The following is a 57671-nucleotide window of genomic DNA, read 5'->3' on the forward strand; positions in this document are numbered from 1 at the left end:
TTAGCGCCTTTAAAATGACTACCCGTTGCTGTGTCGCCAGATTTATGCGTACACTCTCGACTGTCATTTCAACCATGTGTCTCTGACTCCCTCTTTCATGGCCGGTTCCGCGAGTGTTCGACGCCTTTATTGTACATCTATCTACGGGTCTGGCGCAAATCGCTTGCCCTTCTCTCGCTGGCTACGGTCAGGACAGGAAAGGAGCAGGCGCTACCTGGCTACGACCCGCCATCACCTCCCCTCGTCCGATAGTATAGCAAAGACTGGCGGCTATTCCAAGGGGCTTCCTCTCCCTGGATGCGGCTCCGCTCCCTTGTGATCGGCTCTGAAAAACTGTTCCGAAAATACGTTCGAGAAAAAGCTTGACTTGTCTTGCCCTGTCTGATATCATTGACTCGAATAGCCGTTCTACTCTTGATAGCGACGGAGTTCGCTGAACGGGTTTTTGAAGAAAGGCAGGAACCTCGATTATGCCTGAGCCACTGGGCGAGTTCCAGCGGCGCATGCTGGAATTCATCGTCAATTACATTCGCCGGGAGGGGATGCCTCCGACGAATCGTGAGATCGGCAAGGCCATGAAGATCGCCAGCACTGGCCACGTCGACTATCATCTGAGCATGTTGGAGAAGCGCGGCTACATCGTCCGTGAGGCCAAGAAGAGCCGTGGTATTAAGCTGACCAGGCATCCCTGGGGCATTCCTGTCGAGGGGACAATCGCCGCTGGTGAGCCGATCGAGATTTTCTCGGAGCCGGACCAGACCATCGAAGTGGGGCACGGCGTCGATCCCGAAAGCAGCTTTGCTCTGGTTGTTCGCGGCCAATCAATGATTGAGGACCATATTTGCGACGGCGACTATGTGGTGATTAAGCGCCAGCGCACCTGTGAGAACGGCGATATCGTGGTGGCTGTCCACCTGGTGGAGGGCATACCCGGTAAGGCAACGCTCAAGCGCTTCTTCTTGGAGAAGGAGCAGGTCCGTCTGCAGCCAGCCAATGCTGAACTGGAGCCGATCTATATCCCGCGCGATGAGTGGGATCGTGAGTGGGAGATTCAGGGCAAGGTGATTGCGATCGTTCGCCACTACGGCGGCCCCGGACGTGCCGCCTGAGCTACTCTTGCTCTCGACCACCTTGGGCTTGTTCTTGTGAGCGTAGACTGCGCTCCGCCTCCCGGCTCTCCTCTCTCTTCTCTGCTAAGCCTGAAAAGGCTTCAAAGGTTTGCTCCTCCGCAGAGTAGGTGGGGCCTCCTCCAGAGTTGAGTAGCGTATGACTTGAGGACGCACATATCCTGCCGTGCGGCGTCCTCCTTCTCTGTCTCTCCTGGCGCGATGTCGCTTTGGCGTGCTCTGACTGACTCGTTGGCCTCCGTTGCCTCCTCTGGCTGGGCAGACAGCCATCTGTGCCTGCTGAGCCAGTGTGGCCTGGCGCTCCCCTCTCCCTCTCCACTGCGCGGCTGCTAGGGCGCTTCTTGCCAAGAAATCGCGTCGCTGTTATACTGTCACTAAAGATGATAAGCTCATACCCAGGTCGGGTTTTTGAGAAGGGAGGCATGGCTCTTCCTGGGCAGGCCGTGCTCTTTTTTCATTATGCTCTTGCTCGTACTGAGGAGAACTTCTGTTTGAAAGGATATACTTCCTATGAGAGCCGCCGCCGTGGCTTTCGTGCTGGTTGCTGCAGCTGCCGTGGTCCTGTGGTTCGGGAATACGCTGAATTCCTGGGTGCTTGGTGGCCTGATAGGCGGATTGGCAGCCTTGCTGCTTAGTATCCCCATCTCCCTCTCTCTCTTCTCTTTTCTCTCTCGTCGTCATGATGAATATCTTCGGGCGGAGTTACAGACGCGCATGGCCCTTGAAACAACACGTCAGTCGCCTCCTCCTGCCTCCCCGCGTGCTGCTCAGGCAGCTCTGTTTGCTGGGGAAAGCTGGCGAGGTCAGACGCGCCATACACGGGTTGCTGCCGACGAAGAGGCGCTGGACGAGGGAGAAGAGTGGGTTTTTGCTGAGGGGGAGGAGGAGAGTGATTCCAACGGTGGATATGTGACCTTTGATGACGAGGAACCAGAAGAGGAGATGGTGCGTGGTCGGGGGCCTGCTTCCGTTCCGCTCTCATCACGTCTATCTCGTTCATTATCACGAGAGCTTCCGGCTCGTTCCCCCTCTTCTGTTCCTTTACAGATGCGCTCAACTGGACGCAACTCCTCTGCGCTTCATCCACAGACGCGCATCGAAGGTCTCCGCGCGCAGCCTCCGCTAGGGCAGGGGGGGTATCGCCTTCCCCCTGTAGCTGCGGGGCCTGCCTATCCTGGTATGGCCCGCCCTCAAGCCGGTAGCCAGCGCCGTCAGAGCCAATATTTTGCAGAGGCACTGCGCACGGCCCGTCTAGAGGCATTGCGCCAACAAGAGGAGTCTCTCAACGAGGAGAACGTTGAGGTCTCACCAATGCTTCCGCCGCCGCCGCCAAGGCTGGCGGCGCGCCGTTCTTCTAGCCTGGCTGGCCAGAGACCTGCTTCCGCGCAGCAGCGTCAGCTTCAGCGTTCGCAGCCGCTGGCTCAGTCGTCGGAGCGCTCCGCGACCTCTGCCTCTGCCTCTACTGCTCCATCCCAAAGGGCTGGGCGCCGTTTACCGTTGGCCGCTCAGGCTGACGACGAGGTCTATGATGATTCTCTTGCTCCTTTGAGGGACACAGGAAAGGACCCTGTTGCTCGCTCATCTGCTATGGCGATCGACAGCAGTCCGGGGCGGGCGCGCCCTGCGGGCGAGCAGCGTCTCTTGCGTAGCTCCCCTTCGGGAAGCTTGAGAAATCCTCTGGTGCGTCGCCCTCCGTATCTCTATGAAGATGACCCTCTGCGTGCCGAGTTGAGTCAATTCGCCGAGGAGCCAATCACTCGCCGTTCTTCACGCCTTCGACGCTTTCCTGCTCCTGATGAGGACTAAGTAGCCTAAGCTGGGCTTGAAAAAAAGTCTGGGAAGGGGAGGGAGCGGCCTCTCTCGGCTGGCTCTGGCTGGTTAACTGCTTTGCCAGCCAGGGACCTGTCCCCAAAGAGGCGTTGGTACCCCCTCCCTGGCGTCCGTCGGCAGCGTGTGCTAGGATTGGGCAAAAGTGCAGGAGCTTGCCTTACAAAGGAGGCCGTGTTTTGCTGAATCAGTTGATCGAGACTTTGACCAGCTTGATCACCAATCTCTATGTCTCGACGGGTCTGTTAGGGATCATCGTGGCGATGGCGATCGAGAGCTGCTGCATTCCGTTACCCAGCGAGATTGTTATGCCTCTGGCCGGAGTGATGCTCGCTCAGGGTCGCTTGCTTCCTGGCCTGAACTCCTGGTTGGCTCTGCTGCTGGTGGCCCTCTCCGGCTCCCTTGGTTGCTTACTTGGCTCGATGCTGGCCTATGCGATTGGAGCCTCTGGCGGGCGTCCGCTGATGCTCAAGTATGGCCGCTATGTCCTGATCTCGCAGCATGATGCCGATAAGGCAGATGAATTCTTCAGGCGGTGGGGGAGCGCGACGGCGTTCTTTTCCCGCCTGTTGCCCGTTGTGCGCACCTACATTTCGCTGCCTGCTGGCATTACAAAGATGCCGTTTGGGCGCTTTTGCCTTTATACTTTCCTGGGTTCGTTGCCCTGGTGCCTGCTCTTGGCTTACGCTGGCACGGTCCTGGGTAACCATCTGGAGACGCTGGCCCCTCTCTTTCACAGCCTCGATGGCGTGATCGTGCTGGCTCTGCTGGTGCTGGTCGTGCTCTATGTCTGGCGGCATATTCGCAACGATAGGCGGGCTCGCGCCGCCCATGCTGCTGCGGCTGCCCAGCAGCAGGAGGCTGGTCGGGGACCATTGACTGCTGGCCCTGGTGAGCAGCGGCTGCCCACTGCAGCTTCCCAGGCTACCCCCCAGGGGGCTTCGTGGGGACAGCCGATGACGCAGCCGCCATTTGGGCCACCCTGGTCGAATGCTCCGGCTCCGCCGCCAGCGCCATCTCCCCAGTCTCCTCCTTTCTCTCAACCCTGGCAGGGGTCGCCTGTGCAGGGACAGGATTATCGTCCACACTGGCCGGTAGAGGGGCAGAGAGGGCCAGCGGGTCCTTACCCTCGCCAGTAAGAGGGCAGCAGAGCAGTGTAGCCGGCAGGGCTTTGGCCCTGGCCGGCCTTCTTTGTCTATAGGCTGGTATTGATAAGGCTGAAGCGGCTGACAGATGGTCCTGTAACGTAACGGGGTGAAGGCTGCTCTCTGCCGTGGGCAGAGGGGCTAGAAGCGATGGGAGGGTGATAGCGAGAGAGTGCAGGGTGGGTAGACCGCATCACTTGGGAACTGGGGGGAGATCAACGCCTGGGAGTGCTGGTCGGAGGAACGGGGGTGGGGGAAATCCTCCCAGGCGTTGATCTTGACAGCAGGAACCATAGGGGTCTGTCTGCTCCCTATAATAGGGGGAAGAAATCAAAAAATCCTAAGCCAATTACAAAGATTCTGTAAAGAATTTCTGTTGTGACCCGAGGTTCCCTCTTCCCCTGACCGGCTCGTGCCCTGGGGATAGTGCTTGCTGGCCAATATGTCCTTGTGAGGCGGGAGCTTTTAGGGAAGAAGAAGAGGCTTGTGAGTGGGGAGATCAGGCTCTGCCAGGAGAGCGACGGAGTGCGCCGCGCTCACTGACTGTGAGTGGGGGCACTCCGTCCAAGCGGAGAGGGAAAGAGCCAGTCTGCGTGCTCTGCTCAGGCTGACCTAGGGCAGGCTACTGAGGTGGGGTCCTACGGTATTGGCGAAGGCGTAGCCGTTCGAGGCATCCCAGTTAATCGACCAGGTCATGGCTCCGCGCAAACCAGGGTAGGTCGTCGAGGGTTTGAAGCTGGCGCAGTTGGTGCCGCGGCTCAGACAGTCAAGGGCCGCGTTGACCACGGAGGGAGCCACGTAACCACCACCTGCCGCTGAGGGCGAGGCGGGGAGTCCAAGGCCGACCTGGTCGGGGCGCAGTCCGCCTTGCAACTGGATACAGGCCAGCGCGGTCATGAAGTCCTCGCTGCCCTGAGCATAGACCTTGCCATCGCAGCCGTTCATCGTCCCCGAGTTGTAATACTGGGTATTGACGAGGGTCAAAATGTCTTTGATGTTCAGGGCAAGCTGGAAGTAGGCGCCCGCCGTCGACTGCATATCGATGGTCTGAGGAGCCAGCGTGATGATGAGGTTAGACCCGGCGAGCGCCGAGAGCTGACGGAGCGCGCTGGCCAGATAGGTCGGATTGATCCCGTTTTCAAGATCAATGTCGACGCCGTCGAAGCCATAGGTGGTCATAAGCTGGTAGACGCTGTTGGCGAAGTTGGTAGCGCTGGTGGCGTCGTTTACGGTGATGGTGCCATTCTGGCCACCAACGGAGATAATGACCTTTTTCCCCTGAGAGTGCAAGGTGGCGATGTCGCTGATAAACTGGCCGGTAGTGTAGCCCCCTAGCGCCGAGGAAAGTCCGGAGTCGAGACTAAAGGTGACAGCGCCTGGACGAGAGGGGTCGGCGTTGGCAAAGGCAACGGCGATCAGGTTGTAGTAGGAGTTAATAGCGCTCAGTCTGAGCGGAGTGGCTCCGTTGGTGAAGTCTTGCCAGTAGCCGGTTAAAACATGGCGCGGCAGGCTGCCGCCGCAGCTGGTGCAGGGCGTGGGGGTCGGGGTCGGCGCGACTGTACTGGTAGGTTTGGGCGTAGCTGTGCTGGTCGGAGCTGGCGTCGGGCTGGGGGTTGGAGTTGGACTACTGGTCGCTGTGGGGGATGGCGTTGCGGTTGCGCTGCCCGCAGGCCCGCTCAGGCTGACGTCGTCGACGTAGACGCTTCCCTGTAAGTACCAGCCATGTACATAGATGGTGACACTGGTGGTCGAGGCTCCGGTGGTAAAGGAAACGCTTAACAGGGTGTAGCTGCTGCTACTAGTCCAGTTGCTGGCCCCGCCGTTAATGCCGAGATAGGCGTAAGGCCCATCAACATAGGCACTGAGGGTATAGCTGCTGTTGGGTTGCACACTGATGGTCTGGGTACATTGTCCAGTTGTGGAGGCGGTAGGATTCATTTGTAAGGCATAGCTGCCACTGTGTACTGGTGCCTTCACTACGCTATCACCGGGGTCGCAGCTCCAACCGCTCAGATTGCCACTCTCGAAACCCGGGTTGGCCACAAGATTGCTGCCTGCTGCAAAGGCTCCGCTTGTCCAGCGCAGAAAAAGAGCCGCTGCAAGACCGCTGACAATGAGGAGGGCTGAGAGCAGGATGAGCAGGAGGCGAGGCTGCAGAGGAGGTCGTGACCTCACCTTGGGCAGACTGCTGGACATAGTAATGGCTTTCCTCCTTGCCGTGGAATGCTCAAAGAGCCGCAGCAGGGCATGCTGGCTTCGTGCCCGCGACCTGCCTCTGTTGTGCGGCAAGCCGTGCCCTGCCGGCAGATCCTTCATTACCAATGATAGTCAGGCGTAATCATATCGTCAAGATGTCTAGACCACTCTGGCTAGCCTTAGGAGAACGATCTGTCCCGCTGACTGCTTGTCAGCTCAGTTCCTGCCAGGTCAGAGGAAGGGGGGGGGAATGTGCTGGAGCGATGTGCAAATCAGACTCACTGGCGTTTGCAAAAATTGAGGCTGCCAGACCTCGACCGGGCTTATATGAGTGGGTGCGTAGCTGGCCTGGGGAGCTGTCGTGAATCAGGTGAAACGGTAGCGCAGGAAGAGATAGCTACCAGCCCGCTTCAGACTGAGCAATTCGCCCCAGCGGGGAGCGGCTGGCAGGAAGAGCTGCTGAGAGACGAAGCCGGGACGTAGCTCATTGGCGTCGCGACCGGCGAGCTGCGGGGCCAGTGTCAGGAACAGCTCGTCGATCAGTCGCTCGGCCATGAAGCGACCCATCAGCTGGGGGCCGCCCTCGATGAGGATACGCTGGCACGGCTGCCAGCGGCTCAACGTCTCCACGATAGCCCGAGCCTGGAGAGGTCCCTGCTCGCCGGCCACAAGCAGATGCAAGGTAGGAGGCAGGGTTTGCTCTTGGAGGCGAGCCTGTCCTTGCACTGTGGTAATCAGCACGGAACGAATGGCGAGTTCGTGGAAGAGTGGCAGGCTGAGATCGACATGGCCGCTGCTACTGACGATCACATTCAATGGCTGGGGGGCCTGGTCCAGCTGCTGGCGTAGTTGACGATATGCGGCGGCTAGCGGGGGATAGATGTAGTCTGGTGTCCAGCGATGCTCGGACGCATCGCGCAGAGTGCCCGCTCCTACGATTACCGCATCGACGCAGGCCCGCAGCAGCCCCATGACCATATGATCATGCTCATTGCCGCCACTGATATCCAGGCTTTTTCCGTCGGCGTGGGCAACGGCTACGCCGTCGAGCGTCTCGACGAAGTTGCTGATGATGTAAGGGCGCTCCACTGGTGCAGGTGGAAAGGCCAGCCTTCCATAGAGGTGGGCTAAGTCTGAGGGAAGAGGCAGCGCCTGGCCTGTAGCTTCTCTCTGCTCAAAAGCGGTCTCCAACGGAGATAACGTCTGCATGGTATGTCAATCGTCCTCTTTCTGCTTCTCAGATCTATCCTGACTTTCTTATTTATATCATCTCTGGTCGCGCCTGCTCCTCATAAGAGCTGGCCTCTCAAGCCAGGAAGCTGGCAGGAGAGGCCACATGGACGTTTTGGCTCCCTTTTTCTATCACGCTACTCGAGCAAGCAGGGGAACTCTGCTGGATCTCACTCTGTTGTCGTTAAGTCTTGCCAGCGGGCACCACTGTTGGCAATCATACCGCCGATCGCGGCTGCTCCCAGACAGGTCAGCGCCAGGCCTCCAACGATATAACACCAGGAGCTGGCGCTGATCTGGGGAATCCAGGGATAGATCACCGTGGTAATCATGGCCGTCAGGCAAGAGAGGAGTCCTGGCAGGCAGCATAGCCAGAGCACGGGTTTCATCAAGGGTTTGGGGAATAACAGACGGCTGTCGAGCAGGTGCGGATAACGGAAGATACAGATCAAGGCGTCGATAAACAGGAACATGACGGAGAGGGCCCAGACAAGGGTGGCTGCAGCGATCAGCACGTTATAGGCTTCGGTTGCAAACTCACTCGCGGCTGTTGGAGCGAAAAGATAGGGGATGACCAGGAAAACAACGGCGGCAAAGGTCAGGCTGATGCAGGTTTGAAAGATGATGGCGTTGCCCGGTACGCGATTCCGATTGAGCAGGCCGATCTGGCGAGGCAAGTGTTTGTCGACCGCTCCCACCATGAGCAGGCGGGCGAAGGTAGAGTTGAAGAAGACAGGAACGATGAAAAAGTAGCTCAGGATGCAGACGAGGATCAGGTTCCCCATCCACTTGCCAAAGACGATGTCCAGGAGGAGGACCGGAGCGAAGCCATTGTAGGCCGCTTGTTGGCCCTGAACGATAAGCATCGCCAGGGTGGTGATCAGGTAGCTGGCGAAGACGATAATGGTGCCCCAGAGGAGATGCCGCGTGATGACCTTGCGCTTGGGGTACATCTCCCCGGCCAGAATCAAGGGGACCTCGGTGCTCAGGTAGGCAAAGGTGGCGTAACCAAAGGTAATAAAGTTCCCCGGGCCGATGGCCCAGTCGGAAGCATGGGCAATGCTCGTGGCCAGAGGGTGCCCTTCCAGCAGCCAGATCAGAGAGGCGCATCCCATCAGAGGAACTGCCAGAAAGTAAAGTACTGTTAATATATTAATGATGTTCTGAACGAAGCGAGCACGCTGTTGAGCGATCACACAGGATAAAATGAGCAAGGCGATGATCACGAGTCCCTGCTGCCAGGGTTCGCTCAGCCAGCCGCTATGCAAGTTTTGCAGATAGGTAACGAATAGCTCCGGTCCGCCGATGATGAGGAGGGCTCCGGAGAGCCAGGCGCAGAAGCCTGAGAAGAAGCTCCAGTATTGCCCGAGGGCTTTATAACTCCAGCTATAGAGAGCACCCTCATGAGGAAATAACAAAGCCAGCTGGGCGGTAACAATGGCGCATGGGAAGAAGAAAACCAGGGCACCTAGCAATAGATAGCTGATACCGGCAGCTCCACTGCCCACAAGTAGGGTTGAGATAGTGATATTGAAGAGCAAGAGCATATAGTTGGCTGTCATATCGAAGGTATTGAGCTGCACGGGCATGGTCTGGGGGACATACGACTCCGAGGTTAACTTGCCCTTTTCGAGAAGTTCCTTTGCCATATAATTTCCCTCCAATTTCACTAAAAAATATCTTTATCGCCAGAGAACAGCTGGTATGTTCCGGATTGAAAGCTCTTACTGTCCAGAATGGTCTTACCGAGAGCAGAGCGCCATTCCCCCGTGTGAGAGGAGGGCTGGAGGTGCTCTGCTCTCCTTCAGTCTGCGATCGTATCGATGAGCCGGGTGCTGCGGTCCGTTTGCCTGAGAAGTGGCCTATTGCTCTGCTTGCTATCCTGCTACGCTGCTGGCAGGCTGCCAGCAGCGGTCGCGTCAGAGGCTCTCTCTCGGCTGACGGGAGCTGCGTTCTTTGTTTATTGACCGTTCCTGCTGCAGCGATTGATCAGTTCGCAGATAGCCTGCCTGGTTTCCTCAGCCTTCTGTTCAACGTAGGGCATATGACCAACGCCCGGCTGATGGAGGTGCACCTTATGGGAGCTGGAGACGGAGGAGAGGAAGCGCTGGGTGTCTTCCAGAGAAGCAAAGGGATCCTGGTCGCCGGTCACCACGAGGATGGGGCTGCTAATGCGACTGAGATTTTGGGCATGGGGCAGCCGGCCTGCTTCAAGATAGGGGCCGACTGGGTAAGCGTAGGCTGTGCCAAAGTGGGCCTGGTGCCACTGCAGCACGGCGGGTGCTGCCGAGGGGGCAAACATCTCCCACTCTTCTTCTGTGGTGAAGGCGTAGCCGCAGGGGGCCTGGGCCAGCTCTGCCAGCATCTCGTCGATCGGCGTGGCCAATGCTGCGTAGATGAGTCCAAGCAAGACCAGGCCGGCGACACGCTCGGGATAGCGCTCTGCCACCACTGGTGCCACCATTGTTCCATAGCTTTCGCCGATCAGGATGGCTTGTTCCTGGCCGGTGATGTGACGCACAAAGTCGAGCACTGCCGCCGTATCGGCTACTGAACTCTCGACTGTGACGCTTTTACCATCGACGACGCGGCTGGAGCGGCCATGACCGCGAAAGTCGAAAGCGAAGGTGCGCGAGCCATGCTGCGCCAGCGCGTTGACCAGGGAGGCGTGAGCCACGGGAACATCGTAGCCACTACCGTCCATGCCGGCCCCATGTAGCAACACTACTGGCGGCTTCGTATCACGTCCCGCGATCCACTTTTCTCGAATGTACAGGTCAACGGTTGGCTCGATCCGCAGCAGCGTTTCGCGGACAGTATAGGTATTCTCCTCCCGGAGTTCTTTCCCAATGCGAGATTTCTCAAGCTGCATGACCTTATCTCCCTTGAGAGAGTATCATCGATAGAATAGATAGGTTGTTTTGGTCTATCCACGACAGGAACTGAGTGAGTTACCTTCTGCAGAATCCTGTCTATGGTGCCTGGCCTTAGACCTGAGACTCTGGGCTATCGATGGTAGCCGCATCAAGCCTGCCTTCCGGGGTGACGCTCTCTGCTGAGCGACTGGTCTGGGCGGCCTCTGCTGTCGTCAGGCGCTCCGGTCCGAAAGCCCCAATCCGCTCCGGCAAGGCAGGATCAGAGCGTACGCGCCACCACGAGTAGAGCAGAGCGACGATCAGCAGCGCCAGCGTGATCCAGGGGAAGAAGCTGTAGGGTGGCTGCTGGCCAGGTTGCAGCAAGGCCCAGAGAGGTACGATGATGCTCGCTATCCCAAGCAACGGCAGCAAATAGCGTCGTATGGGTGAGAGGGCCAGGCCAGGATTGAAAATCACAGCGACGTTGACAGCGCCGTAGATGAAGATCAGGGGGATGGTTCCCAGGGTTGAGAGGTAGCCGAAGGCTGTGAGCCAGTCGCTGCTGGCTAAGCCGACTACCAGGGCTAGCACCAGGGCCAGGGCGAAAGGAAGCGTCAGGGCCAGGGTGGGTGTGCCGAAGCGCTCAGAGACCTGGGCCAGCGCATAAGGGAAAAGTCGTTCGCGGGCCGAGTTGAAAATGACGCGCGATAGGTTGTTCGTGCCGGCGAGCATGGTTCCAGCAATGCTGGTAAAGCCAGCCAGCGCGGTGAGGATCGCCAGAGGGCCTAGATAGCGCTGGGCTAGATCGATGAAAGGAATGGTGCTCTGAGCCAGGCGGCTGGCGCTGTTGCCGAAACCGGTCACCGTTGCGTAGCTCACGAAGAGGTAGAGGACTGCCATGAGGGCCAGACTGAGCATGACAGCTCGCGGAATGTTCCTCTGGGGGTGCTCGCTCTCTTCGGCCAGGGCCACCGAATTTTCAAAGCCGATGAACAAGAAAATAGCTAGTGGAAAAGCCTGACCCAGACCGGTGAGGCCATTCTCTAAGGCCGAGGGAAGAAGAGGAGTCAGAGAAGGCGGCGCTGGTGGACGGAGCAAGGACAGGAGCGAGACCACCAGCAAGACGGCTACCTCGATCAACATCGAGGCCGTGGCCACTGCTGTCGAGCGGTTGATGCCGCTCAAGGTCAGAAGCCAGCATAAGAACGCCAGCACGATTGTCAGCGGCACCCAGGGGACGCTTAGGTTGTAGAAGGTTTGCAGCGAGAAGCTGACCCAGCCGCCGATGGCCAGCATGACTGAGGCCAGAAGCAGGATATAGGCAGCGCTGAAAAGGACCGCGGTGGCGGTGCCGAGAACACCACCGAAGGTTAGCCCAAGGAAGGTCACCAGAGAGCCGTTTGAGGGATGACGCTGGGCAAAGGCGGCTACACTCAGACCCACAATGAACATGGCGATCGCTGCGAGCAAGATAGTAAAAGGTGCCCCAAGCCCTACCCCCTGGGTAATGACCGCCATGCCTAAATAGAACGAGAAAGCTGGAGCAATCTGGGCTATGGTGGAACCAGCGATAGCAAATGCTGTCAGTGGTTTGCGAGGCCGTAGCTGCGGAACGGTTGTCACAGGGCGCTCCTCCTTTCATCTCTGCCTGTTGCAAGCTGTGGTGACCTGGGCTGGAGCAGCTGGCTACTCTAACTCCCATTGCTATGATGGGAGCCCTCTGTGGGCCAACTCTTGCCCTCACCCATTACAAGAGTGCTAGCGAGACTGGGGGCAGGACAGAAGACTCGCTCTGCCTGCTCCTTCACCTGGCTTACTCCTGCTCAAATATGGCAGGCTGCCTTCACAGCATTTGCTATTTATTCTCTTTAGTAATCCTTGCCCTTATAAACTCCTTTCATGATTCAGCAAGAGACCTGCAACTTGATCCCAGAGAGCGTCTTGTATAATACCTGACGCTCAAAGTCCGACGAAGCCTCAGCATTGTAACATAGCCATATCCAGATGATCAAGCATGTCTTGTAATACCTTGCCTGATTCTACCAGGATAATTCAGACCTCAAGTGTCTGAATGGGCTACAAGTGAACAGGGATGCGACTCAACGATGTTTACAGACGGGGCCGGGCGTGTTATGCTCTCTCTGGCTGGCCTCTCACGACTGCAGGGGGCGGCGGGCTATCTCTCCGCCTCTGGGGGAGCAAGGAGCAGCCGAAGTCGCTAGTCTGAGTTGAGAGAAGGAGAGATCAGCGAAAGCCTATGGCCTATTTTCTGGTAAAGACCGAGCCTGCGGACTATGGGCTGGACGATCTCGAAGGCGAGCGGCGCACTGTTTGGGACGGAGTGCGCAATCCCCAGGCAGTGCGCTTCATCGCGCAGATGCGTCCTGGGGATCGGCTGCTGCTCTATCATAGCGGGGCCCAGGCGGCGCTGGTGGGTCTGGCCCGCGTTGTTTCCTGGCCGCGTCCTGATCCTGCTGATCCCCGCAGTCAAGTGGTCGAGGTCGAGTTTGAGCGTCGGCTGGCGCGCCCGGTCACTCTGCGCGAAATCAAGGCGAGCAAGCTCTTTGCCGATTGGAGTCTGGTGCGGCAGCCGCGTCTCTCAGTCATGGCCGTGCCGGAGCGCTTTCTGCACTGGTTGCGCGGGCAAGGGCTGCTTGACCCAGAGGAAGAGGAACGAGGGTAGCGACTATGGAGCAGCAAGCTGTCTGGTACGTTGGTGGACGGTGGGTCCATCCGCACGAAGCCTGCATCCCTCTCACCGATGTGGCCGTGCTGCGAGGCTACAGCGTCTTCGAATCCCTGCGTACCTACGATCGTCGTCCGTTTCGTCTCGAAGATCATCTCGACCGTCTCTATCGCTCTGCGGAGCTTATTGATCTTGCTATTCCCTATACGCGCGCGGAGATTCAGGCGCTTCTGGAGGAGACGATTCGGCGCAATCCTTTTCGCCATGCCTCCCTGCGTATTCTGGTGACTGGAGGTGTGAGCGAGGATGGCATTCTTCCATCTGGGGAGCCGCTGCTGGCGGTCTTAATTACGCCCTTACCTGAGCGCGATCTGCAGGCGTTCAAGCGCGGGTTGCGTCTGATTACCTCTCGCTTGCAGCGAGAGGCCCCAGAGGCCAAAACGACCAGCTATATTGCTGCAGTGCGAGCTTTCAAAGAGGCGATGCGGCGTGGGGCAGCCGATGCGCTCTTTGTCAACGAGCGAGGGGAGGTCCTGGAGGGGACGCGCAGCAATTTCTTTGTCTTCCAAGGTGATACGCTGGTGACGCCGCGGGAGGGCATTCTGCCAGGAGTAACGCGCGCGGTCGTTCTGGAGCTGGCTCGAGGGCGCTTTCCCATAGAGGAGCGGCCTCTTGCTCTCTCCGAGCTGTCTACTGTTGACGAAGCGTTTCTGACTGCCTCGTCGAAGGAGATCATGCCAGTAGTACAGATCGACGACCTGGTGATTGGCTCAGGCCAGCCAGGACCGCGTACCTGGGAGCTGGAGCAGCGCTTTATTACCCTGGTGGAGCAAGGTCGCTTCTAGCACGACGGGCCGGATTTGGCGACGGGTTACGCGAGAGGTTGCTCAGGCTGCCCCTCCCAGACTGGCCGGCGGCTCTGGCTCCTGTCGCTGCAGGGCGCGCATAGCAGCTTGCTTCAGGCGCTCCTCGCTGCGAGGACCAAAGCCCGGCAGCCGACGCAGGCGTTGCTCGTTAGCGGCCTGCCACAGCCTCTCAGCGGAATCGATGCCCAATTCCTCGTAGAGCCGCAGGGCTGTACGCGGTCCGATATGCTCGATAGCCAGGAGGCGGCGCGCACCTGCTGGCAGGCCCTGGGGAAGGAGGTCGTGAGAGAAGGTCAGGGTCCCTCGCTGCAGCAACTCAGCGATATGAGCCCGCATGCGGCGACCCAGTCCCTCAATGGGCAGTGGCTCACCCCGCGCGATGATCTCTGTGATCGGCTCTTGGAGAGCGAGGATCGCCCGCGCCGCGTTACGGTAGGCCTGGATGCGGTAAGGATTGCCGTGCTGCAACTCAAGCAGCTCGGCCACGCTGGCCAGCACCTCGGCAAGCTGACGATTGCTGCGGACAGGCCGGCGCTCCTCTGGAGGCTCCGGCTCCAGCCCGGGAAGCATCGGCTGCTGCACCGCTTGCCGCTCGTAGCCAGTCCGGCTCGGCAGCACTTGAATGGTCTGGGTAAGTTTAAGAATATGATGCATAGTTATGCTCCCTGCTGTTCTGTTCTCCTCGACTGGTCTTCTCATCGTTAATGAAAGGGACTACGTTTCCTCTCTTTCTTTCTTTCTTTCTTTCTTTCTTTCTTTCTTTCTTTCTTTCTTTCTTTCTTTCTTTCTTTCTTTCTTTCTTTCTTTCTTTCTTTCTTTCTGGCTACCTTCCGATTGGCAATAGAGCAGAAAGCCAGGGCTGAAGGTACTGCTTCCCTCTCTGCTCGTGCTTGTCTTTGCTGCGCCAGGGGGTAGTAGAAAATTTGTTCAATATAGTATAGCATGAGGGAAAGAGAGTTGCAAGGGGTGCAGGGGAGCAAAAAAGAAGACCGAATCGGGGTGATTCGGTCTCCATGTACTAATCCTCTGCAAAATGGCCCTTACGGGCCAACTCTGTCCACCTGAAACACCATCCCTAGTAAGCGAACAGGCAACTTCAGCATAGGTATCGCCTCCTTTCTGGGCTGCACCTATCGGAAGGCTGTCGCCTGAGATAGGCTTCAGGATATCCCTCTGCGGGACACGATTATTATAGCATGCTATCGGGGGACGCTGTCAAGCTCAGCCGTGTTCTAGAGAGGGCTGAGGGGTAGATTAGTCTTCCTCGTCCTCGGTTGTGAGATCGGCTTTCTCTGGCGAGGTCAGCAGGTTCTGCACCAGGCTTGTCAGTGAGCTGTTCAACCTGGCGTTAGAGACCACGCGCTGGGCGCCGGCATCCAGGGCCTTCGTGCGGGCATCCACATCGACATGGGGGCCAAAGGCCAGCACTGGCAGCCCATGCTGGCGGGCCTGGCGGATCGCCTCATCCCAGGCCACACCTGGTGTTGAGATATTGACAATCGCCAGTGCCAGCTGCTTGCGCGGCTCTCCAGAGGGGGAAGCGTCGTCGGCCAGTGCTCGCGAGAAGGCGACCAGATCGCGCACGACGATTGTCTCCAGGGCCAGATGACGCAGTGTATCGCGTATCTTCACCGCGAAGAAGAGATCCCGCTCCAGAGCAAGTACTGATCGTGACACAGGCTAGTACTCCTGCTGATTGGTTGACGGACGGCGCTGGTTGCTCGGGCCTGGTCACCGGTCCCGGTCCTGAAGCGCCGGTCTTTGTGGGCGTCTCGCTCCGCCTCCTCTTAGTCGTCGGTTGGCTCCTGAACGGGGCGGCGGAACAGCTCGGCCAGCTCCTGATTGACCAGATCGATATTCGTATACTGCTCGCGGCTGAGCACATGGTGAGTGCCAGTGCAGTAGGGCTTGCTGCACTTGCGCATATGGCTCGTCTCAAAGAGCAGGTTGCCATCTTCCACGCTCACCCAGATATGCTTGCGCGAGTAGCCATCACCCCACTTCAGCAGCAAACCGCCCTCATACTCGTCGAAACGGCCCTGCCCGTAGAGGTAGTCGCGATTAAACATCTGCAGAATCTCGCGTACCCGACTGGCAGCCACCACCTCAGCCACCTCTGGTCGCATGCGGGTAGTCGCCTCCTGGGCCAGGTCTTCCTTGGGGATCTCCAGTGCTCGTGAAGAATGCTGTTCCTCACGAATCATGCGCTGAATCATCGCCGCCTCATAATCGGAGAGGCTGCGGGACTGGCCCAGAATGAGGGGCCTCCCGTTGGAGGCACGGAGACTGCGCTGATTGTTGGGATTGTTCTGTTCAGGCACCATTGTGCTCCTTCGCTACAATCGCTTCCGGGAGAAAGCGGTGTTCCTGATAGGCTAGCTGACCCGGCCCTGCTCAGCTCCAGGAGCGCAGGGGGTCGGAGGCTCGCGCCGCCGAATCGATCAGCCCGTTACCTCTTTCCTGACTTTGTCGGCCAATGCTCTTGTTGTGCTTGTTTGTTGGCTCACTCTCTGTCATAGCTTACAACGCTCTGACCCTTTTTCACAAGGGGGGCCGCCGTGTCTCGCGCCTGTTTGGAGCAGGACAGACTAGGTAGGGTAGCTACGTTGGGCGACCACTTCAATAGATTTCAGAATGGTATCAAGCTGATCTGGCTCCTGGATAAAGGCCAGCATCCCTTTCCAGAAGGCATGCTGGACCACTGGCGGCATCAGATCACCGGCTCCAAAGCAGAAATAGGGAGCCTGGCTAAGCATCTGAGCCGAAGCCCGCGCGACCGGGTTAGGATAGGCGCTCATAGGGATGGACTGATTGACCGAGGTGAAGCCGCCGCGCCGAACCCAGATCTCTTGTGCCTGAGAGCTGGCGAGATATTGCACCAGGGCCTGTACCTCTGCTGTGTTCTGCAGAGCAACCACGGCATCGGCTCCCCCGGTGACGGCCCCAGCGTAGCGTGGATTGATCTCAGGGAAAGGAAAGAAATTGATCTCTTCTCCAGGGACAATGGTAGGAAAGCGGCTGGTGACGAAGCCAAGCACGAAGTCGCCCGAATAGTAAAAGTAGGCGCGCGGCGGCTGTTCAAAAGGTGCGTAGCTGGCGTCCTGGAAGTTCGTCAACAGAATCGAAGTGGGGGCATTTTGGATATAGTGCTTGCCGTTGAGAATAGAGCCGAAGCGGCGAAAGGTCTGCTTGATGGTCGGGTCGGTCCAGGCAATCGTGTGATTGACCCAGCGCTGATACATTTCCGGCCCCCACTCTTTTAGATACAGCTCGGCGATCCAATCGGCAGCGGGCCAGCCACTGGAGGCCGCACTCTCGACACCGATGGCCCAGGGATAGCGTCCCCGGGCGGCAATGGCGTTAGAGGTCGCGATCAGCTCATCCCAGGTGTGAGGGACCTGGAGGCCAAGGGCCTGGAGTTGCCGGGGGTTGTACCAGATGATCCCCTTATTGGCTGCCTTGTAGAAGAGCGCATAGAGTGCTCCCTTGTAGCTCCCGAGATCGATCCAGGTACGGCTGTAGTCGCGTCTGATCAGCTCCATATTCAGGAAGCTATCCAGAGGGAGAAGCTTCCCCTGCGCGGCCAATTGCTGCATTCCGCCCGGGTTGGGCAAAATGGCCACTCCTGGGGGCGTATTCGCCCGTAACAGCGTGGTCAGGAGTGTATCCTGATCGCGCGTGGAGACCACTTGCACCTTGATCTGGGTCTGCCGCTCGAAAGGAGCAACCACTGCCCGAAAAGAGTCCTGTTCCTCACTGCTCCAGACGGTCAAAACATCGACCGAGGCGGACTGGCTATCGCAAGCTGCTAGCAAGGCGAGTGCAGAGTGGGCGGCCAGGCCCAAGGTCACAGCACGCTGCAAGAAGGCACGACGGCGAAGGCGTTCCTGCTTGCGCTGCTCCCGCTGATTCTGAGCCTGCCAGTCCGGCTGTGCATTGCACCGTTGCTGTTGATGGTGTGGCGCGGGCATGCGTGCGGGCATGCGTTCCTCCCAGGCTCCCAGCGCACTGAGCTTCTAGCAATAGGGGGTGTATGTTAACCACCTCACAGTATAGTTCTTTCACGCTCTCTGTGCAATATGGTGGCTGTCCGAGGGACGCGGTGCTAACAGATGATGTCGGAAGAACCTGGGCTGCTCCTGCTTCTTCGGCTGTCATAAGGATAATTGCGGTAGATTGAGAAGGAAGCGGAACGACTCCCCCGGCCCCGACTGACTAACCGGAGGCAGCCAGTCAAGTCGAGACCAGGGGCAGGAAGGAGCTTGAGGTGAGAGGGAAATGGGATCGCTTGGGAGGTGGTTGCTGCTCTCTCCGCGCAGAAGAGAGCCGCTGGTAAGCGCCAGCGGCTCCCAGCGTAGTCAGGGAGCACGCCAGACTTGTATCGTTTTATCCCAGCCCGCGGAGGCCAGATAGTGGTCGTTAGGAGACCAGGCAACGGCGTTGACTTCCTCGCTATGCTTTCGGTAGATCAGCACCACCTCGCCGTTGAAAGGATTCCAGACCTGGACAGTAGCATCGACTCCCGCGGAGGCGATGAAACGTCCGTCGTGCGACCAGGCAACAGCGTTGACACTACCGCGATGGCCGGTGTAAACCCGCAAGGTTCTACCGGTTTTAGCATTCCAGACGCGCACTGTGCCATCCTTGCTGGCTGAAGCCAGATAGCGACCGTCCGGCGACCAGCTCAAAGCGGTAATAGCGTCGCTGTGGGCCGGGTAGGAGAGGAGTGGCGTCTCCGGATTGCTGGTATGTACATTCCAGATACGGACAATATCGCCGTCGTCGCCTGCGGCCAGGTAGTTACCGTCTGGCGACCAGGCCAGTGTCTTCACGGGGAAGATACCGTTGTAGACAATGGCATGGGCGCCGGTAGTGGCGTCCCAGATCCAGACGCGGTTATCTCCTCCACCGGAAGCCAACCGCTGGCTATCTGGCGACCAGGCCAGCGCATAGACGATATCCGTGTGGCGGGTGAAGCGGTAGATCCGCTGGCCCGTTTCGGTGTTCCAGACCTCGACGGTATGATTCTCGAAGGCCGCGGCCAGATAGCGCCCATTAGGGGACCAGGCCACTGCATAGGCGATACCGGCGCCAGCCTCGTAGCGATAGCGCAGCGTGCCGTTCAGGGCGCTCCAGACTTCGATATTGCCTTGGATCTCGCTCGAGGCCAGCGAGTTGCCATCCGGTGACCAGGTGAGAGAGCTGATAGCGCTACTTTGTCCGTGATAGGAAACCAGCAGCGTACCCGGGCTGGTGGCCCCATTCGCCGTGAGCTGGTACATCAATGGCAGGCCCATTGCCAGCATCAGGCAAGCTGCGATCAGAACGGCTACGGCGGTCCAGAAGCGCTGGCGTGACCAGCGAACTGGTCCGGAGCCATGATGAGAGCTGCTCGCCGGACGACTCTGACCTCCGCGTCGTTGTGAAGGGTGCTCTTCTTCTTCAGTGGCGAACTTGCTCATGAGAGCGGCCAGACGAGGCACGGGCTTGAGCACCGGGTCGGGAAGGGCTCGCAGACGAGCATCAAGCAGCTCGTAGTCGGCCCGGGCTGCTGCGCAGACTGGACAACCCTGCAAGTGAGCCTGCAGCGCTTCTCGGTCGGCAGGTGAGAGGTCTTCCAGGCGTAGGGCGAGCTTCTCAGCCCAGGATGGGCAAGGGGGACGCGGCGACTGCTTCATTTCCGCTTGCCTCCTCTCTGCCTGATGGGAAGCCCTTCGTTCTCCAGGCGCTGGTAGATCTGGCGCATCTCCTCTTTGCCTCGGCTGAGATATTTACTCACGCACGATTCTTTCATGCCCAGCAGTTCGGCTACCTTGCGCTGTGGTAGCCCTTCAATGACGTACAGAATGAGACAGGCGCGGTACGTTGGCGAGACGTGAGCAAGCGCGATCTGGGTCAGCTCGCGCTCTTCGATATGTCGTTCCATTCCCAGCGTGCTCAGCTCGCGGCTGTCCTCAAGGTAGTCTTCCCAGGGCACGTACTGCATGCGTCTGGCCTGCTCCTGATAGTTACGAGCCAGGTTGGTAGCGATCTGGTACAGCCAGCTGACAAAACTTTGCGGCTTGCGCAGGCCAGCCAGTCCTCGCCAGGCGCGGAAAAACGTATCCTGGGTCAGATCGCAGCTCACTCCATCGTTGCCGACCATATGTTTCAGGTAGCGAGCGATCTGCTGTGCGTAGCGCTCGAATAGTATATTAAAGGCAGCCTCGTCGCCGCGTTGCGCTCGTTGCACGAGAGCGAGCTCATCAGGTGAGCCATTTGTCTCCAATGAAGACGTGTCCTCTATCCTGTAGGCCATAGGAGGTTCCTTAGCGAGCTGCCGAAGACAACTGCAGAGAGACCCCGGCGTCTTCTCTGGGCCTGCCGCCTTTTGGATAGCGCTCTCTCAGACAAGCGAGCCAGAGAGAGCGCCAGGTGGCAGCCTGGACCCCTCAAGAGGCAGCTCAGGGAGAGAGCGCCAGGGGATTAGCATGAGCCGGCTGCTGGTGGTCCTGGTAATGGAACGCAGGCAGCGACGGCTGAGATCTCTCCCCTCCATGATACACCATCGGTGTCAGATCCGTGCAGCGTGCAGGACGTTCAGACGAGCTGAAGCTCCCGGCGCGCGAGCGCTCTGCCAGCGTAGCAGAAGCGGTGCCAGATCTGACTCCAGGTTGAGGAAGGTCCTGGAGGTAAGAGGCGCTACGGGCGTACTCGGCAATCACCGGGTGCAACGTATAGCTGCCTGGACCGACGCTTTCCAGCAGGCCAGCATCCAGCAGCTCATCGAGCGTTTGAGCCGAGACCTGATTGCTTAGAGATGTTTCATGAAAAGCCTGCGGCTTCGGAGGTAAGGCGGCCAGGCAGGTCAAAGCCTGGCGGGCCTCACGGCTCAAACGGCGGTAGCTGATGGCAAGCACCGTTGCCAGCGATGGTGGCGCGGCCTGCGCGTGGTAGTGGTGAGGTTCCACGGTGGCGTCGCAACCCTCCAGCGAGAGGCGCAGCTGAGGATTCTGGAGACGTTCCAGAGCCGCGCGTAAGCGACGAAGCTGGCCGCAGTAGGTCTGGGCCTGCAGGTAGCGCCCGATCAGCGTCAGAGCCAGCGGCAGGCCGCCGACGGCCTGCACCAGAGCGCGACTGGCCTCCGGTTCCAGACGAGTGGCCAGGGGAGCGAAGCGCTCCAGGAGCGCCAGCGCCTGCTCCTGTTCCAGCTCAGGAACGTGGAAGGCACGCTCATTGGCGAAATGCAGGGCCACCACCGGCAAGCGGGTCGTCAGCAGGTAGGCGCAGCGCGGTCCTCCGACCATCAGGAGCAGAGCTTCAGCGTATGACCAGGCGTCGTCAATGACTAGCAGCATGCGCCGATGCTGAATGGCGGCACGCAGGGCCTGGACCCAGCTTTCCAGACTTTCCAGACGGAGCTGAATGTGAGGAGGGATCTCCAGTAGCGCTGCCCAGTGACGCAGGAGGGCAGGAAGATCAGGTTCGCTGCCGAGCCGGCCCCAAAGGATTCCTCCATTGAAGTGGGCCTGCACCTCTGGATCATAGGCCAGCGCCAGGGCCAGGGTTGTCTTGCCAACCCCAGGCAGGCCATAGAGAGCCACCGTGTTGCTGCTCCGCTCCTGCATCAGTTGCGATTTGAGCTGAGATAAGATCCGATCGCGGCCAATTGGCGAAAGGCTCTCGGGGGTCGCCAGTGGCATGGCAGGATCAAAGAGATTTTTGTCGCTGCCCGGCTGCTTAGGCGACTCGTGACTGCTTTCCTCTTGCGCTCGGATCGGTCCGCCTGCGGGCGGCTCGCTGGCCGAAGCGGTGGCGTGAGCGGGCTCCTGGTAGAGGCCCAGCTCCTGGGCTGACAGGCCGAAGAAGCTGCAGAGCTTCTGGCGGAAGTAGGCGCTGGGGATCGCATCCCCGCGTTCCCAGCGACCAATGGTTTTCGGATCAGCCACGCCAATCTGGGCTGCCACATACTCGCGCGACCAGCCCCGACGGAGTCGCTCGCTGCGGAGTCGGTCATTGGCAGGCATTTTCCTGGCCTTGCTCACGGCTGTATCCTTTCTGCGCTTGTTGTCCCTCTGCCTATACTGTAAGACAGGAGCGCCAGGAAAAATCTGACAGGAAAATGCTCAAGATTGACTCCACCTTCAGAAAATGAGAGGAAGGTCGCTGCTCTGGCCCCGCGTAATCAGCCTGCTTGATTTGATTGGCCAGAGGCTGGCCAGGTCCCCTGTTCTGAACAGTCTAGCCGCTGTAGCTGCCTGTCGTAGCGCGGTCAGCTCAGGTCCTGAAGCAAGTAAAACAAGCAAAGAAGCAAAAAAGAAGAAGAAGAAAAGGAAGGAAGGAGGGAGCGCTGGCTAGATCAAGCCGTCTATGAGCCGTCATGCTGTCCCTGTGGGGACGTTGCCAGTACGGGGGTGCCTGGCTACACTCTCTCTGTCTGCACAGACAGCTTACTGCTCCATTCCCTGTTTGTCTGTGACAGTTGCAAATTGCGGGCAACTGTAGTGCGCCGAGCATCATCAGCCCAAAGGAGGAGCTTATGTTTATTTATGATCGGCAACAGCGCGAGGCGCTAGATCAGCTCGTAGAAGATCTGAGTGAGCAGCGGATCGGAAGACGAGTCTTTCTACAGCGCGCGATGGCGCTCGGGTTGACAGCGAGCGCTGCCGCCTCGGTGCTAGCGGCCTGTGGTACGCCCAGCACCACCGGGGGCACCGGCACGCCAGCGACGGTCAGCTCGATCGATGTGCTCAATGTCTGGAGCGGCGAGGAGCAGCAATCGTTTGACGCAGTGGTGACCCCTTTCGAGAGTCAATCGAAGATCACCGTCAAGATCGAGGCGACGCGCGATCTGGATGCCGTGCTCACCTCACGCTTGCGTGGCGGTAATCCCCCGGATATTGCTGTGTTGCCCAACCCGGGCAAGATGCAGCAGCTGGCCAGCCAGGGCAAGCTGATCGCTCTCGATTCCTTCCTGGATATGAACAAGGTGAAGAGCGATTACGCTTCGACCTGGGTCGATCTGGGTTCCTACAACGGTCACCTCTACGCGCTCTTCTACAAGGCGGCAAACAAGGGGACGATCTGGTACAATCCTACCCAGTTGCAGGCGATTGGCGGCGCGGTTCCCAAGACCTGGGACGACCTGATCAAGCTCTCTGACATGATTGCCGGCAAGGGCAAGTATCCCTGGTCGATGGGGGTCGAGAGCGGCTCGGCCAGCGGCTGGCCGGCTGCCGACTGGGTTGATGAGATCTTCTTGCTGCAGTCGGGCCCGGATCTCTACGATCAGTGGGTCAATCACAAGATCCCCTGGACCCACAGCAGCGTCAAGCAGGCTTTCCAGACCTTCGCTCAAATCATCGCGGGCAAGCACTACATCAATGGAGCGCCGCAGTCGATTCTAGCAACCAATTTCCAGGATGCCAGCTATGCCCCCTTCAAGAGTCCGCCCGAGGCTTACCTCTACTACCTTGGCGATTTCACTGCGGGCTTCATTACGGCGCAGTTCAAGAGCGCCCAGCCTGGCAAGGACTTCAATTTCTTCCCCTTCCCGACGATTACTGCTCAATATCAGGGAGCTGTGACGGGGGGCGCTGATGTGATCGTGGCTCTGAAGGATAACAATGGGGTGCGCGAGCTGGTGAAGTATCTGGAAACAGCTCAGGCGCAAGAGATCTGGGTCAAGCGCGGTGGCTTTACCTCGCCCAGCAAGGCTGTCTCCTTGTCGGCCTATCCCAACGATGTGGCCCGCGCTTCGGCGCAGATGCTGACCAGTGCAACGATCTTCCGCTTTGGGGCCGATGACCTGATGCCGCCAGCGATGGAGACAGCTTACTGGAAGGCCATGCTGGATTTCATTAAGGACCCGACTAAGCTCGATAGTATTCTGAGCTCGCTGGAGTCAACGGCTCAGCAGGCATACACTTCCTGATAAGGAGTGAGTGCTGCGTCTCCCGTTCGTCTGAGAGCGCATGCTCATCTGCTTGGCAATTTGCCCGCTGGCTTTCCTCTCCCTTGGCAGGGCCACATGGCTGCTGAGGCTAAAGGGCAGGTTGCCGAGCTGACGTCCCAGAGGCGGGGAGAGAAGGCCAGCCCCGCCTCGCCCTCGGGCTGAGCGCGCCGCTCAGCGTGACCAGCTCGACTTACTGAATGACCCGCGGTGAGAGGTACAAGAGGTACAGGCCCCCTCCTGGTAGGCCTTTTTGGAACTCCTTCGGTGTGCCGGCCCGACTCTGACCTCCCGCAAGGGGAAACAGGTCCGGCTGGATAGATGGAGCTTCTGCGCTCCCTTTTACGTGGTACTGGTGTCAGGTGTGTCGGCACAGATCGAGAGGCACAGGCTTGCTGACACTGCTCTGGCCTGCCGCTACGTACTGTGTCATGAACACAATTGTTCCCAGGGGATGTGTGCTTATGATCAAAGCCATCGAAGAGCAGCGGAGCCTTCCGACGAAGACAACGGCGCGCAGAAAGCGCTTCAGCCTAACCCCCTGGCTCTGGATCGGGCTGGCGGTCCTCTTTGTGATCATCTTTCTGCTCTACCCGATGTTCTTCACGATCTGGCTCAGCTTCCTGAATGCCACTTCTACCCAGTTTGTTGGACTGCACAACTATATTCTGATATTCACGAACCCTGCACTGCTGGAGGTGCTACGCAATAACCTGCTCTGGCTCGTGCTGGCGACAGTGGCGACGGTGGTGCTGGGCCTGCTGATCGCCGTGCTGGTCGATCGCGTGCGCTTTGAAAGCGTGGCGAAAGCGGCGATCTTTGTGCCGATGGCCCTCTCCTTCGTGGCGGCGGGCGTCATCTGGCGCTTTGTCTATGAGTATGCGCCGCCTGGCCAGACGCAGATTGGTCTACTCAATGCCCTGCTGACGGCCCTCGGAGGCCAGCCGCAGGCCTGGATCACCGATAGCCGCTTTAATAACTTCGCCTTGATCGCGGTCTACGTCTGGATGTGGACAGGTTTCTGTATGGTGATCCTCTCGGCGGCCATTAAGGGGATTCCGAGCGAGATTCTGGAGGCTGCCCGTTGCGACGGGGCAGGAGAGGTAACCATCTTCTTCCGCATCATTGTGCCGATGATCAGCCCGACAATTGCCGTGGTGACGACGACGATGATCATCAACATCCTGAAGATCTTCGATATCGTCTACGTCATGACGGGGGGCAACTACAGCACCAATGTTGTGGCTGTTGAGTACTACCAGCAGCTCTTCAACTTCAACAACTTTGGTGTGGCCAGTGCTCTGGCTGTCCTGCTCTTGCTGGCGATCATTCCCATCATGTACTTCAATATTCGTCGTTTCCGCGTGCAGGAGGCGCAGCGATGAGTACCATGAATCCTGAAGCTCAATCAAGCCTGGTCGCTCCCCAGAAAGCAGCGTCGGCCCTCCCAATGGCCGGGGAGGCTGCCAGAGTGGGGCGCCAGCCCCTGCGCCAGCGGCTCCTGAGCCTGGTCAACCATAGCCTGGTCTCGATCATCGTCATTCTGATTGCACTCGTTTGGTCGGTACCTACTCTGGGCCTCTTCATTAGCTCCTTGCGCCTCCCGGCGCTGATCCATGCCACCGGCTGGTGGACGGCTCTCGTTCCTCCCTGGAGTTTTACCATCCAGAACTATGAGTACGTCCTCCATACTCAGGGTCTGGGCCAGGCTTTCCTCAATAGTCTGATTATCGCTATTCCGGGGACGATTCTCCCGACCCTGGTGGCGGCTTTTGCGGCTTATGCCTTTGCCTGGATGGAGTTCCCCGGGCGCGATTGGATCTTTCTGACCATTGTGGCGCTGATGGTCATCCCGGTCCAGATGACTTTGATCCCCGTGCTGGGACTCTATACGATGCTGGCCCAGGCGACAGGCTTGCAGCTGACCGGTAACTACCTGGGAATCTGGCTGATGCATACCGCCCTCGGCCTCCCTTTCGCCGTCTACCTGCTGCGCAATTTCTTTGCTGGACTCCCCAGCGATCTCTTTGAGTCTGCCCGCATCGATGGCGCTTCCAACATCAACATCTTCTTCCGCATCCTGCTACCGCTCTCGGTGCCCTCGCTGGCTTCTCTGGTGATCTTCCAGTTTATGTGGGTCTGGAATGATCTGCTGGTGGCTCTGGTCTTCATGGGAGGGAACCCCGATCGGGCTCCCATGACGGTGACGATTGCCAATCTGGTCAATTCCTATGGCTCGAACTGGGAGGTGCTGACCTCGGCGGCCTTTATCTCGATGGCCTTGCCCTTGGTGATCTTCTTTACCTTGCAGCGCTACTTTGTGCGTGGTATCCTGGCTGGCTCGGTCAAAGGCTGATCTTGTCGGTCTGCCTCTCTGGTTGGTTCCTGCCTGTTCATCCAGGCGTGGTGGAGGCTACGCTACGAGTTCAAGCCAGGGAAACAAAAAGGCGATCCCGCCCGATGTCTCGCCAGCGTGAGGGAGCGGGATCGCCTTCGTCGCTGACGACTGACTAGCAGCGGAGCCCCTCGCCGCGGGCATGCAGGGATGGCAGGCTCACCGGCAGGCGGCCCTGGGGGGGACTGTCTCCGAAGAGGACGGCGACGGCAGCTTCGATAGCAGGCCGGGTGTACTCGTAGGTGAGTAAGTAGGTAGTGAGCTGGGGACAGACCAGAAGGTCGTAGGGACTATAGACGGCGAGCGCAACGACGGGGCATGGGGCTTCCCTCACCAGCCAGTTGATGTATTCACTCTGAGCGCGATCCAGGTAGGCATTGACCGTCACCAGGAGTACCAGCTGAGCCTGGGCTACTGCCTCGCGCAGCGATTGGCTCGCGGGCTCGGAAAGAGGAAGCGAGAGAAGCCGCGCCTCCGTTCTGGGATGATAGCGTCGTACTGCAGCGATGAGCGCTTCGACAGGATAGCGCTGATCTTCGACGCGGCTGCTCCCTTCCTTCTGGGGAAGGACGATCAGGAGCTGCTGCTCGGGGGCTAGCCGTAAAGGCAATAGCCCGGCGTCGTTGCGGAGCAAAGTGATGGCTTGGGTGTAGCTCTGCCGCTGCAGGGCCAGATGCTCAGGCTGTTTGAGCAGGCGCAGCCCTTCGGGCCGCGGCAGTTGCTCCCAGGAGAGATAGCGTGCTTTGAGACGTTGCAGGCGTGTCAGAGCCTGGTACAGGCGGACTGGCGAGAGCCGCCCCGCGTCGAGCGCGGAGCGCATAGCTGCCAATCCGGCCAGCTGGCGGTCGTAACGGTGCGAGATCAAGATCAGATCGAGACCGGCCTCTACGGCTTCTACCGTGGCCTGCTCGACGCCCAAAGTAGCGGCGATCGCCTCCATCTCCAGACAGTCGCTCATGACCACGCCGTCGAAACGCAGGCCCTGCCGGAGCAGGCCGGAGATAATCGGGGGGGCTACCGTGGCGGGTCGTTCTGGGGCGCCGGTCAGAGCTGGAAGGGCAATGTGAGCCGTCATGATGCAGTCGGCTCCTTCTTCCTGTAGCACGCGAGCGAAAGGAACCAGCTCCAATCGTTCCAGGCGGGCCAGATCGTGGGGGATGAGCGGCAGAGCGAGATGGGAATCGGTAGCCGTGTCGCCGTGTCCCGGGAAGTGCTTCAGGCAGCTCATGATGCCGGCCTCGCGGTAGCCCTGGACTGCGGCCAGACCCAGGCGGGCGACCTGCTCGGGATCTTCGCCAAAGGAGCGGACGCCGATGACGGGATTGGCCGGATTGTTGTTGATATCCAGGACCGGTGCCAGGTTCATGTTGATGCCCAGAGCTCGCAGCTCGCGCCCAGTGGCGCGGGCGACAGCAGTCACCAGCTCTGGTGAATTGCTGGCCCCCAGGGCCATGTTGCCTGGAAAGAGGGTGACGTGCTCACCTAGCCGCTGGACCATGCCATTCTCTTGATCGATGGCGATCAGTAGTGGTGAGCGATGGCCAGCTGCACGGGCTTTGGCCTGCAGGGCGCTGGTCAGATGATAGACCTGTTCTGCGCTCTCGATGTTGCGTGAAAAGAGAATGACCCCGCCCAGCCGGTGATTCTCGATGAGGTCGAGAATGGCGGGCGAGGGTTCCGTCCCCTCGAAGCCGGCCATCAGGAGCTGACCAAGCTGGCCACGGAGCTCTGTGGCGCTCGGAGCAGCTCCCTCGACTCGTGCATCAGGTGATGAATGATGAGAGGGCATCTACGTCTCTCCCTTCTTTCAGCGCTCAGATAGAGGCTGGAGCGAAGAGCAGCTGGCGTTCTGTGAGGGGAGCACCGACTCCAGGTGGATCGCTGCTTTGGCGGCGCTGAGCGCCGGCTCTTCGACGATGACCACCTGGCCGAGGCGCCGTCGTGCACGCAGCCGCCGCAGAATCTGAGCGCGGAAAGGCGCCTCTCGTACCAGCAGACTGCCTGCCAGTGCCAGTGGTACCACGTTATCAGGAAACTCCAGCTGGTTGCTGACTACGAGAGCGGCCAGCGCCAGCTCGGTGGCCGCGTTGCCTACGATGCGACGTGCTACCAGGTCGCCCTCGCGAGCTGCCGCGAAGACACATGTCGCCAGGCGAGCGACCGCGGCAGTCTCCAGGCCGTGGTAGACAGCGCCAATCAGATCCTCTGCGCGCTCTAATCCCCAGTCAGCCAGAATGCGGGGGAGAAGACTGGTGTGGGGACCGCGGCCATCGGCGGCGCGAGTGGCAGCCTGAAGGGCCTGGTGCCCAATGTCATAACCGCTTCCCTCGTCACCCAAGAGGTAACCCCAGCCTCCAGCCCGGCGCAAGCAGCCGCTAGCATCTCGTCCCAGGGCGATGGAGCCAGTGCCGGCAATGAGCACGACGCCTACGGCCTGCTCCAGGGCTGCCAGAGGAAGCTCGGCGTCATTGGTCACATGGACCTGGTCGGCCAGCGCTGCCAGAGGAGGGTAAAGAACGACATGATCGGCTGGACGGTCCAGCCCAGCCAGACCAATCCAGGCAGCCCGAGGCCGACTCTTGGCACCGGCGGCTTGCAAAGCGCGCTCGGCAGCCAGCCATACCTGGCGGACAGCCTCTTCCTGCCCCACGGAAGCATAGTTTGCGCTTCCAGCTAGAGCGCGCCCCCGCTCGCGTCCGTGGCGATCAACAGCAATTGCCAGTGTCTTGCTGCCCCCGCCATCGATCCCAAGATAGAACTCCTCATCACACATGACTGCGTGCTGCTGTGCTGTGCTTCCCATCATGATAGCGAATCCAGTGTTGCGCGTAAAATAAAGTTATGTTCGGCCAGACGCTGACGAGCACGCTGGGGATCAAGGCCGCTGCGTGCACAGACAATCGCTGTTTTCGCCTCGCCATTGGCCTGTGCCAGCAGCGCCTCGGCGGCGCTCCGCTCCAGCCCGGTGGCAAGCTGAACGATGCGCAGCGCCCGCTGCTGCAGCTTGTAATTTGTGGCCTGGACATCGACCATCAAGTTGCCGTAGGTTTTTCCCAGCAGGATCATGCTCCCCGTGCTGAGCATGTTGAGCACCATTTTTTGTGCGGTACCGGCCTTCATCCGCGTGGAACCGGTAATGACCTCGGGCCCAACCACGGGCGCGATCATGATTTCTACAATGGCCTCAAGAGGAGTCGGACGGTTGCACGCCAGGCCGATGGTCAAAGCCCCCTGCTCACGAGCATAATTGGCAGCTCCCAGCGCGTAAGGCGTGCGTCCGCTGGCGGTGATGGCAACCAGGACATCGGCGGCCCCAACTTGGAAGCGCGCCGCATCCTCCCGTCCGGCTTCAGCGCTGTCTTCGACATCCTCGTTAGCCTGGCTGAGCGCGGCAGGACCACCGGCAACCCAGCCAATGACAAGCTCTGGCGGAACGTTGAAGGTCGGGGGACATTCCGAGGCATCCAGAGCACCAAGCCTCCCCGAAGTCCCTGCCCCCATGTAGACTAAGCGCCCACCACGACGCAGGTGATCGGCGATGGCCTCGATGGCACGGGCAATCTGCGGCAATTCTTGCTTGATTGCCTCTGCGACACGGGCGTCTTCAGCGTTAATAATCTCGACGATCTCTAAAGCGCTCTTGCGATCAATGTCGCGGCTGGCGGGGTTGTCCTGCTCGGTGACCAGGGCGCTGAGGGCTGGCTCAGCGGGATGGTCAGGCTGTAAAGAGGCTGACATGTTGACTGCTCCTCACTCTCAAACTGAAATAGCTCCCAGCCTCGGCTCGCCTTGCTAGCTCCCCTCTCCCGTCGGGCTGGGCCGCTTCTCCTGGGATGCCCTGCCTGTTGTGATCCCGGCTGCCTGGCACGGCCCCGGGCAACGCTACGAGAGCAGTTGCTCGCGCTTCATATGAGTATAAAAGACGTATTTGTTTCCACAATAGACAGAAGATGCGTATTCGATCGGTTGATTGCGCTCGGTATAGGTAACGCGCCGTGTGAAGAGGGCTGGGCTGCCGACAGGAACCTTGAGATACTGGGCCTCCTCGCTGCCGATGAGTCCGGCCTCTAGCTCCTGATCGGCTTCCAGTAAGGGCAGGCCGTATTTGGTCTCCAGCAGGCGATAGAGGGAATTGTGCTCCAGGTCCTCTTCGAGGAGTTTTTCGCAGCCGATAAAGCTGATATGCGAGACCTCGATAGCCAGTGGCTCCCCATCAGCCAGACGCAGGCGGTGGAGGCGGAAGATCTGGAGCCCGGGCTTGATGCGCAGCCGCTCAGCGACGGCTTCCTCCGCTGGGCGCATCTCGGCTGAGAGGACGCGCGTGCCGGGCTGCTGCCCACGTGCCTTCATATCCTCGGTAAAACCCGTCAGATGGATGAGCTGCTGGGTAATCTTGCGCCGGCTGACAAAGGTCCCTTTCCCTTGCTCGCGGTAGAAGAGTCCTTCATTTACGAGTTCGGTGATTGCTTGCCGGGCCGTCATCCGGCTGATCCCGTATTGCTCGCCAAGCTCGCGCTCGGAGGGGATCAGGTCCCCCGGCTTCCATTCACCGCTCCGGATCTTTTCACGCATGATCTCTTTGAGTTGATAGTAACGTGGCAATGGGCTTTTTCTCACGATCGTACTCATCGCTGTTCCTGTTCAGAAGATGTTTGCTCGCTTACTAACGTCACTCATGTGTCCGTTCGGACCTCGCTCGTGGCAGAACTCACTTTCAGGGCCTCGACGATCAAGGTCAACACAGATTACAGTATACCACATAGCCTGTCTACTTGGTATATTGTCTAGACCATAGACCTTCCCTCCCCTAAAGAAGCCCACGGTACCGTAACCGCACGCTCCCCCCTATGGTCTACTTTGATAGTTGTATATACCACTATACCGGGCGAAGACCAGTCAGCGCCTGTTGCCTGCCGCGTTCTGACTGGCTCGCCTGCTCAGGGGACTCGTGATCGGGTTAAGGTTCTGCCTGGAGGCGGATAAAGGTCGGGAAACCTTTGAACCAGGCTTGCAGAACCTCGACGCCGTCCTGATTCACAAAGCTGGCCTCAGCCGAGAGGAGGCGCAGCTCTTCGTCCTTCTCGACGAAGGTTACGGTACAGGTGATAGTCTCTCCTGGATAAACGGCCTTCAGATAGTGAAAATGCATTTCGGTGGCCACAAAGCCCAACATACCACCGATATGGGTGATCATGCTACTGGTGAGCAAGCCGGGAAGGATGCGTCTTCCGTACCAGCTGGTTTGTGCAAAGGTCTCGTCGAGATGATAGGGATTATAGTCCCCTGTCAGGCCGCAGAACAGCGTCATATCTCCTTCTGTAAAGGTGCGACGAAAGACATAGCGCTGCCCGGGCTGAATGCTCGTGAAGGCGCGGCGCACCTGCTCTTTGAACTCTGCTGATGCTGCCATAGGTGTCTTGCTTTCCTCCTTTCTCCTGCCTCATAGGCGGAAAGTGGGCTGACCGGTTATGAGCGTGGGCATCGTAGTAAGGTCTGGACGGTGCTTAGTGGCGCCAGATGATCAGGGCATCGAGGACCTCCACCTGGTCGCTGTTGGCCAGCAAGGGATTGATCTCCAGTACTTCCAAGTGTGGGGCCAGGGCCTGGGCCAGCAGCGCGATCTGAGAGATCACGGCGCTCAGGCGCTCCAGGTTGACGCCGGGCTGATTGCGGAGACCGCGCAGCAGCGGGAAGCCGCGTAGCTCTTCGAGCATGGCCCGAATCTCGCGGCGCTTAAGCGGTAGAGGGCGCAAGGCGATATCGTGGAGTATCTCGGCCCACAGGCCGCCGAGGCCAACGGTCAGAGTGAGGCCCCAGACCTGATCGGCGAGGACGCTGACCAGCAGTTCGCAGCCCGCCTGGCGCATGGGGCTAACGAGGATGCCCTCAATCGCGTTCGCTGGCACCTGCTGGCGGCCAGCTCTCAGGATACGGTTGAAGGCCCTGACGACCTCCTCTTCACTGTTGAGGTTCAGCGCAACGCCGCCGATGTCGCTTTTGTGCAGTATCATCGGCGACTGGATCTTGAGTGCAACGGGAAAGCCGTAGTGGCGAGCGGCAGCCAGGGCCTCGGAGGGAGAGCGCGCCAGCTGGGCTGGTACGAGCGGGATGCCAGCCTGTTCCAGAAGTGCGCGCGTTTGGACCTCTGACCAGCTCCTTTGGTCGGGGGCAGGCAGTGTGGTCCTGTCCAGGGTGAGCGCCGGCCCTGGCTCTGGTTCCGCCGTTTCGGGCTGCTGTGGTTGGCGGAGCTGCTCCGACCACCAGAGTACTCGACCGAGGGCGCGCAGGCCATGTTCGAGGCCGGCTATGATGTGGAGGCCGGTCTGCTCGATAATGGGCAGCAGCGCGGCTGGCAGGTCGATGCAGGTGTTCGAGACCAGCAAGATCGGACGTGGCGAGTTGTGTACCAGCTCTGCCAGGCGCTCATATTGGTTGTGGAGGACCTGCTGACTCTCAGGAGTGGGGCGACGCAGGCCATCGACGCTCACCACGTTGAGCACGAAGTCAAGCTGAGGGTCTTCGCGCACGATGGCCAGGGCCCGTTGTTGGAGCGTGCCATCGACAACCACATAGCCAGTCACATCGAGCGGATTGTGGGGCGTGGCAAAGGGGGGGAGCACGGTCTGCAATTGCTGGCGTGTCCTGTTGCTCAACTCGGGCAGGAGCAGGCCCTCGTCCTGAGCGCGATCGGCGATCAGGTCGCAGGCGCCGCCCGAGGGAGTGACCGCGCCCAGGCGCCGACCCGGTAACGGACCGTGGTAGGCGGCCAGGGCTGTAGTTGTTAACAGATCCTCGAGAGAGGAGACGCCGATGATGCCCAGTTGGTGCAGGGCGGCGGCGTTGACTGCTGCATCACCGACCAGCGCCCCAGTATGGGCAGCGGCGGCCCGAGAGCCAGCCTCGCTGCGGCCAACCTTGAGCGCGACTAAAGCGCAGCGCTGGGCCTGCGCTCGGGCGGCGAGCCGACGAAGTGCCTCTGGTTGGCGAATGCTTTCGAGAAAGATGGCCACGGCTCGCGTCGTGGAGTCGGCCAGCAGATACTCAAGTACATCGCACAGGCTGATCATCCCTTCGTTGCCCAGCGAAACCAGGAGGCTGAGGCCAATGGCGTGGGTTTGGGCAAAAGCCAACACGGCGCTGGCCAGCGCTCCGCTCTGCAGCACCACGGCCACCGGTCCGCTGCGCAAGGGGAAGTTGATGGGCAGTCCGTAGGGAGTAATGCCAGCGGCAGCGTTAATGAAGCCATTCCCATTCGGCCCGAGGATCAGCAAGTCGTGGGCCTGAGCAAAGGCCAGCAGCTCCCGTTCTCGCTCTTCGCCCTGCGGGCCGGTCTCGCGGAAGCCCGCCGTCAGTACCACAAAATGGCGTACGCCGCGCTCCGCTCCTTCGGCAACGACTGGCAACACTTGGGAGGTCGGGACCATGACGAAGGCCAGATCCGCTGCCTCTGGCAGAACGCTCAGCGTTGGCAGCGTAGCCTGTCCGTGCGCATACGGACGCCGTGGATTGATCAGGTAGAGCGGTCCAGAGAAGTTGCTGGCTTTCAGGTTTTGCACGAGATAGGTGGACCAGCGCACCTCGTCGCTGGCTCCGACCACGGCGATGCTGCGCGGGTGGAAAAATGCCTTCAGCCGCTCTGCTGCGATGGGGGTCTCTTGCTCCATGAGCCTTCATCCTTTATGGGCTGCGACATTGCACTGGTGCGACAACTGCAGCAGGAGCACTGCCGACAGCGGCAGCCCTGGCCACTTCGCTTGCTGCCTGCGTACTCCGCTTGCTGGTCATGCTGATGGCTGGCTGGATAGGCTACTCGGGTGACCTATTCTGCCAGACGGAAAAAGGGCAGAGGGGGGCGCCCACTCAGCCGCTCAAAGCTGACCTGAACCGGGGCGCCAATGCGCAGGCGCTCACGTGGCGCATCGAGCAGGCGAGTCATCAGGCGCACGCCTTCCTCTAGCTCGACGAGGGCAATGATGAAGGGAGCCTCGGCGGCGAAGGGACCGAAAGCGCGGTGGGCGACGGTATACGAGTAGATGGTCCCACGTCCCGAAGCACTGACCCAGGTGAGCCGATCGCTATGGCAGTGCGGGCACAGGGTGCGCGGGTAGAAGACGTGGCGCTGGCAGGATGTGCAAAACTGGATGCGTAGCTCCCCGTGCTGGATGCCTTCCCAGTAAGGGGCTGACTCGGGATCGCTCTGGGGGAGGGCGTAAGTTGCTTCCTCGCTCATGCTGCACTCTCTCTTTCAGTCTTTGCCGAGCAAGACGGTGGCCGCTGAGGATAGGACGCCGCCAGTGCCGTGAGCCAGGGCGAGACGGGCCCCGGGGACCTGGCGCGGGCCGCACTCGCCGCGTAGCTGGCGCGTGGCCTCGATGAGCAGAAAGATGCCGTACATGCCGGGGTGGCAGTAGGAAAGGCCACCGCCGTTGGTGTTCATGGGAAAAGGGCCGCCCGGAGCGGTACGTTGACCGCTGACAAAGGCCCCCCCTTCACCGAGCGGGCAAAAGCCGAGGGCTTCCAGGGTCATGATGACCGTGATCGTGAAGGAATCATAGATTTCGGCAACGTCGATCTCTTCGGGCCGCAGGCCGGCCATACCAAAGGCTGCCTGGCCGGAGGCAATAGCGGCCTGATGGACGGCCAGATCTGGCATGTTGGCAATCGTCGCATGGGTATGGGCTTCACCGTGGCCCAGCACCCAGACCGGCGGCTTGCGAGTCTGGCGCGCCCGCTCCGCTGAAGCCAGCACGACGGCTCCTCCGCCATCGGTGACGAGACAGCAGTCGAGCAAATGCAGCGGCTCGGCGATCCAGCGGGAGTTGAGCACATCCTCGATCGTGATGGGGTCGCGCATCATGGCCTTCTCGTTGAGCATGGCCCACTTCCGCGTCGCCACTGCGACTTCGGCCAGTTGCTCGCTGGTGGTGCCGAACTGGTGCATATGGCGCATGGCGGCCAGAGCATAGGCCCCTACTGGCGTGGGCAGCCCAAACGGTCCCTCGAACTGTTCCGTGAGACGGTATGCGGGGCTGATCCGGCCACGGGAGCGGTCGGAGCGCTGGGTACTGCCGTAGACGATGAGGGCTACTTCGATGAGACCGGCTTCGATGGCGGCCACAGCGTGCTCGATGTGGGCCTCAAACGAGGAGCCGCCGATATTTGTCGAGTCGCTATAGCGCGGCCTGAGACCGAGGTACTCGGCCAGGGTCAGGGTGGGAGACCAGGACCAGTTGCCGGCGCAGAAGAGGGCGTCGACCTCGTCGAAACTCAGCCCGGCATCTTCGAGGGCGGTGCGGGCTGCCTGGGCTTGCAGCTGCAGGACGGTTTTGTTGGGAGTGTAGCCCAGGTCGGACTCGGCAACGCCGACAATGGCGGCGCGCGGGCTACGCGGCGCGGATGCTTTGGACATGCATGCCTCCAGCCTGTCTACGTGTTTGTAGTATTAGTCTATCATCTTTCCCTCGGTCCAGCCCAGGTGCCGGCCACGCTGCTCGCTGCCAGTCGCGCAAGGCTCAATGAGGGAAAAGAAAGTGACAAAACAGCGCATGGATGATGATCCTTTCCCGTGACAGCGCGCGGCCACAGAGGAGCGCTTTGCAGCGGCAGGACACAGTCAGCCGTTCTATAAACAGACGGCCAGTCCGGGCAGGCCCATCCCTGACCAGACCAGCCAGACAGATGGATAGCCAGCAGGCTGGTACCAGCTCTGGGGAGGAGCCTGGCCATTGGCAAGACCAGGTCCAGCAACGGAAGGAGTTATCTCTATATGGATGAGGAGACGCTTGCGCAGGCGGAAGAAGCGCGCTTACATCAGGCGGCGAGCCATGAACGCAACTGGGAACGTTGGGGCCCCTATCTGGCTGAACGCCAATGGGGGACGGTACGCGAGGATTATTCCCCCGATGGAAACTGCTGGGACTATTTTCCCCATGATCACGCTCGTAGTCGTGTCTATCGCTGGGGCGAGGATGGACTGCTGGGTATCTGTGACCGTGAGTGTCGGCTCTGCTTTGCTGTAGCCCTATGGAATGGCCAGGACCCTATTCTCAAGGAGCGGCTCTTTGGGCTGGCCAACGCCGAAGGCAATCACGGTGAGGATGTCAAAGAATACTATTTCTACCTCGACGCTGTGCCCAGCTCTGCCTACCTGCGCGCCCTCTACAAATATCCTCAGCGAGCCTATCCCTACGCGCAGCTTCTTGAGGCGAATCGTCGGCGCTCTCGGGCGGAGCCGGAGTACGAGCTGCTCGATACCGGGATCTTTGATGAAAATCGCTACTTTGATCTCGGCGTCGAATATGCTAAAGCCTCTCCCAATGACATCCTGATCCGCCTCACGGTGGCCAATCGTGGCCCCGAGACAGCGACGCTGCACCTGCTGCCCACGCTCTGGTTTCGCAATACCTGGAGCTGGGGCCAGCAGGGTGAGGATTACTGGCCCAAGCCCCGTCTGAGTACCCCCGATGGTCAGGCCCTCGTGGCCGATCATGTCTCGCTGGGCCGTTTCTGGCTGCTCGCCGAGCAACGGTCGGATCTGCCGACGCCGCGTCTCCTCTTCACAGAAAACGAAACGAACTTCCAGCGCCTCTTTGGTGCCACCAATGCCAGCCCTTACGTCAAGGATGCCTTCCATGCCTATGTGATCGAAGGGCGTCAGGAGGTGGTCAATCCAGCTCACGAGGGGACGAAAGCCGCCTTTTACTATGTGCTCACCTTGCCCGCCGCTCAGGAGTGTCAGTTACATCTGCGCCTCTTTGCCGAGAGCGAAGCGCCGACTGCCCCCTTTGGCGAGAGTTTCACGACCCTCTTTTCCCAGCGCCAACAAGAGGCCGACGCTTTCTATGCGGCGCGCATCCCGTCTGCCCTCCCTGAGCAGGCGCAGCGGGTGATCCGGCAGGCCAACGCCGGTCTCCTCTGGAATCGCCAATTCTACAACTATGACGTGGCCACCTGGCTCAAAGGCGATCCAACGCAACCCGTGCCGCCGCCTTCTCGTCTCAGCGGGCGCAACGACGACTGGAAGCATCTTTTCAATCGCGATATTCTCTCCGTCCCTGACAAATGGGAATACCCCTGGTATGCTGCCTGGGATCTGGCCTTTCATGCTGTGGCCTTTGCCAGCCTTGACCCTGACTTTGCCAAGCAGCAGCTAATCCTGCTCTTGCGCGAATGGTATATGCACCCCAATGGGCAGCTCCCAGCCTATGAATTCGCCTTCTCGGATACGAATCCGCCGGTCCATGCCTGGGCCTGCTGGCGAGTCTACAAGATGACGGCGGCTCGTGGCGCCCGCGATCTCCAGTTTCTGGCCCGTACCTTTCATAAACTCCTCATCAATTTCACCTGGTGGGTCAACCGCAAGGATATCGCGGGCAGGCATCTCTTTAGTGGCGGCTTCCTGGGGCTTGATAACGTTGGCCTCTTCGACCGCTCACGCCCTCTCCCCGGAGGCGAGCAGCTGGAGCAGGCCGATGGCACTGCCTGGATGGCCTTCTACTGCCTGACGATGCTCTCCATTGCCCTGGAGCTGGCCCATGAGGACCATGCCTACGAAGATGTCGCCTCCAAGTTCTTCGAGCACTTCATTGCCATTGTAGATGCCATGAATGCCCTGGGTGGAAACGGCATGTGGGATGAAGAAGATGGCTTCTACTATGATCAGCTGCTCATCGATGGGCGCAGCCTGCCCCTCCGAGTGCGCTCGGCGGTCGGCCTCATTCCTCTCCTGGCGGTCGACATCCTCGATGACGAGCGCCTCGCCGCTCTGCCCGGCTTCACCAAGCGCCTGCGCTGGTTCCTGGAGAATCGGCCCGATCTGGCCCGCCATATCTCCTACCTGCAAGGAGGTGGCCAACACTCTGAAACGCATCGGCTCCTTGCCATTCCCTCGCGTGAGCGCCTGCTGCGAGTCCTGCGCTACCTTCTCGATGAGAGCGAGTTTCTCTCTCCCTATGGTATCCGCTCGCTCTCGCGTTACTATCGCGACCACCCCTACACCATTGTGCTCGATGGTCAACAGCTCAGCATTGACTACGAGCCGGCGGAATCGCGCAGCGGCCTCTTTGGCGGTAACTCTAACTGGCGCGGCCCTATCTGGTTCCCATTGAACTACCTGCTGATCGAAGCCCTGGAACGCTACCATCGCTTCTACGGGGCGAGCCTCCTGATCGAGTGCCCCACTGGCTCAGGGAAGTGGCTGACACTGGCGCAGGTGGCCCAGGAGCTGACCAGGCGTCTCTGTCGTCTCTTCCTGCCCGATGAGCAAGGAAGCATTGCCTGGTGTGGGAGCGAACAACGCTTTCTTACCGACCCGCACTGGCGCGATCTGGTCCTCTTTTACGAGTACTTTGATGGTGATACGGGGCGTGGCCTGGGTGCCAGCCATCAGACTGGCTGGACCGCTCTCATCGCTCGTCTGCTGACAGACCTGGCGAGCGAGACGGCGGCTCTCTGAGCATGAGCAAGAGGGGCTAACGCTAGAGACGGAGACGCGAGCCAGAGGGGCCGTCGTCGGGCGAAATCAGGCCGTGGCGAATGGCAAAGCGCACCAGATGCGGGATATCGTGCAGTCCAAGCTTCTCCATAATATTGGCGCGGTGGGCCTGCACGGTTTTGACGCTCAGCACGAGCCGGTTGGCGATCTCCTGGCTGGTGTAGCCCTCGGCGACCAGTGTCAGGACCTCCAGCTCACGCGGGCTGAGCACGCGCAGCTCATCGGTCGGCTTCTCTGCCTCCTCACCAGGAGGCGACTCACGGGCAGGCTGGCCGCTCTCCTGAGTCTGACTCTCTTCCTGGGCCGTGCAGTGTTCCAGATAGACGCGGATCAGCGAGCGAGCCAGACCAGGGTAGAGGAAGGCCCCGTTGTCGGCCAGGGCCCGGACCGCGCTCTGCAGCTCGGCTGGCGCCGCTTTCTTGACCAGGTAGCCGCTAGCCCCCACGCGTAGGGCCTGCAGAAAGTACTCCTCGCTGTCATGCATGGTCAGAATGAGAACCTGGGTCTCCGGCTGCTCAGCACGGATGCGACGGCAGGCCTCCAGGCCATCCATTTCTGGCATCGTGATGTCCATGACTACAATATCTGGCCGCAGTTGGCGCGCCATCTCTACTGCCCCTGTGCCCGTCTTGGCCTCCCCGACAATGTGGATCTCCGGCTGCAGCGTTAACAGCAGCTTCAGGCCCTGGCGCAAAATATCGTGATCGTCGGCCAGCACCAGACGAATCGTTCGATCAGCTGTACGACAAGCGCTGGCCGGCTGCTCGTCCTCCATTGCTTTCTCCCTTCTTGCCTCCTCTTGTCAACAGTGTTTTATTATTAGGTAGTGTAAGGCCAGCAAGAGCCATTGCCAACCTGGCCTGGCCCTGCCCGGACGGGCGAGTTATGCTGGTCTCAACCGCTGACTCAGCACGAAAGGAAACGCGCCTCTGCTGCCCATGCATGGAGCGTGCCAGAAAGAGAATGACGATGCGGATCATCTGGGAATGGCTGCGGCGCTGGCAGCTCTCGCTCTTCGAAAAAGTCATCCTCACTAACAGTCTACTCTTGCTGGCAGAAGCTGTCACGGCCCTCTGGGTGACCAGCCACGCACTGGAAGCCCATCATTTTCTCATTGACACGACCTTTCTGGTTGCAGCTACCTTGCTCAGTATTGCCATCAATGCCTTCCTTTTACGTGCCAGCTTTAGACCGCTCTTTCGTCTGCTGGGAGTCATTCGCCAGATCAGCGCAGGCAAGACCGAAGCTCGGGCCGAGTCGGCCCCCGCAGATTCCTCTGAAGTAGGCCAGCTTGCGGCTGCCTTCAATACGATGCTGGACCGTCTGGAAGAGCTGCGCCGTCAGCAATCGGCGCTGATTTTGCAAGCCAGAGAGGAAGAGCTGCGGCGCGTGTCTCGTGAATTGCACGATGAAAGCAGCCAGAATCTGACCGCTGTTCTCGTCTACTGCGAGATCCTCCTGCGAACCGTGGAGAGCCTGCCCGCAGAGAGTATGACGAGCGAGACGCGCCGGCAGCTCATTGCAAGCTGCCAGCAGCTGAGCGAGCTGGCCCAGCAGACGCTCGATGCCGTTCGTCAGCTCTCCCAGCGCCTGCGCCCGCCTGTGCTCGACGACCTCGGTCTGGTCGCGGCCTTGCGCTGGCTGGTTGAAGATTGCCATCGGCGCTTTTGCCTGCCAGTAGAGCTAACTATCGAAGAGCAGGCGCTCTGGCAACGCTTGCCGCCCCCTTATGAGACCACCCTCTTTCGCATTGCTCAGGAGGCACTTACCAACGTGGCGCGACACGCGCGCGCCAGCCGGGCGCAGCTCTCGCTGCAGCTGGCCTCCAGCGCTATCCATCTCTCTATTCGAGATAATGGCTTGGGCTACGATCCAGGGCAGCCCAGCAACGGCCTGGGACTGGTGAGCATGCGAGAGCGCGCTGCTCTCCTTGGGGGGAGACTCTCTATCGATGCGCGCCCGGGCCAGGGGACGCATGTTGAGGCCATTCTCCCTCTGCCAGTGAGCTAAAGATCTTACTCGCCGCACCCTGTCGCTGTGTTTCCCTCCCTGGTACTAGCCTACACGTCTGCCTTCAGCTCAGGCTACTTCCAGATGGAGAATCTCTTGCTGCGGCGTAAAGCCTTTGGCACGCGCCTCTATTTTGATGGCCCAGGCGCCTGGCATTGAGAAAAAGACCAGCACGCTATAGCTACCGTGCCCCTCCTGCCGAATATGGATCGGCGTCGGCCCCATGACCATATCTGGCATCCAGGCCGAAGAGCTGACCTGAGCCTGCTCGATGGGGGTCCCCTGGGGATCGGTGAGCTGCAGCTGCAAGCGTGTTGTCCCCACGCGCAACGGCGGCTCTTCCGTTACGTGCACCCGGAGCACAGCCGGAACCTGAACAGGCCACAGCGCGGCCAGTGTCAGGGCTGCCACGCAAGAAAAAGCCAGGAGCAGCCAAAAAATCGGGCGCACACGCATAAGCGCTCACCCTCTCGGCGTGGTATCCTTCTCCTCTTCACGTGTGATCTCACGTCGCATCTGCGCCAGACCGGAAGAGCTAGCGGGCTGGCGACTCAGGCTCCGACCCAGACCAAGGCCGGCGCCGCCACCGACGAGCAAACCGGCAATGGCTGCCACGCTCACCCACAGTGGCAGATTACTTGCTCCACCCGAGGTCGACGAAGTTGACGTGCTAGAAGCCTGAGCTGTGGGAGCAGGAGCAGGCGTCGAGGTCCTGCTGCTTGCCCCTGCGGGCTGTACTGTGAAGATAAAAGCCCCCTCGGCTTCATCGCCGTCCTCTGCTGAAGTAGTGATCCAGCGGACGATGTAGACTCCATTGCCGTCCGGCTTGATGCGTACCGACATCTCTCGTGGATTGTTCAAGGGAATAGAGGCATTCCCCTGGCTAATAAGCTCCCCAGCTGGCCCGTAGACGAACAGATTACTTTTGCTGGGATCGGGATTCATATTCTCGGCGGTGAAGACCGTCACTGTCGATGGTACCTGGCTAATTGTTGAGCCAATTTTAGGATTGGCATCGATGACCTTAGCATGGGCCGAAACAGGGTTGACATCAACAACGAAGAGCAACAACGCGCTCAAGAGCAGTACACAGCCCAGCTGCACCGAGCGCATGAGTCGCCACTGAGAGTAGAGCATAGTTAGCATCCTCACTTTTTCATCTCCGCAAGTGGCTCCTGCTCTGGCCAAATCGCTGTCTCATCAGACTCTCTCTTCCCATTCATGGAGGAATAGACAGACAAATGGACAGCTTCAGGCCAGACAGCCTCTGGTCGTAGCATAAGAAGCTGCTTACCAGCTGTCCATTAGGAAGAATCCCTATTCTTCCCGCCAGGCACCGTAAGGTGTTCTCACGAAAGGACCAGGCAGCCAGGGAAGAAGCCGCCTGTCGGACGATCGGCAGCCAGAGGGGGCGCCCCAGAAAAGGTTAGTCGGTCAATACCTGCCAGGAGTGTCCCCCGTCCTGGCTGAAAAGCACGCTGGCGGGATAGAAAAAAGCGGCATACAGCAGGGTGGGCTGCCTTGGCGAGAGCTGCAGCGTCATCAGGTCGCTGCGCGAGAAGGTAAAGCGTTTCTGCCAACTGGTGCCCTGATCAGAGGAGAACCACAGATCGCGACCGGCCAGGGCATAAAGAACGTGGCCATCAGCTGAGCTGACCAGGCGTGTCAGGGAAGCATTCGGTGTAGGACCACTCAGGTGAGTGATCTGTTTGCTTCCATCTTGCCAGCGATAAAGACCCTCATCGGTGGCACAGAAGATCAGGCGTGGCTGGGTCCGCGTGGCTGTCAGACTGAGAACCGTCCCATTGACTCCCTGGATGCGCTGCCAACGACTCCCGTCGTCGGTTGTTTCGAAGAGTCCCTGATCACCCCCGAGCAAGAGATGATGGGGCTGCACAGGATCAGTCAAGAACAAGGGGGTCTGCATTGCCGAGAGCGCCCCACTCGTAATAGGGCGCCAATGCGCTCCGAAGTCTGTTGTTTCGTACCAGCCGGCGTAGACGAAGAACGCATAGAAATGGCCAACGGGACCACTACCCGCTTGCACTGAAAAAGGATAGGCCGAGGATGGCAGATGAGAAGGATTGCTCAGACGCCAGCTCTGGCCCCCGTCGCGGCTCATATAGACGCCGGGCTGCTCGCTGCCGATTCCGCTTGGTACAGCAATCACTGCGAGCACACTGGGATCGCCCGGAGCAAGAGCAATCGAGGTCACCATCGCCGGCGCCAGTGCGCCGCGGGGCTGAGGCCAGCTCTTTCCGCCATCGTGGCTCATAAAAAGACCGAAATGTGTTCCCAGATAGAGACTGCGCCCACCATCGCCTACGACCAGCGTATGCAGGTGCGTCTCCGGGTTTGAGAGTGGACGCCCTGGCACTGTTGGATCGGTCGCGCTGCGGCGATTGCTTAAAAGCTCCCAGCTGGCGGCCACAATCACCGCGAGCAAGACGATGGCCAGAAGGACATATGGCCCTCGCCTCTGCCGTCCTCCTGCTTTCGATGCTGACTCCTGCGAAACAAGCTCACCCTGCGAACGCTGCTGTGAAGTCGCCATTGTGCCTCTTTCATCCACGCGCTCGGACTCACGACCCTGGATGCGCAACGGCCTGGTTGCTTAGCGAGCGACAACCAGGATTGGCCTGGCCCGGCGATTGTCTTTACAGAAAAACATTACCATCGAAGGTCAATAGGGCAGATTCCTGATAGCAGCTGTCGAGACGGCTCTCGTCCGTCGGGGAGCGATGGCTCTCAGCTCAGCCTCTCTCTTGACCCCTCCCCGGGGGGTATGGTATACTGGGAAAAGAAGCCCCATGACAGGCAAGACGGACAGCAGAAAGGAGCCAGCCGCTGTGCAAGAAGAACGCCGTCGTGAAGTATTGAAACGGCTCTCCTACATCAAGGGCCATCTCGACGGCATCTCCAAAATGGTAGAAGAAGACAAATACTGTGTTGATATCCTGCGTCAGAGTTATGCTGTACGGCGGGCACTAGAGAAAGTAGAAGCCATCATTCTCGAAGGGCACCTGCATACCTGCGTTCCCGAAGGCATTAAAAGTGGACGTCAGGATGCCGTTGTCGCCGAGCTCCTGCAACTTTTTACTCTTGCAGGCAACCACTTGAAGGCCCAGGAGGCCGGCGAGCTGCCTCCTATGGAGGAATGAAGAGTAAGAAAGAAAGAAAGAAAGGACGATGAGCAAAGGGTATGAGCACCGCGAGCACCTCGGTGACGCTTATCTCACCAGACATTTCCTGTGAGCACTGTCAGCGAGCGATTGAAAGCACGCTGGGTACGCTGCAAGGAGTCGAGCGGGTAAGTGTTGACATCGCAGGCAAGAGCATCCAGCTCTCCTATGATCCGGCGCGGATCTCGCTGGAGCAAATTGAAAAGCAGCTCGACGAGATCGGTTATAGCATTGTCCACTGACGAAGCAGCCTGGTCGTTACGGCCCAGCCGGGTCGACTGACCAGACGGAACCAGGAAGAAGGAGGCGGTGGGGAAGGAGCCGGCAACGTGCTGGCGCAGCGCCAGCTTCTTCCTTCCCCTCGCCTGACCAATGGACTGCTGGCTGGCTGCTCTCAGATCCTGGTGCCTGTCGTGCTGGAGGGTCGGCCCTGGGGAGAGCTGGATGCTGGTAGGACGGACTAGTAAGTCGTTGGCCCCGCCGATCGCGACTCCAGTGGAAAAGTTGCCTCCGTCTGGCGAGGCAGCTCAGTCAGATCGGTGATGCGTAGCCAGCGCACCTCTAAAGCAATGGCCTGGACTGGCAGCCTGGCGATGAAAGAGGCTGCTGCTGGTGATTTCTGGATCAGGTGCTGGCGGATAGCGGCGCTGGCCTCCTCGTCGTTGATCAGCTGGGCCTCAGCCGTTGCCTCCAGCCAGGCTGTAGGCTCTCCTGGCCCGATGAAGATACCGACGCGCGGATTGCGCTGCAGATTCGCCAGCTTGCGCGACGTCAGAATGAAGGTGCAGTAAAGGGTCAGCGTCTTACGTTCCTCACTCAGTGGCTCCTCGGCATAGAAGACACGGGTCACGTACGGCTGGCCATTGTCCTCTGTAGCAATCGCCAGCGTATCATAGCGAGCAAGGAACTCATTAAGAGTTTCTCGTAGTCGGACTTCATCCTGTACTGCGTCCATGATTTTGTCGTCCCCAATGATTTCAAGCCCCGCTGGGCTGCTTGTTGAGAGAACCGGGGTGCCTGGTTCTGCCTGTAGCATACCGCATGGTGGCAAGAACGACCAGTCCAGTCTTCCCTCAAGCAAAGCTGGCTGCTACTCTATAGCTGACGCTTGCTTACCTTTAGCTGCGTTGCGCTTGTGGGCCAGAAACCGGAAAGAGGAACGCGGGTCGGCGATCTCGCCTCTGGCCGAGCAGGTAAGGTAGCCGGTGAGCGCAAACAGGCTCAGCCGAGAGCACGCCCTTGTTTCGAGAAGCGCCTTTTCGTTATGCTTTTAAGAGCATACAACCCCGGTTCAATCGATCCCTATCTAGCAACGAAAGGACCAGTGACAGGAGCCCAATGAGTGAACGTTTTCCCTGCTGGTATCCCCTGCAGATCAGATTTCGCGATCTTGATCCACTCGCCCACGTGAATAATGCAGTTTACTTTACCTATTTTGAAGAAGCGCGCAGCTATTATCTGGGCCTGCTGGAGCGCTGGCTCAAGGAGTGGCCGGGAGAGGAGGCCGCTCAGGAGCGGCAGGGCGCTGAGAATCCCCGTATCCAGACAGGGCCACGAGCGGCGCGCTATGGCCTGCTGGTCAAAGAAGTCAGCTGCACCTACGAACTGCCACTGATCCGCTCAGACCGTGCTGAAGTGGGTGTACGGATCTCACATGTTGGGCGCACCAGCTTTATTATGGAGCACCAGATTCGCGATGCCCACAATCACGAGCGCATTTTCGCTACGGGCCGCTCCGTGATGGTTTGGTGCGATTATCGGACGGGACGCCCGCATCCACTTCCGCCGGCCCTACGCCACGCCTTCGAACAAATGGAGGGGCGCAGCTTTCCCATGCCTGAGTAGGAAAGAAACGCTGGCGCTAGCTACCTCTGGCCTGGCCTCGCTCATCTACGGACCCAGCAGAGTGAGGTCAGGTCGCTCTACTATTGTGGTCTGTTTGTTGTGAGTGAGCCGCCCGGCAGGCTTCTCCTGGGAATCGCTGAAGCCTGAGCAGGCGGAAAACCCACCAGTTGCAGGTCACCGATTGCCAGCCACGGCCCGCCTGGTCAGGTGCGGCCAGGAACGGCGAGAGAGGGAAAGTCGATGACAAAAGATACTAGCACGATCAGGCTGTTTTTCCTAGAAGAGTCGTCTGATCGTCTCTCGCTGAGCTATACTAATTTGAAGATGAAGCCTCATTCTCTGCACAGCGTGAGGTTGCTCTATGCTCTCTTCGATAGTGATGGCGCTGATCTTTGGCTGCGTGCTCTTATTACTGGTCGGTCTGGGACTCTGGGTGCTCCGTCGCCATCGGCGCTCCCGGCGGGCAGAGACGGCCAGCAGTCGCTCATTGGTCGTTGCCTGTGAGGAGCAGCAAGTCAGCGTCGTCCTGCCCGTGCAGGAAGCTATGCTGGTTCCCTTCGAGAAGGCCCAGCCGCTGCCGGGCTTTATTCTCCCTCCTTCATGGTATCGCCGCTGGCGCATGCTGGTCTCCTTGGGCCTCCTGCTCATGTTGGGCCTGGCCCTGGCAAGCCAGGGAGGGATTGTACGCGACACCTTCCGCACTCTGACCGCTACATTCAGTTTCTTCTCTGCATCCTCAACGATGGACCTGCAGACCGCGCCCCATCCTCTGCCCGACACGGCTAGTGCGCGCATCGTCCGTGTCAACTCGGCCTCGCGGAGTCAGTACTACACTGATTACCAGTGGCAGGTCTGGTCTTACTCCTCCTGCTCAGGGATCGCCTTAGAGGAAGTGATGAACGCCTATGGTCGTCATCTCATCGCAGCTGATGTGTTACAGATCGAGCTTCAGCTCGGTGTGTGGGATGTGCAGCTGGGCTTGCTCAAAGAGGATGGGATTGCTATGACGGCGAACTATTTCGGCTTCAATGCCAGCCTGAGTCATACGCGCACGCTGCAGGATATCATTTCCATCGCCAACAGCGGTACGCCTGTCATCGTGAGCATTCGTGACGGCTACTATTTTCCTGGCGGCCATATCTTTGTCATCCGTGGTGGGGATAGCCAGTATGTGTATACGGTTGATTCGTCGCCGGCCAACTTCACGCGCATGACCTACGACATGTTCACCGCCATGTGGCGAGCCAACAACGATTTCAGCGCCGTTGTGACGCCGCGCTAGCCAGCCAGCTCTACTGAGCCTGGTGGTCTAGCTGGCCAGGTCTATCTAAGCAAGAAGCGAGAGAGAAGAGGCGAGGGGTTCAGGTCTCCCTATTGAGACCGTGAGCATCCTCGTTTCTTCTCTCTCGCTCTGCTGTTAGGCCATTGGCCGCCGCCGGCGGTTATCCCTGCTGTGCGCCTGCTGATCGCTGGTACTGATCTGGCTCTGGGCGCGCTGCCTGGGCCTAAGCCTAATAGATCAGCACGGGGGTGTACAGGCTCACAAAATTATAGAGCCAGGCGGCGTTATCGGTGGACATGTTGACACAGCCGTGCGAGCCCTGGCCGGCAAAGGGATCGCCAGTTGCGTCCTGGTGAGGGAAATTGGTTCCCGGGCCAAAGTCGGCGCGCCACCAGGCGTCGTGCAGAAAGTAGCCATTGCTATGGTACTGCATGGCGTAGTTGATCTTCGTATCGGGATACCAGTGGGGCGAACCTTTCGGTTCGCTTGACTTAAAGATCGTCGGATGCTGCTTGCTTTCAATCCACCAGGTACCTGGAGGCGTCGGCAGATCGGGCTGCCCGGTAGTTACCAGGAAGGCTTTGACCAGCTTGCCATGATCGTAGGCCCGCAGGGCCTGCTCGCTAAGTGAGACCACCACCACCCGCTTATCCATATAGCCATAGTGACGCAGCAGATCCAGATCGGTTTTATGAGGTTGGTTGTAGGGCGTCTTATCGCTAAAGTTGGCCTTCATTGCCTCGAAATTCGTCAACCACATCTGCAGGTCCTCGACCACCTGCTGGTAGCCTGCCAGACTCTGAGCCTGGCTCAGCTCTTCACCGAGCCAGAGGCTCCCGCCAATGCCCTGGGAGCCGTATTCATAGCCCAGTGGGTAGGTCTGATTATTGTAGGCATCGTGATAGGTATGCACTTTTCCCCAGGCGCTGACTTCCTGGGCCAGCTGCTGCTGGAGATGGGTGCTCTCAGCCTTCATCGCTGGAATTTGGATTGCGTTGATATGCTCCTTCAGGGTGGTCAATGCCCGGCTATAGGCGCTGGCTGTCTGGGCCTGTTGCAGAGCCTGCTGGTCGCTCTGGTACTGCTGCTGATAGGTTGTCACATCTCCACCACTTTGCTGCATCAGGTTAATCCACTGCTGGAAGGTCGCCAGCGCCATCTTCCCCTCATTTTGCTGCGTTGGAGAGATAGACGGTGTGGGCACGGTCCTGGGCCCACTCACCAGCGAGCTAGCGTTGTTTGAACCGCAGGCGCTCAACAGCAGCAGGCCGACCAGAGCCAACGCGACCGGCAGCAACCTCCCTGTCGGTTGCCTGTGAGACTGAGACTGGAGAGCATGGACCTGGATGGTTGCATGTTTCATGGCCCTTCCTCGTTTGTTCTGCATGCTGTTCGCTCTTCTTTCGTCCGTGAAAAGGGTGAGCAGTGGCCAGGGGTGCTGGCTAGAAAGGGTAGCCTGAAATGTCTTCCCAGGACTGTCCCTTCTCTACCCCCCTCATCATACTACGCCTATTGAGAAAAACGCAGAACGAGGCTGCTTCATTTCACCAACCTGATTCTTATCCCCTCCTGAAGGAAGAGGCGGGCTGGCTAGCTGGGGGAGACAGGCGCCCTATGAGGGCGAATCCCAAGGTGGGCAGGGAAGAAGAGGCAAGAGGGCGAACGCGACCATGCCTAGTACTTTCTTCTTGAGGATAGTACTTTTGACTAGACCACCGGGGTAGAATAGTACCGTTGGGCGGGGGAAAGGCGTGGGCTAACCTCACACAACTGATAGCCTGCGGGCCTTGTCTCCGCCGAGGGAGCTGGCCAGGGAGCGGAAGAACTTGAGTGAGAAGAAACATCAACGCTGTAGAGCCGGAAGGAGGAGGGGAGTCCTCTCACAGAGAGGACTGCCGTAAGCTGGATGGAGACAATACGTGTCCTGATTGTTGAAGAGCAGCCGTTGTTGCGCATTGGTATTCATGCTACGCTGGAGCGCATGGGCGACTGTGAGATCGTCGGCGAGACCACCGATCCTGCCGAGATCCTGACGATCGCTGGCGATGGCCGGCTCGATGTCGCCTTGATTGATACTGGCCTGACCGGCGCCGACCCTCTGGAGATCGCTCGTCAGATGCGACGGGTTGCGCCACAGGTCGCCATGATTATGCTGACGCCTGCCGAGAACGAAGAAGATCTCTTCCAGTCGATTAAGGTAGGCGCGGCGGCCTACTATACACGCGACATTGGCCTGGAGGAACTGAGGGAGGCGGTGCGCAAGGTCAGTCGCGGCGAGTATCTGATGAACGATGATGTGCTTGCCAGACCGCAGATTGCCTCGCGCGTCCTGGCCTCATTTCGGGCGCTCAGCGAGGAAGAGGAAGAGGTCGACAACGCTCAGAAGGAGCCGTCACCGCTTTCCAGCCGCGAGATCGAAATTCTTGATCATATTGCCCGCGGACGCAGCAACAAGGAGATCGCCAAAGTGCTCAAAATCAGCGATCAGACCGTCAAGAATCATATTACTTCAATCCTGAAGAAGCTGGCTGTGAATGATCGCACTGCGGCGGTTGTCTATGCGCTCAAGCATGGCTGGATTACTATCGAGAAAGAGCAGTGAATCCAGCTATGCCTGAGCGCTCTGAACAGGGCCAGCGCGGTGCCAGGTTGGATCTCAGCTCATAGCCCTCCCCTCGGGCGGCCCGGCGAGCGATGGAAGTTGATGATCATCTCGATAAGACCCCTACTCTCCTACCCGGCCCATTGACCGATGAGAAACTGGAGTACGGAGAAGGTCAGCAACCCTCCAGAGATCAGCAGGTAATGGAGGCGAAAGCTTTCACTTCTGCCAAGGCGCGCCAGAATCAGGAAGGCCGGAAAGAGAGCCAGAGCGTAGCGCGGCATTGACAGAGTGGGATAGCGCCCCACCGCTGGAACCAGCAGGAAGAAGATGAACGCTCCAACAGTGTAGAGGGTGTAGGTGGGAGCGAGAGGGCCGCGCAGGCGCCAGGGTCCTACAAAAAGGAGCACAACCAGGGCCAGCACCGCGGTCAGCAGCGTCAGGTCGATGACGCGATGGATGGTAATAAAATCGAGGTGACTGGAATCCTGAACAAGAGCAGCAATGGTGGCGCTAAAGGCAAGCCAGGGAGGTTGGAGACTGCGCTGCCAGACCGCTTCCGCGTGGGAAAAGGCCAGCGGATCGTGAAAGCGCAGCTCGCAGTAGCCAGCAAACAAAGCAAGGCCGCCAGGGACGCCAAGAATGCTCAGTACATCAAGGCGAACTTCACGCAGGCGAAAATGATGCTGACGCAGATACTCATAGATAAAGGGAATGAGTAGCGGGATGGCTGTGACGCGCGTTAGGCTGGCGAGGCTGCCCCAGAGCCCGGCCTGCCACCACTGCCCACGTCGTAAGGTATAGAAACAGAGAAGAGAAAGAAGCAAAAAGAGTGATTCGCTATAGGCTGCAGCCAGAAAAAAAGCCATAGGAAACGTTGCATAGTAGAGCACAGTGCGGCTGGCCGGCTCCTCACCGAAGTCCTCGGAGATCAGCCGGTATAACACCACCAGAACGCCGAAGCCAGAGAGGTTTGAGACGATCAGCGCCGCCAGTACAGGGTTATCTGCCAGATAATTGAGCAGGCGAATGAGGAGCGGATAGAGAGGGAAGAAGGCCGTACGCCACCAGTCGCTATAGCCATGCAGGGCGATGGCGATGAAATGGCCGGTGTCCCAGTGCCTCCAGCTGTTGATCATAGCTCGTAGGACGGGGCCGCTGGTGCTGCTGGTGTCTCCGGGAAAGAGGAAAGCGACATAGCTCAGGAGCAGATAGAGCAGGTGGGTAGCGCTATAGATCGGTAGGACCTGCTGGATGGCGATGAGCCAGGGAAAGCGGGCCGCCGTGCTCGCTGCCTCTACCTGTGTCTCGTTGGGGCCTGCGACAGCCTGGGCGGACTTTCCCTCCTGTTCGGGCACCCTGTTCTCTCCTGCTGTCGTGTCTGGTTGCTCTAACACAGAAGGAAGAGATGTGGGCAAAGCTTCTTGCTCCCCCCGCTGGTTAACAGGATGCCAATCAGACACGAGATGCATTTGCTCATCAGCTGCAGATTCAGGGACTGGTGAGAGCAGCAGGACAGCCTCATCTTTGGTCAGAGGCTGGCTTAGCTGCTCTCGTCTCGATCGACGAGAACGGAATGGATGAAGCGTGAGCATCCTCATTGATCATCGAACCCCAGGTATGTGAGTGCTCGTGAACTCAGTGCGCGGCTAACCTGTGAAGTTCCTCCCCCAATCAGGACAGGAGCGGCAGCCGCGTATCGCTCGGTGAAGAGAGCTGGACCCGCTCCCTCCCACGAAAATTGTTCAGCTCTGAGAGAGAAACGGTTGACTACGTGCCCCAATAACGCGCCAGCCCCCTTTAATCCCCTCTCTTCCCTCCTGGTAATATCCTCTAATATTTGCATGGGAGATTGTTATGCAATGGGGAGATATGCTATCATAGAAGAGCCGTCACGAAACAGCTCTTCCTCTCGGAATTGAGACGTAGATCAATCGATTCTTTTAATAAAGTGCTCTAATGATATTTCAGGAACACTATGGGAAGGGAGGACACTTGCAAACCTGGCAGGAACTGCTGAGTCAGCTTATCGAGGACATTCAGCTGGAGAGGAAACTTGCGCAAGAGATGGGGGTACAGCCAATTACGCTCCGGCGCTGGGCCCGGGGGGTGGTGCAACCGCGGGAGGATAACGTCCGGCGTTTGCTGAAGGCGGTGCCGCGTGAGATCCATCCTGAGTTGATGCGTCTGCTGGCCAAAGACTTCCCGAAGCTGCTGGAGCAGCCTGGGGAAAGCTCAGCTCCGACAGCGTTGCCAGCGCCACCCATCGGGGTTTACGTGCGGGCCCTCAACATCTATACGACAACGCCCCCTGCTCTCTATCCAGAAGCGCTCTATGATCTCCTGTTGCAGCAGATGCTCAGACAGCTTGATCCTGAGCAACAGGGGCTGGCTGTGACAGTCGCGCGCTGCATGCCGCCGGCCCCGGGGCAGAAAGTACGCAGCCTGCGCGAGATTGTTGGACGCGGCAATCCTCCCTGGCCGCGTGATCTCAGCCAGCAGACGATTTTTCTGGGAGCGGAGTCGCTGGCCGGAGCGGCTGTGACCCATTGCCGTCTGGTGACTATTCCTAGCCGTGACGAAGAGTATAGCCTCTTCCCCGCTCACTGGGTTGAGCATGAGCAGAGTGCGGTGGCCTGCCCTATTCTCTGGCAGACGCGCGTTGCCGGCTGTCTCATTGTCTCGAGCGCTTTCCCTCATGCTTTTGCTCAGACCCAGCAGTCCTTGATTGAGCGCTATGCCCAGCTGATGTCTCTCACCTTTCGCCCCGAGGCTTTCTACAGCCATAGCGATATCGAACTGCGCCTGATGCCTCTCTACACTGAGCAATTGCCGTATCTTCGCAATTTCAGGAGATATGTCAGCCGCAAAGTGGAAGAAGCTAATGCGGCGGGTCGCTCATTATCGCTGTCCGAAGCCCAAGAAGCTGCCTGGCGTGAGATAGAGGAGCAGCTTCTGGAACTACCTCTGCGCCAAGCAAAAGAGGACGGGGAAAGCCACTGAGACGCTGTAGAGTCTAGAAGCCACGAAGCATGCGCTCTGGCCTGGAGACTCTGTTTTCGCCATTCCAGAGCGCATGCTTCTGGAAGAAGATCGAAGAGAAGAGAGCGTCCAATCAGTTGGTGGTGTATGGCTCCGGCTCCACTTTACCACCAGCGGCGATAGTCGTTCTCGCGTGCATAAGGGTGGTAGGGATAGGAGGGGTAGCTAATAGTGGCTGGGGGCTTGAGCCAGGGGCGCAGGAGCAGCGTAATGACCAGGCCGGTCAGGAAGCCGCCAACGTGGGCCAGGTAAGCGACGCCACCCATGCCCTGTTGCACCTGGGCCAGCGAGGCCACGCCATCGAAGAGCTGCAGCAGGAACCAGAGGCCAATGAGCGCAATCGCTGGCAGTGTCACGATGGTGAAGAAAAAGAAGATGAAGATGACGGTACGCACGCCGGCCAGGGGGAAAAGCACCAGGTAGGCTGCCAGCACGCCGGCGATGGCGCCGCTGGCCCCAATGCTAGGCACCGTGGAGTCGGGAAAGGCCACGGCCTGGGCGAGGCCGGCTACGATGCCGCACAACAGATAGAAGCAGAGATAGGGGAAGTGCCCCAGACGGTCTTCCACATTATCGCCGAAGACATAGAGAAAGAGCATATTGCCGCCGATGTGCAGCCAGCCGGCGTGCAGAAACTGAGAAGTAATCAATGTAAAGTAGACCGGCTCAGGGGTCTGGAAAGCAAGATGAGCCTGCACAAGCGCTGTCTGAGGGATTCCATGTAATAAGGCGGCGGGCACGACTCCATAGGCGAAAATCAGCTCATCTGCGCGATCCCCCAGGGAAAGCTCATAAAGAAAAATCAGTACATTGACCAGGATCAGGCCCCATGTCATCCAGGGCACATGTCGGCGTGGTCCTGGGAAGTCCTGGAAAGGTATCACCTGCAGCCTCCTCCTTTAGCCTGTAGGTTGCTATGCTCCAATACGATTCAGGTACCGCCCGAGCTTCAGGCAACGTCTGTCTGTCTGTCTGTCTGTCTGTCTGAGCGACCGCATGCGCAGACGGGGAGATGCTGGACAATGAGCCGAACGGCCACCTCGGACCAAACTCTCCGGGCGTGATCCGGCCTTGTTCAGTGCCGCCCTATCCTCCGCTGCTCTTTGGTCTGCCTTTGCTGCTGTGCGCTGAGCGGCTTAGCCGGCAACCGGCCAGCGGCGCAGCACCTCCAGTGTATCCTCTACCAGTTGCTCCAGTGGTGCAAGCGGCACATATTCTGCGGGAGAATGCTCATTCACCACGCCGGTGGAAATGGTAAAGACGCGCACGCGCGGGCGTAGAGCGCTTGCATCGCTTCCGATGAAGGTGGGGCGCAGCTGGAGCTGTTCGCCACGATCGGCAAGCACCTGACGGTAGAGGGTCAGTAGCGGCTCCTGTTCATCAACAAGGTAGGAACCACAATGAGGAACAAAGTGTACCGCTGCCTGCCCGCCGGCCTGATGGGCAGCCTCTGCAAAGGCTGTGCGCAAGCGTTCACGATAGCGCTCTATCTGCTCACTTCCCTCGAAGCTACGCAGCTCCCCCTGGAGCAGCACGTGAGCAGGGACGGCATTGCGAGCGCTACCGCCCTCGATACGTCCGATCAAAATCCGCGTTTGATCATTGGCGAGCGAGCCGTGGGGGTAGGTTGCCTGGCGGAAAATCTCCAGAGCGTTCACGGTCTGGCTGAGATCTTTGCCGGGGTGGCCGGTGCAGCCGGTAATCTCGACATCGAAGGCTTCATAGTGGGCGCCGCGCGAGACAACGACGCCTGCCTCAAAAGCGTTGTCGAAGACGATGCCATCGCTTACCTGCCAGGGGGCTGGATCGAAAGCGCGAGCGCCCTGCAGACCGCTCTCCTCCTGAACGGTGAAGAGGGCGACGATGGGTGGGTGGGGAAGTGAGCGCTCCTGGAGGCGCCTGAGCGTTTCCAGAATGATGGCCAAGCCAGCGGCGTCATCGGCTCCGAGATTAGAGCTGCCGTCGCTGTAGAGGACGCCGTTTCGCAGAATGGGACGCTGCCCCCGCCCCGGAGGAACACGGTCCATATGAGCATTCAAGAGCACGGGGCGCCCCTGGCCGGGCAGCAGAGCGATCAGGTTGCCTGCGGCATCAACGCTGGTCATTAACCCCTGGGCCTGCAGAGTAGTCTCAAGGTACTGGCGGACGTGCTCCTCATGCCCTGATGTCGAGGGCAAGGCTATCAGATCGAGCAAGCTGGCGTAAAGACGGTCTGTGCTCATCACAGCGGTACTCTTTCTTTTCCTTCTCCCTGAATTCCGGTTCCCAGGGCTTCTTTTCTCCATTATAGCGGGATTATGGCAGTGAAGAAAAGGTGGTAGTGGCTCCTGTTGCCGGCTCAGTCAAGCGGATCTCGTTGATCTCCCCCAGAAACGCGCTTTGGGAGGGGCCTATTTGCCATCTTCTATTGGTTCAGTTATAATGCCCGATGATAGAAAACGGTCGCTCCATCTCATTTTGCATGAAGCGGGTAGACAGAGGAGCAGTGCGGGAGGAGGGCCTCCTCTATTCAAGGAAGGGGATAAAGATGCCATCCTGGCTGCGGCTGTCTACCTGTGGAGGGAGCACAGCGTATCATGCTGTGCGCTCGTTCAAGCCGTGCTAGCTCTAGCTAGAAGGGGATCTGTGCATGACTCCTGGTGCTGCTGACCTCATAGGGAGACCAACCGAGCTATTTTACTGGATACGTGGTGAGATGGTGGTCGTGGTGCAACTGCCCAGAAGGCCGGCTGAAGATGCCTTGGAATTGCTGGCTGAGCAAGTACGGAGCCAGCTCAATGCTCTTCTGGCACCCCATCATCTTGTGCTAGAACCGTATGGGAGCGGAGGGCGCTGGCAGGAGGAGGCGAGTCCCCCCCGGCCTCCGATTCGCCAGCGAGCTTTTCTCTTTGGCTATCACCGCCAGCAGCCGCTGGTGGCGATTTTCTATCAGGTGCGCCATTTAGAACAAGCGCTGATTGATCCCATGCCTCTCGCGCTTGCATATCTGCAGGTGCATCTTGAAGAACTGGCTGAGCGAGGTATCCGCCTTGTCTCTATTATGCCCAATTGGCTGGTCACTGCGGCCCCTTTTTATTACAGCGTTGGCGGCCCTGCTCTCCCGCCCCGACCAGCTCCGCGGCTAGAGCTGCCAGCCATCGGGGCCAGTGAGCCACCGCTTGGCTGGCATATTTCCTTTCTTGATCAGGGACTCTTGCTTGATCCCGAGGGAGCGGGCAATGTCCTCGTGGCTGTTCTTGACACTGCGGTCGAGGCCGAGCGCCTCTTACTGGCTGCGGAGCGGCCTGAGTTTCGGCGGCACTGGCTGCTCCAGCGTCTGGCTGCCGACTTGCGCAATGGCGGCGGATTATTCCAAATCGAATATGATCGCTATCCGCTTTGGGAGGCGGTGCGCACTGGGCGTGACCGCTATGGCGAGGCTTTCTACTATCCTATGCCTGACCACGGCCTCTTTGTGGCTGGCCTGATTCGAGATATTGCTCCCCAGGCGCGCATTCGGCTGATTCGCGTTCTCAATGACTATGGCGGCGGTGATCTCTATGGACTATTTGCGGCCCTGACTGGTTTGGAGAAAGAGCTATTCACCGGGGCTATTCGGCGTCTGGTTGTCAATTTGAGTTTGACCACCTTGCCCGATGTTCGCCGTTTGCCTTATGTCTGGTTCGATGATCGTCGTTGGCCAAGTCGGGGGCTAGCCAGTGCGATGAGTGTCCTGGCTCTGCTAGAGGATGGGTTGCGCCTTCTGTTTGACAGTCTTTATGCCCAGGGGGCCTTGCTCGTTGCGGCTGCAGGAAACGATTCGTGGTCGGAGACTCGCCAGGGGAAGCGGCGGAGGCCGCCGCGAGCCCCGGCCCGCTATGCGACGGTGGTCAGTGTGACCTCGGTCAACAGCCGCTTCGAGCCATCCCAATTTGCCAATGCCGCTGCGATGCCGCCGGTGAACGGCGGCGTGGCTACTTTCGGGGGGGATGTTGAGGGGGTGAGAGATAGTAACGATCTGCCCGATGCTGTCAGGGGGGTCTATATTTCACCAGCTTTCCCCACCGGTGAACCGAACGCCACTGGCTGGGCAGATTGGTCAGGCTCCTCGTTTGCCACGCCTATTGTCAGTGGCCTTGCGGCCCATCTACTCGCTCAGGGCTGGTCTGCAGCCAATACCATGCTGCGGATGACTTCCACTGGCGAGTGGCATGGTGGTCTGCTCTATGGTTCCCCGCCGGAGGTGCCGGCGTTGCTGGCTAATCTGATCCGGGCCCGGCAACGCTTTGGTCTCTAGCGCTGGCTGGTTTGCTCTGGCTGACTGGCGGGGTTGTGTGGGAACTGACCTTCTCTGCTCCCGGCCCTGGCTGGCTCAGAGCGTGGGACTGGTGCCTTTTCCCTTGACGCTGTAGACCTCGTGGGATATAATAAGAGGCAACTAGGTGCTTGAAGTGTCTTCATAGAAGGCCTGACACGTGTCTGTTGGATGCGTGGGGCCTGTCTTGGTGGGCTTGAGGTGTGCAAGCAGGTTCTACTTTTGGGAGAGAGATACTTATGATCGAGCAGACGCAGCAGCAAAAGAGCGAAAGCGGCGTGGTAACGCTGACTCCCCTGGCAGTGGAGAAGATCCGCGAGCTTCTGCAGCAGGAGAACGATCCCAGTCTGGGCTTGCGTATCTTCGTCGCCAGCGGCGGCTGTTCCGGCCTCCAGTATGGTATGACGCTGGATGAGGAGCAGGAAGGCGATATGGTCATTTCCCAGGGCGATTTCAAGGTCCTCATCGATGAGATGAGCCTGGACTACGTCAACGGCAGTGAGATCGACTACGTTGATAGCCTGATGGGCGCCGGCTTCACGGTGAATAATCCAAATGCTGTGACGACCTGCAGCTGTGGCCACTCCTTTAGAACGGCCAGCGGCGGCGGCGAGCCGCGTGGCTGCGCTTGCAGTCGCTAACCTCGCTCGCTCCTAGCGCTAC

At 59.2% G+C, this 57671-nt stretch carries 50 protein-coding genes (1 of these 50 cut by a window edge); 19 read left to right on the plus strand and 31 right to left on the minus strand.

Annotation, left to right across the window (positions count from 1 at the left end; translation table 11 throughout):
- Positions 1-76, minus strand: partial view of a bifunctional nuclease family protein gene (locus N688_RS07295; protein ID WP_052888665.1) — the start only. 446 nt of this gene lie to the left of the window's left edge; 76 of the gene's 522 nt are visible here — the first part of the coding sequence; it begins with the start codon at positions 74-76; the stop codon falls past the left edge of the window.
- 394 nt (positions 77-470) lie between these two features.
- Here N688_RS07295 and lexA point away from each other — a divergent pair, with 394 nt between their 5' ends.
- From lexA to N688_RS07310, 3 genes are all read left to right on the plus strand, one after another.
- On the plus strand, positions 471-1109 hold the full coding sequence (lexA, locus tag N688_RS07300; RefSeq protein WP_052888666.1) for a transcriptional repressor LexA: 639 nt from the start codon (positions 471-473) through the stop codon (positions 1107-1109).
- A gap of 528 nt (positions 1110-1637) precedes the next feature.
- Positions 1638-2933, plus strand: a complete 1296-nt coding sequence (locus tag N688_RS07305; protein ID WP_052888667.1) for a hypothetical protein — start codon at positions 1638-1640, stop codon at positions 2931-2933.
- Positions 2934-3133: 200 nt separating this feature from the next.
- Positions 3134-4093, plus strand: coding sequence for a DedA family protein (locus N688_RS07310; protein ID WP_081838614.1), 960 nt, complete (start codon positions 3134-3136; stop codon positions 4091-4093).
- Positions 4094-4711: 618 nt separating this feature from the next.
- Here the strand turns inward: N688_RS07310 and N688_RS07315 are convergent.
- The 5 genes from N688_RS07315 to N688_RS07335 all read right to left on the minus strand — a co-directional run bounded on the left by N688_RS07315 (position 4712) and on the right by N688_RS07335 (position 12003).
- Entirely contained in the window at positions 4712-6295 is a 1584-nt protein-coding gene (locus N688_RS07315; RefSeq protein ID WP_052888668.1) for a chitinase, read from the minus strand.
- Positions 6296-6661: 366 nt separating this feature from the next.
- Complete coding sequence (locus tag N688_RS07320; RefSeq protein WP_052888669.1) at positions 6662-7504, minus strand: RibD family protein; 843 nt, start codon at positions 7502-7504, stop codon at positions 6662-6664.
- Between the two features lie 191 nt (positions 7505-7695).
- Entirely contained in the window at positions 7696-9174 is a 1479-nt protein-coding gene (locus tag N688_RS07325; RefSeq protein WP_052888670.1) for an APC family permease, read from the minus strand.
- A gap of 311 nt (positions 9175-9485) precedes the next feature.
- A complete protein-coding gene (locus tag N688_RS07330) occupies positions 9486-10397 on the minus strand; it encodes an alpha/beta fold hydrolase (RefSeq protein ID WP_052888671.1) in 912 nt (303 codons plus the stop codon).
- A gap of 115 nt (positions 10398-10512) precedes the next feature.
- Complete coding sequence (locus N688_RS07335; protein ID WP_052888672.1) at positions 10513-12003, minus strand: APC family permease; 1491 nt, start codon at positions 12001-12003, stop codon at positions 10513-10515.
- Positions 12004-12637: 634 nt separating this feature from the next.
- Between N688_RS07335 and N688_RS07340 the strand changes: the two genes are divergently transcribed.
- Positions 12638-13063, plus strand: a complete 426-nt coding sequence (locus N688_RS07340; RefSeq protein WP_052888673.1) for an EVE domain-containing protein — start codon at positions 12638-12640, stop codon at positions 13061-13063.
- Positions 13064-13068: 5 nt separating this feature from the next.
- Positions 13069-13911 (plus strand): aminotransferase class IV, encoded by an 843-nt coding sequence (locus N688_RS07345; RefSeq protein WP_052888674.1) that lies wholly within the window; start codon positions 13069-13071, stop codon positions 13909-13911.
- 42 nt (positions 13912-13953) lie between these two features.
- Here the strand turns inward: N688_RS07345 and N688_RS07350 are convergent, their stop codons facing one another.
- The 8 genes from N688_RS07350 to N688_RS07380 all read right to left on the minus strand — a co-directional run bounded on the left by N688_RS07350 (position 13954) and on the right by N688_RS07380 (position 21956).
- Positions 13954-14586: a helix-hairpin-helix domain-containing protein gene (locus N688_RS07350; protein ID WP_052888675.1), complete on the minus strand. Its 633-nt coding sequence runs from the start codon at positions 14584-14586 to the stop codon at positions 13954-13956.
- A gap of 47 nt (positions 14587-14633) precedes the next feature.
- A complete protein-coding gene (locus N688_RS22715; RefSeq protein WP_156025336.1) occupies positions 14634-14876 on the minus strand; it encodes a hypothetical protein in 243 nt (80 codons plus the stop codon).
- A gap of 310 nt (positions 14877-15186) precedes the next feature.
- A complete protein-coding gene (locus N688_RS07355) occupies positions 15187-15609 on the minus strand; it encodes a hypothetical protein (RefSeq protein ID WP_052888676.1) in 423 nt (140 codons plus the stop codon).
- A 110-nt stretch (positions 15610-15719) separates the two neighbouring features.
- Positions 15720-16256 carry a hypothetical protein gene (locus tag N688_RS07360; protein ID WP_052888677.1) on the minus strand — a complete coding sequence of 179 codons (537 nt, stop codon included), beginning with the start codon at positions 16254-16256 and terminating at the stop codon, positions 15720-15722.
- Positions 16257-16520: 264 nt separating this feature from the next.
- Positions 16521-17915, minus strand: a complete 1395-nt coding sequence (locus N688_RS07365; RefSeq protein ID WP_081838617.1) for an ABC transporter substrate-binding protein — start codon at positions 17913-17915, stop codon at positions 16521-16523.
- Between the two features lie 375 nt (positions 17916-18290).
- Complete coding sequence (locus N688_RS07370; protein ID WP_052888679.1) at positions 18291-19610, minus strand: WD40 domain-containing protein; 1320 nt, start codon at positions 19608-19610, stop codon at positions 18291-18293.
- Entirely contained in the window at positions 19607-20164 is a 558-nt protein-coding gene (locus N688_RS07375; RefSeq protein ID WP_162179513.1) for an RNA polymerase sigma factor, read from the minus strand. Before N688_RS07375 ends, N688_RS07370 begins: the two co-directional genes overlap by 4 nt.
- Positions 20165-20375: 211 nt before the next feature.
- Positions 20376-21956, minus strand: a complete 1581-nt coding sequence (locus tag N688_RS07380) for a helix-turn-helix domain-containing protein (RefSeq protein ID WP_156025337.1) — start codon at positions 21954-21956, stop codon at positions 20376-20378.
- 494 nt (positions 21957-22450) lie between these two features.
- Here N688_RS07380 and N688_RS07385 point away from each other — a divergent pair, with 494 nt between their 5' ends.
- From N688_RS07385 to N688_RS07395, 3 genes are all read left to right on the plus strand, one after another.
- The gene (locus N688_RS07385) at positions 22451-23845 is read left to right on the plus strand and encodes an ABC transporter substrate-binding protein (RefSeq protein ID WP_052888682.1); all 1395 of its coding nucleotides are present in this window, start codon (positions 22451-22453) and stop codon (positions 23843-23845) included.
- A 482-nt stretch (positions 23846-24327) separates the two neighbouring features.
- On the plus strand, positions 24328-25248 hold the full coding sequence (locus N688_RS07390; RefSeq protein WP_081838618.1) for a carbohydrate ABC transporter permease: 921 nt from the start codon (positions 24328-24330) through the stop codon (positions 25246-25248).
- A 5-nt stretch (positions 25249-25253) separates the two neighbouring features.
- Positions 25254-26219: a carbohydrate ABC transporter permease gene (locus N688_RS07395; RefSeq protein WP_420341013.1), complete on the plus strand. Its 966-nt coding sequence runs from the start codon at positions 25254-25256 to the stop codon at positions 26217-26219.
- Positions 26220-26373: 154 nt separating this feature from the next.
- Here N688_RS07395 and nagZ read toward each other — a convergent pair whose 3' ends face one another.
- The 8 genes from nagZ to N688_RS07435 form a co-directional block, all read right to left on the minus strand.
- Positions 26374-28047 carry a beta-N-acetylhexosaminidase gene (nagZ, locus tag N688_RS07400; RefSeq protein ID WP_052888683.1) on the minus strand — a complete coding sequence of 558 codons (1674 nt, stop codon included), beginning with the start codon at positions 28045-28047 and terminating at the stop codon, positions 26374-26376.
- A gap of 18 nt (positions 28048-28065) precedes the next feature.
- Entirely contained in the window at positions 28066-29064 is a 999-nt protein-coding gene (locus N688_RS07405; protein WP_081838619.1) for a BadF/BadG/BcrA/BcrD ATPase family protein, read from the minus strand.
- On the minus strand, positions 29061-29996 hold the full coding sequence (gene murQ / locus N688_RS07410; RefSeq protein ID WP_052888685.1) for an N-acetylmuramic acid 6-phosphate etherase: 936 nt from the start codon (positions 29994-29996) through the stop codon (positions 29061-29063). Before murQ ends, N688_RS07405 begins: the two co-directional genes overlap by 4 nt.
- Before the next feature lie 144 nt (positions 29997-30140).
- Positions 30141-30887 (minus strand): GntR family transcriptional regulator, encoded by a 747-nt coding sequence (locus N688_RS07415; protein WP_052888686.1) that lies wholly within the window; start codon positions 30885-30887, stop codon positions 30141-30143.
- A 328-nt stretch (positions 30888-31215) separates the two neighbouring features.
- Positions 31216-31668: a MaoC family dehydratase gene (locus N688_RS07420; protein ID WP_052888687.1), complete on the minus strand. Its 453-nt coding sequence runs from the start codon at positions 31666-31668 to the stop codon at positions 31216-31218.
- A gap of 94 nt (positions 31669-31762) precedes the next feature.
- Positions 31763-33922: an acetate--CoA ligase family protein gene (locus N688_RS07425; protein WP_052888688.1), complete on the minus strand. Its 2160-nt coding sequence runs from the start codon at positions 33920-33922 to the stop codon at positions 31763-31765.
- A 155-nt stretch (positions 33923-34077) separates the two neighbouring features.
- On the minus strand, positions 34078-34488 hold the full coding sequence (locus N688_RS07430) for a Zn-ribbon domain-containing OB-fold protein (RefSeq protein WP_052888689.1): 411 nt from the start codon (positions 34486-34488) through the stop codon (positions 34078-34080).
- Positions 34489-34503: 15 nt separating this feature from the next.
- Positions 34504-35667 (minus strand): acetyl-CoA acetyltransferase, encoded by a 1164-nt coding sequence (locus N688_RS07435; RefSeq protein ID WP_052888690.1) that lies wholly within the window; start codon positions 35665-35667, stop codon positions 34504-34506.
- Positions 35668-36024: 357 nt separating this feature from the next.
- Between N688_RS07435 and N688_RS07440 the strand changes: the two genes are divergently transcribed.
- Positions 36025-38712: an MGH1-like glycoside hydrolase domain-containing protein gene (locus N688_RS07440; protein WP_052888691.1), complete on the plus strand. Its 2688-nt coding sequence runs from the start codon at positions 36025-36027 to the stop codon at positions 38710-38712.
- Between the two features lie 22 nt (positions 38713-38734).
- Here N688_RS07440 and N688_RS07445 read toward each other — a convergent pair whose 3' ends face one another.
- Entirely contained in the window at positions 38735-39526 is a 792-nt protein-coding gene (locus tag N688_RS07445) for a response regulator (RefSeq protein WP_052888692.1), read from the minus strand.
- A 194-nt stretch (positions 39527-39720) separates the two neighbouring features.
- Here N688_RS07445 and N688_RS07450 point away from each other — a divergent pair, with 194 nt between their 5' ends.
- Positions 39721-40761, plus strand: coding sequence for a sensor histidine kinase (locus N688_RS07450; protein ID WP_052888693.1), 1041 nt, complete (start codon positions 39721-39723; stop codon positions 40759-40761).
- A gap of 69 nt (positions 40762-40830) precedes the next feature.
- Here the strand turns inward: N688_RS07450 and N688_RS07455 are convergent, their stop codons facing one another.
- The 3 genes from N688_RS07455 to N688_RS07465 form a co-directional block, all read right to left on the minus strand.
- Complete coding sequence (locus tag N688_RS07455) at positions 40831-41217, minus strand: FixH family protein (protein WP_052888694.1); 387 nt, start codon at positions 41215-41217, stop codon at positions 40831-40833.
- 6 nt (positions 41218-41223) lie between these two features.
- Positions 41224-41898 carry a copper resistance CopC family protein gene (locus tag N688_RS07460; protein WP_162179514.1) on the minus strand — a complete coding sequence of 225 codons (675 nt, stop codon included), beginning with the start codon at positions 41896-41898 and terminating at the stop codon, positions 41224-41226.
- Positions 41899-42187: 289 nt separating this feature from the next.
- A complete protein-coding gene (locus N688_RS07465) occupies positions 42188-43315 on the minus strand; it encodes a WD40/YVTN/BNR-like repeat-containing protein (protein ID WP_052888696.1) in 1128 nt (375 codons plus the stop codon).
- Positions 43316-43610: 295 nt separating this feature from the next.
- On the opposite strand from N688_RS07465, the gene N688_RS07470 reads away from it, so the two are divergent.
- The 3 genes from N688_RS07470 to N688_RS23740 all read left to right on the plus strand — a co-directional run bounded on the left by N688_RS07470 (position 43611) and on the right by N688_RS23740 (position 44407).
- Positions 43611-43922 carry a metal-sensitive transcriptional regulator gene (locus N688_RS07470; RefSeq protein WP_202901860.1) on the plus strand — a complete coding sequence of 104 codons (312 nt, stop codon included), beginning with the start codon at positions 43611-43613 and terminating at the stop codon, positions 43920-43922.
- Positions 43923-43963: 41 nt separating this feature from the next.
- Positions 43964-44185, plus strand: coding sequence for a heavy-metal-associated domain-containing protein (locus N688_RS07475; RefSeq protein WP_052888697.1), 222 nt, complete (start codon positions 43964-43966; stop codon positions 44183-44185).
- Positions 44186-44272: 87 nt separating this feature from the next.
- Complete coding sequence (locus N688_RS23740; RefSeq protein WP_272945031.1) at positions 44273-44407, plus strand: hypothetical protein; 135 nt, start codon at positions 44273-44275, stop codon at positions 44405-44407.
- Here the strand turns inward: N688_RS23740 and N688_RS07480 are convergent.
- A complete protein-coding gene (locus N688_RS07480; RefSeq protein WP_162179515.1) occupies positions 44404-44898 on the minus strand; it encodes a pyridoxamine 5'-phosphate oxidase family protein in 495 nt (164 codons plus the stop codon). The genes N688_RS23740 and N688_RS07480 overlap by 4 nt on opposite strands.
- A gap of 383 nt (positions 44899-45281) precedes the next feature.
- Between N688_RS07480 and N688_RS07485 the strand changes: the two genes are divergently transcribed.
- Positions 45282-45788 carry an acyl-CoA thioesterase gene (locus N688_RS07485; RefSeq protein WP_052888699.1) on the plus strand — a complete coding sequence of 169 codons (507 nt, stop codon included), beginning with the start codon at positions 45282-45284 and terminating at the stop codon, positions 45786-45788.
- Positions 45789-46149: 361 nt separating this feature from the next.
- Positions 46150-47070, plus strand: a complete 921-nt coding sequence (locus N688_RS07490; RefSeq protein WP_052888700.1) for a C39 family peptidase — start codon at positions 46150-46152, stop codon at positions 47068-47070.
- 229 nt (positions 47071-47299) lie between these two features.
- Here N688_RS07490 and N688_RS07495 read toward each other — a convergent pair whose 3' ends face one another.
- Positions 47300-48433: a L,D-transpeptidase gene (locus N688_RS07495; RefSeq protein WP_052888701.1), complete on the minus strand. Its 1134-nt coding sequence runs from the start codon at positions 48431-48433 to the stop codon at positions 47300-47302.
- A gap of 543 nt (positions 48434-48976) precedes the next feature.
- On the opposite strand from N688_RS07495, the gene N688_RS07500 reads away from it, so the two are divergent.
- Positions 48977-49672, plus strand: coding sequence for a LuxR C-terminal-related transcriptional regulator (locus N688_RS07500; RefSeq protein ID WP_052888702.1), 696 nt, complete (start codon positions 48977-48979; stop codon positions 49670-49672).
- Between the two features lie 131 nt (positions 49673-49803).
- Here the strand turns inward: N688_RS07500 and N688_RS07505 are convergent, their stop codons facing one another.
- Positions 49804-51030 carry a mannosyltransferase family protein gene (locus tag N688_RS07505; protein ID WP_052888703.1) on the minus strand — a complete coding sequence of 409 codons (1227 nt, stop codon included), beginning with the start codon at positions 51028-51030 and terminating at the stop codon, positions 49804-49806.
- 637 nt (positions 51031-51667) lie between these two features.
- On the opposite strand from N688_RS07505, the gene N688_RS07510 reads away from it, so the two are divergent.
- Positions 51668-52675 carry a GAF domain-containing protein gene (locus N688_RS07510; RefSeq protein ID WP_052888704.1) on the plus strand — a complete coding sequence of 336 codons (1008 nt, stop codon included), beginning with the start codon at positions 51668-51670 and terminating at the stop codon, positions 52673-52675.
- A 143-nt stretch (positions 52676-52818) separates the two neighbouring features.
- Here N688_RS07510 and N688_RS07515 read toward each other — a convergent pair whose 3' ends face one another.
- Both N688_RS07515 and N688_RS07520 read right to left on the minus strand, forming a co-directional pair.
- Positions 52819-53598, minus strand: coding sequence for a rhomboid family intramembrane serine protease (locus N688_RS07515; protein ID WP_081838624.1), 780 nt, complete (start codon positions 53596-53598; stop codon positions 52819-52821).
- 252 nt (positions 53599-53850) lie between these two features.
- Complete coding sequence (locus tag N688_RS07520) at positions 53851-54936, minus strand: M20/M25/M40 family metallo-hydrolase (RefSeq protein ID WP_052888705.1); 1086 nt, start codon at positions 54934-54936, stop codon at positions 53851-53853.
- 407 nt (positions 54937-55343) lie between these two features.
- On the opposite strand from N688_RS07520, the gene N688_RS07525 reads away from it, so the two are divergent.
- Together N688_RS07525 and erpA are read left to right on the plus strand one after the other, a co-directional pair.
- Positions 55344-56990, plus strand: coding sequence for a S8/S53 family peptidase (locus tag N688_RS07525; RefSeq protein ID WP_081838626.1), 1647 nt, complete (start codon positions 55344-55346; stop codon positions 56988-56990).
- A 257-nt stretch (positions 56991-57247) separates the two neighbouring features.
- Positions 57248-57649 (plus strand): iron-sulfur cluster insertion protein ErpA, encoded by a 402-nt coding sequence (erpA, locus tag N688_RS07530; protein ID WP_052888707.1) that lies wholly within the window; start codon positions 57248-57250, stop codon positions 57647-57649.
- Positions 57650-57671: the final 22 nt, after the last annotated feature.

Source organism: Thermogemmatispora carboxidivorans, assembly GCF_000702505.1.
Classification (GTDB): Bacteria; Chloroflexota; Ktedonobacteria; order Ktedonobacterales; family Ktedonobacteraceae; genus Thermogemmatispora; species Thermogemmatispora carboxidivorans.

Excerpts from the sequence above, each read along its gene's own strand:
- N688_RS07435 (WP_052888690.1), bottom strand. The coding sequence starts at position 35,667 with ATGTCCAAAGCATCCGCGCCGCGTAGCCCGCGCGCCGCCATTGTCGGC.
- N688_RS07460 (WP_162179514.1), bottom strand. The coding sequence starts at position 41,898 with ATGCTCTACTCTCAGTGGCGACTCATGCGCTCGGTGCAGCTGGGCTGT.
- N688_RS07455 (WP_052888694.1), bottom strand. The coding sequence starts at position 41,217 with ATGCGTGTGCGCCCGATTTTTTGGCTGCTCCTGGCTTTTTCTTGCGTG.
- N688_RS07440 (WP_052888691.1), top strand. The coding sequence starts at position 36,025 with ATGGATGAGGAGACGCTTGCGCAGGCGGAAGAAGCGCGCTTACATCAG.
- N688_RS07425 (WP_052888688.1), bottom strand. The coding sequence starts at position 33,922 with ATGGAGCAAGAGACCCCCATCGCAGCAGAGCGGCTGAAGGCATTTTTC.
- erpA (WP_052888707.1), top strand. The coding sequence starts at position 57,248 with ATGATCGAGCAGACGCAGCAGCAAAAGAGCGAAAGCGGCGTGGTAACG.
- N688_RS07395 (WP_420341013.1), top strand. The coding sequence starts at position 25,254 with ATGAATCCTGAAGCTCAATCAAGCCTGGTCGCTCCCCAGAAAGCAGCG.
- N688_RS07500 (WP_052888702.1), top strand. The coding sequence starts at position 48,977 with ATGGAGACAATACGTGTCCTGATTGTTGAAGAGCAGCCGTTGTTGCGC.
- N688_RS07450 (WP_052888693.1), top strand. The coding sequence starts at position 39,721 with ATGCGGATCATCTGGGAATGGCTGCGGCGCTGGCAGCTCTCGCTCTTC.
- N688_RS07350 (WP_052888675.1), bottom strand. The coding sequence starts at position 14,586 with ATGCATCATATTCTTAAACTTACCCAGACCATTCAAGTGCTGCCGAGC.
- N688_RS07305 (WP_052888667.1), top strand. The coding sequence starts at position 1,638 with ATGAGAGCCGCCGCCGTGGCTTTCGTGCTGGTTGCTGCAGCTGCCGTG.
- nagZ (WP_052888683.1), bottom strand. The coding sequence starts at position 28,047 with ATGCCCTCTCATCATTCATCACCTGATGCACGAGTCGAGGGAGCTGCT.
- N688_RS07445 (WP_052888692.1), bottom strand. The coding sequence starts at position 39,526 with ATGGAGGACGAGCAGCCGGCCAGCGCTTGTCGTACAGCTGATCGAACG.
- N688_RS07390 (WP_081838618.1), top strand. The coding sequence starts at position 24,328 with ATGATCAAAGCCATCGAAGAGCAGCGGAGCCTTCCGACGAAGACAACG.
- N688_RS07365 (WP_081838617.1), bottom strand. The coding sequence starts at position 17,915 with ATGCCCGCACGCATGCCCGCGCCACACCATCAACAGCAACGGTGCAAT.
- N688_RS07485 (WP_052888699.1), top strand. The coding sequence starts at position 45,282 with ATGAGTGAACGTTTTCCCTGCTGGTATCCCCTGCAGATCAGATTTCGC.
- N688_RS07320 (WP_052888669.1), bottom strand. The coding sequence starts at position 7,504 with ATGCAGACGTTATCTCCGTTGGAGACCGCTTTTGAGCAGAGAGAAGCT.
- N688_RS07315 (WP_052888668.1), bottom strand. The coding sequence starts at position 6,295 with ATGTCCAGCAGTCTGCCCAAGGTGAGGTCACGACCTCCTCTGCAGCCT.
- N688_RS07525 (WP_081838626.1), top strand. The coding sequence starts at position 55,344 with ATGACTCCTGGTGCTGCTGACCTCATAGGGAGACCAACCGAGCTATTT.
- N688_RS07495 (WP_052888701.1), bottom strand. The coding sequence starts at position 48,433 with ATGAAACATGCAACCATCCAGGTCCATGCTCTCCAGTCTCAGTCTCAC.
- N688_RS07420 (WP_052888687.1), bottom strand. The coding sequence starts at position 31,668 with ATGGCAGCATCAGCAGAGTTCAAAGAGCAGGTGCGCCGCGCCTTCACG.
- N688_RS07520 (WP_052888705.1), bottom strand. The coding sequence starts at position 54,936 with ATGAGCACAGACCGTCTTTACGCCAGCTTGCTCGATCTGATAGCCTTG.
- N688_RS07465 (WP_052888696.1), bottom strand. The coding sequence starts at position 43,315 with ATGGCGACTTCACAGCAGCGTTCGCAGGGTGAGCTTGTTTCGCAGGAG.
- lexA (WP_052888666.1), top strand. The coding sequence starts at position 471 with ATGCCTGAGCCACTGGGCGAGTTCCAGCGGCGCATGCTGGAATTCATC.
- N688_RS07370 (WP_052888679.1), bottom strand. The coding sequence starts at position 19,610 with ATGAAGCAGTCGCCGCGTCCCCCTTGCCCATCCTGGGCTGAGAAGCTC.
- N688_RS07415 (WP_052888686.1), bottom strand. The coding sequence starts at position 30,887 with ATGAGTACGATCGTGAGAAAAAGCCCATTGCCACGTTACTATCAACTC.
- N688_RS07480 (WP_162179515.1), bottom strand. The coding sequence starts at position 44,898 with ATGGACGCAGTACAGGATGAAGTCCGACTACGAGAAACTCTTAATGAG.
- N688_RS07345 (WP_052888674.1), top strand. The coding sequence starts at position 13,069 with ATGGAGCAGCAAGCTGTCTGGTACGTTGGTGGACGGTGGGTCCATCCG.
- N688_RS07385 (WP_052888682.1), top strand. The coding sequence starts at position 22,451 with ATGTTTATTTATGATCGGCAACAGCGCGAGGCGCTAGATCAGCTCGTA.
- N688_RS07330 (WP_052888671.1), bottom strand. The coding sequence starts at position 10,397 with ATGCAGCTTGAGAAATCTCGCATTGGGAAAGAACTCCGGGAGGAGAAT.
- N688_RS22715 (WP_156025336.1), bottom strand. The coding sequence starts at position 14,876 with ATGCTATACTATATTGAACAAATTTTCTACTACCCCCTGGCGCAGCAA.
- N688_RS07405 (WP_081838619.1), bottom strand. The coding sequence starts at position 29,064 with ATGATGGGAAGCACAGCACAGCAGCACGCAGTCATGTGTGATGAGGAG.
- N688_RS07360 (WP_052888677.1), bottom strand. The coding sequence starts at position 16,256 with ATGGTGCCTGAACAGAACAATCCCAACAATCAGCGCAGTCTCCGTGCC.
- murQ (WP_052888685.1), bottom strand. The coding sequence starts at position 29,996 with ATGTCAGCCTCTTTACAGCCTGACCATCCCGCTGAGCCAGCCCTCAGC.
- N688_RS07490 (WP_052888700.1), top strand. The coding sequence starts at position 46,150 with ATGCTCTCTTCGATAGTGATGGCGCTGATCTTTGGCTGCGTGCTCTTA.
- N688_RS07325 (WP_052888670.1), bottom strand. The coding sequence starts at position 9,174 with ATGGCAAAGGAACTTCTCGAAAAGGGCAAGTTAACCTCGGAGTCGTAT.
- N688_RS07430 (WP_052888689.1), bottom strand. The coding sequence starts at position 34,488 with ATGAGCGAGGAAGCAACTTACGCCCTCCCCCAGAGCGATCCCGAGTCA.
- N688_RS07475 (WP_052888697.1), top strand. The coding sequence starts at position 43,964 with ATGAGCACCGCGAGCACCTCGGTGACGCTTATCTCACCAGACATTTCC.
- N688_RS07340 (WP_052888673.1), top strand. The coding sequence starts at position 12,638 with ATGGCCTATTTTCTGGTAAAGACCGAGCCTGCGGACTATGGGCTGGAC.